Annotated in this window: 41 protein-coding genes and 1 pseudogene; 20 read left to right on the top strand and 22 right to left on the bottom strand. The window is 59.7% G+C overall.

Annotation, left to right across the window (positions count from 1 at the left end):
- Positions 1–19 precede the first annotated feature (19 nt).
- Positions 20–190: pseudogene (locus ACIOU6_RS21855) on the bottom strand (30S ribosomal protein S2); the annotation flags it as partial.
- A gap of 373 nt (positions 191–563) precedes the next feature.
- Here ACIOU6_RS21855 and map point away from each other — a divergent pair.
- The 4 genes from map (at position 564) to ACIOU6_RS21835 (ending at position 6,357) form a co-directional block, all read left to right on the top strand.
- Positions 564–1,346 carry a type I methionyl aminopeptidase gene (gene map / locus ACIOU6_RS21850; protein ID WP_221732442.1) on the top strand — a complete coding sequence of 261 codons (783 nt, stop codon included), beginning with the start codon at positions 564–566 and terminating at the stop codon, positions 1,344–1,346.
- A gap of 43 nt (positions 1,347–1,389) precedes the next feature.
- Positions 1,390–4,092, top strand: a complete 2,703-nt coding sequence (locus ACIOU6_RS21845; RefSeq protein ID WP_401138856.1) for a [protein-PII] uridylyltransferase — start codon at positions 1,390–1,392, stop codon at positions 4,090–4,092.
- A gap of 44 nt (positions 4,093–4,136) precedes the next feature.
- Positions 4,137–5,336 carry a succinyldiaminopimelate transaminase gene (gene dapC / locus ACIOU6_RS21840; protein ID WP_401138855.1) on the top strand — a complete coding sequence of 400 codons (1,200 nt, stop codon included), beginning with the start codon at positions 4,137–4,139 and terminating at the stop codon, positions 5,334–5,336.
- A 274-nt stretch (positions 5,337–5,610) separates the two neighbouring features.
- Positions 5,611–6,357, top strand: coding sequence for a M12 family metallopeptidase (locus ACIOU6_RS21835; RefSeq protein ID WP_401138854.1), 747 nt, complete (start codon positions 5,611–5,613; stop codon positions 6,355–6,357).
- Here the strand turns inward: ACIOU6_RS21835 and ACIOU6_RS21830 are convergent.
- A complete protein-coding gene (locus ACIOU6_RS21830) occupies positions 6,350–7,981 on the bottom strand; it encodes a Na+/H+ antiporter (protein WP_401138853.1) in 1,632 nt (543 codons plus the stop codon). The genes ACIOU6_RS21835 and ACIOU6_RS21830 overlap by 8 nt on opposite strands.
- 183 nt (positions 7,982–8,164) lie before the next feature.
- Between ACIOU6_RS21830 and ACIOU6_RS21825 the strand changes: the two genes are divergently transcribed.
- The 4 genes from ACIOU6_RS21825 (at position 8,165) to ACIOU6_RS21810 (ending at position 11,349) form a co-directional block, all read left to right on the top strand.
- Entirely contained in the window at positions 8,165–8,527 is a 363-nt protein-coding gene (locus tag ACIOU6_RS21825; RefSeq protein WP_401138852.1) for an ArsC family reductase, read from the top strand.
- Positions 8,528–8,558: 31 nt separating this feature from the next.
- The gene (gene dapD, locus ACIOU6_RS21820; protein ID WP_221732437.1) at positions 8,559–9,593 is read left to right on the top strand and encodes a 2,3,4,5-tetrahydropyridine-2,6-dicarboxylate N-succinyltransferase; all 1,035 of its coding nucleotides are present in this window, start codon (positions 8,559–8,561) and stop codon (positions 9,591–9,593) included.
- Positions 9,594–9,742: 149 nt separating this feature from the next.
- On the top strand, positions 9,743–10,948 hold the full coding sequence (locus ACIOU6_RS21815) for an aminotransferase class V-fold PLP-dependent enzyme (RefSeq protein WP_221732436.1): 1,206 nt from the start codon (positions 9,743–9,745) through the stop codon (positions 10,946–10,948).
- Positions 10,945–11,349, top strand: a complete 405-nt coding sequence (locus tag ACIOU6_RS21810; protein ID WP_221732435.1) for a SufE family protein — start codon at positions 10,945–10,947, stop codon at positions 11,347–11,349. Before ACIOU6_RS21815 ends, ACIOU6_RS21810 begins: the two co-directional genes overlap by 4 nt.
- Positions 11,350–11,430: 81 nt before the next feature.
- On the opposite strand, the gene tcdA is transcribed toward ACIOU6_RS21810, so the two are convergent.
- Positions 11,431–12,249, bottom strand: coding sequence for a tRNA cyclic N6-threonylcarbamoyladenosine(37) synthase TcdA (gene tcdA / locus ACIOU6_RS21805; RefSeq protein ID WP_401138851.1), 819 nt, complete (start codon positions 12,247–12,249; stop codon positions 11,431–11,433).
- A gap of 214 nt (positions 12,250–12,463) precedes the next feature.
- Between tcdA and ACIOU6_RS21800 the strand changes: the two genes are divergently transcribed.
- The 4 genes from ACIOU6_RS21800 to ACIOU6_RS21785 all read left to right on the top strand — a co-directional run bounded on the left by ACIOU6_RS21800 (position 12,464) and on the right by ACIOU6_RS21785 (position 17,709).
- The gene (locus ACIOU6_RS21800) at positions 12,464–15,055 is read left to right on the top strand and encodes a glycosyltransferase (RefSeq protein ID WP_221732434.1); all 2,592 of its coding nucleotides are present in this window, start codon (positions 12,464–12,466) and stop codon (positions 15,053–15,055) included.
- Positions 15,056–15,295: 240 nt separating this feature from the next.
- A complete protein-coding gene (dapE, locus tag ACIOU6_RS21795; RefSeq protein WP_221732433.1) occupies positions 15,296–16,447 on the top strand; it encodes a succinyl-diaminopimelate desuccinylase in 1,152 nt (383 codons plus the stop codon).
- Entirely contained in the window at positions 16,447–17,256 is an 810-nt protein-coding gene (locus tag ACIOU6_RS21790; protein ID WP_401138850.1) for a putative RNA methyltransferase, read from the top strand. The genes dapE and ACIOU6_RS21790 overlap by 1 nt, the downstream gene beginning before the upstream one ends.
- Before the next feature lie 75 nt (positions 17,257–17,331).
- Positions 17,332–17,709: a hypothetical protein gene (locus ACIOU6_RS21785; RefSeq protein ID WP_221732431.1), complete on the top strand. Its 378-nt coding sequence runs from the start codon at positions 17,332–17,334 to the stop codon at positions 17,707–17,709.
- Positions 17,710–17,785: 76 nt separating this feature from the next.
- Here ACIOU6_RS21785 and ACIOU6_RS21780 read toward each other — a convergent pair whose 3' ends face one another.
- Complete coding sequence (locus tag ACIOU6_RS21780) at positions 17,786–17,995, bottom strand: cold-shock protein (RefSeq protein WP_007908870.1); 210 nt, start codon at positions 17,993–17,995, stop codon at positions 17,786–17,788.
- A gap of 238 nt (positions 17,996–18,233) precedes the next feature.
- Here ACIOU6_RS21780 and plsB point away from each other — a divergent pair, with 238 nt between their 5' ends.
- The 3 genes from plsB to ACIOU6_RS21765 are packed head-to-tail and all read left to right on the top strand — an operon-like array spanning position 18,234 to position 21,905.
- A complete protein-coding gene (gene plsB, locus ACIOU6_RS21775; RefSeq protein ID WP_401138849.1) occupies positions 18,234–20,738 on the top strand; it encodes a glycerol-3-phosphate 1-O-acyltransferase PlsB in 2,505 nt (834 codons plus the stop codon).
- Positions 20,739–20,789: 51 nt separating this feature from the next.
- Complete coding sequence (locus tag ACIOU6_RS21770; protein WP_221733955.1) at positions 20,790–21,188, top strand: YbaY family lipoprotein; 399 nt, start codon at positions 20,790–20,792, stop codon at positions 21,186–21,188.
- Between the two features lie 27 nt (positions 21,189–21,215).
- Positions 21,216–21,905 carry a DUF4197 domain-containing protein gene (locus ACIOU6_RS21765; RefSeq protein WP_221733956.1) on the top strand — a complete coding sequence of 230 codons (690 nt, stop codon included), beginning with the start codon at positions 21,216–21,218 and terminating at the stop codon, positions 21,903–21,905.
- Positions 21,906–21,965: 60 nt separating this feature from the next.
- Here the strand turns inward: ACIOU6_RS21765 and ACIOU6_RS21760 are convergent, their stop codons facing one another.
- From ACIOU6_RS21760 to ACIOU6_RS21750, 3 genes are all read right to left on the bottom strand, one after another.
- A complete protein-coding gene (locus ACIOU6_RS21760) occupies positions 21,966–22,223 on the bottom strand; it encodes a DUF6124 family protein (RefSeq protein ID WP_221733957.1) in 258 nt (85 codons plus the stop codon).
- Between the two features lie 778 nt (positions 22,224–23,001).
- Entirely contained in the window at positions 23,002–26,070 is a 3,069-nt protein-coding gene (locus tag ACIOU6_RS21755; RefSeq protein ID WP_221733958.1) for an efflux RND transporter permease subunit, read from the bottom strand.
- 6 nt (positions 26,071–26,076) lie between these two features.
- The gene (locus tag ACIOU6_RS21750; protein ID WP_221733959.1) at positions 26,077–27,189 is read right to left on the bottom strand and encodes an efflux RND transporter periplasmic adaptor subunit; all 1,113 of its coding nucleotides are present in this window, start codon (positions 27,187–27,189) and stop codon (positions 26,077–26,079) included.
- Positions 27,190–27,283: 94 nt separating this feature from the next.
- On the opposite strand from ACIOU6_RS21750, the gene ACIOU6_RS21745 reads away from it, so the two are divergent.
- Positions 27,284–27,919 carry a TetR/AcrR family transcriptional regulator gene (locus ACIOU6_RS21745; RefSeq protein ID WP_221733960.1) on the top strand — a complete coding sequence of 212 codons (636 nt, stop codon included), beginning with the start codon at positions 27,284–27,286 and terminating at the stop codon, positions 27,917–27,919.
- 78 nt (positions 27,920–27,997) lie between these two features.
- Here ACIOU6_RS21745 and ACIOU6_RS21740 read toward each other — a convergent pair whose 3' ends face one another.
- Positions 27,998–28,780 carry a class I SAM-dependent methyltransferase gene (locus ACIOU6_RS21740; protein WP_260456168.1) on the bottom strand — a complete coding sequence of 261 codons (783 nt, stop codon included), beginning with the start codon at positions 28,778–28,780 and terminating at the stop codon, positions 27,998–28,000.
- Between the two features lie 93 nt (positions 28,781–28,873).
- Between ACIOU6_RS21740 and ACIOU6_RS21735 the strand changes: the two genes are divergently transcribed.
- Positions 28,874–29,494 (top strand): energy transducer TonB, encoded by a 621-nt coding sequence (locus tag ACIOU6_RS21735; RefSeq protein ID WP_221733961.1) that lies wholly within the window; start codon positions 28,874–28,876, stop codon positions 29,492–29,494.
- A 3-nt stretch (positions 29,495–29,497) separates the two neighbouring features.
- Here ACIOU6_RS21735 and ACIOU6_RS21730 read toward each other — a convergent pair whose 3' ends face one another.
- From ACIOU6_RS21730 to ppc, 7 genes are all read right to left on the bottom strand, one after another.
- The gene (locus tag ACIOU6_RS21730; RefSeq protein WP_401138857.1) at positions 29,498–30,142 is read right to left on the bottom strand and encodes an extensin family protein; all 645 of its coding nucleotides are present in this window, start codon (positions 30,140–30,142) and stop codon (positions 29,498–29,500) included.
- Positions 30,143–30,192: 50 nt separating this feature from the next.
- Positions 30,193–31,014, bottom strand: coding sequence for an isocitrate lyase/phosphoenolpyruvate mutase family protein (locus ACIOU6_RS21725; protein WP_401138848.1), 822 nt, complete (start codon positions 31,012–31,014; stop codon positions 30,193–30,195).
- Between the two features lie 32 nt (positions 31,015–31,046).
- Positions 31,047–31,907, bottom strand: coding sequence for a DUF72 domain-containing protein (locus ACIOU6_RS21720; protein WP_221733963.1), 861 nt, complete (start codon positions 31,905–31,907; stop codon positions 31,047–31,049).
- Complete coding sequence (locus tag ACIOU6_RS21715) at positions 31,907–32,215, bottom strand: hypothetical protein (RefSeq protein WP_221733964.1); 309 nt, start codon at positions 32,213–32,215, stop codon at positions 31,907–31,909. Before ACIOU6_RS21715 ends, ACIOU6_RS21720 begins: the two co-directional genes overlap by 1 nt.
- Positions 32,216–32,410: 195 nt before the next feature.
- Entirely contained in the window at positions 32,411–33,085 is a 675-nt protein-coding gene (gene tsaB, locus ACIOU6_RS21710) for a tRNA (adenosine(37)-N6)-threonylcarbamoyltransferase complex dimerization subunit type 1 TsaB (protein ID WP_221733965.1), read from the bottom strand.
- A gap of 95 nt (positions 33,086–33,180) precedes the next feature.
- Entirely contained in the window at positions 33,181–33,828 is a 648-nt protein-coding gene (gene adk, locus ACIOU6_RS21705) for an adenylate kinase (RefSeq protein WP_401138847.1), read from the bottom strand.
- A gap of 300 nt (positions 33,829–34,128) precedes the next feature.
- Entirely contained in the window at positions 34,129–36,759 is a 2,631-nt protein-coding gene (ppc, locus tag ACIOU6_RS21700; protein ID WP_401138846.1) for a phosphoenolpyruvate carboxylase, read from the bottom strand.
- Between the two features lie 214 nt (positions 36,760–36,973).
- On the opposite strand from ppc, the gene ACIOU6_RS21695 reads away from it, so the two are divergent.
- The 3 genes from ACIOU6_RS21695 to ACIOU6_RS21685 all read left to right on the top strand — a co-directional run bounded on the left by ACIOU6_RS21695 (position 36,974) and on the right by ACIOU6_RS21685 (position 38,946).
- Positions 36,974–37,318, top strand: a complete 345-nt coding sequence (locus tag ACIOU6_RS21695) for a pilin assembly protein (RefSeq protein ID WP_221733968.1) — start codon at positions 36,974–36,976, stop codon at positions 37,316–37,318.
- A gap of 379 nt (positions 37,319–37,697) precedes the next feature.
- Positions 37,698–38,102 carry a DUF4398 domain-containing protein gene (locus tag ACIOU6_RS21690; protein WP_221733969.1) on the top strand — a complete coding sequence of 135 codons (405 nt, stop codon included), beginning with the start codon at positions 37,698–37,700 and terminating at the stop codon, positions 38,100–38,102.
- A gap of 55 nt (positions 38,103–38,157) precedes the next feature.
- Positions 38,158–38,946: an OmpA family protein gene (locus tag ACIOU6_RS21685; RefSeq protein WP_401138845.1), complete on the top strand. Its 789-nt coding sequence runs from the start codon at positions 38,158–38,160 to the stop codon at positions 38,944–38,946.
- An 81-nt stretch (positions 38,947–39,027) separates the two neighbouring features.
- On the opposite strand, the gene ACIOU6_RS21680 is transcribed toward ACIOU6_RS21685, so the two are convergent.
- From ACIOU6_RS21680 to ACIOU6_RS21650, 7 genes are all read right to left on the bottom strand, one after another.
- A complete protein-coding gene (locus ACIOU6_RS21680; RefSeq protein WP_221733971.1) occupies positions 39,028–39,357 on the bottom strand; it encodes a hypothetical protein in 330 nt (109 codons plus the stop codon).
- Entirely contained in the window at positions 39,354–40,259 is a 906-nt protein-coding gene (locus tag ACIOU6_RS21675; protein WP_221733972.1) for an alpha/beta hydrolase, read from the bottom strand. The genes ACIOU6_RS21680 and ACIOU6_RS21675 overlap by 4 nt, the downstream gene beginning before the upstream one ends.
- Positions 40,260–40,348: 89 nt before the next feature.
- The gene (locus ACIOU6_RS21670; RefSeq protein WP_221733986.1) at positions 40,349–41,599 is read right to left on the bottom strand and encodes a flavohemoglobin expression-modulating QEGLA motif protein; all 1,251 of its coding nucleotides are present in this window, start codon (positions 41,597–41,599) and stop codon (positions 40,349–40,351) included.
- Positions 41,600–41,659: 60 nt separating this feature from the next.
- On the bottom strand, positions 41,660–42,214 hold the full coding sequence (locus ACIOU6_RS21665) for a hypothetical protein (RefSeq protein WP_401138844.1): 555 nt from the start codon (positions 42,212–42,214) through the stop codon (positions 41,660–41,662).
- A gap of 76 nt (positions 42,215–42,290) precedes the next feature.
- On the bottom strand, positions 42,291–43,004 hold the full coding sequence (locus tag ACIOU6_RS21660; protein ID WP_221733987.1) for a TetR/AcrR family transcriptional regulator: 714 nt from the start codon (positions 43,002–43,004) through the stop codon (positions 42,291–42,293).
- Between the two features lie 105 nt (positions 43,005–43,109).
- Positions 43,110–44,612: a lysine--tRNA ligase gene (lysS, locus tag ACIOU6_RS21655; RefSeq protein WP_401138843.1), complete on the bottom strand. Its 1,503-nt coding sequence runs from the start codon at positions 44,610–44,612 to the stop codon at positions 43,110–43,112.
- A gap of 71 nt (positions 44,613–44,683) precedes the next feature.
- On the bottom strand, positions 44,684–45,101 hold a 418-nt coding region (locus tag ACIOU6_RS21650; RefSeq protein ID WP_401138842.1), incomplete at its 5' end, for a peptide chain release factor-like protein.

Raw genomic sequence — 45,101 nt, 5'->3', positions numbered from 1 at the left:
TGCCCTGGGCCAGTCGCTATAAGAATGTCAGAGCTTCGTTGAACATTTGAAGGGTTTTTTCTAGGTAGTTAATGTGAATCTTGTTAATCGCGCCTTAATTTTAATTACCCATTTTCGGATTCCAGTAACGGGTTTGGTGACCGAAGTGCACACCGGCCTTCAGCATATCGCGCATGTTGACTTGGGACATGATAGTTCCTTAATAAGTCGGGTTTGGCCTCCACGTATCCCAATGACCAACCAGTGGCATAAAGCCAAAAGCACCCAGGTCATCGTGTCGACACGTGTGTGGATTTAAGCTTTTCGGGGCATCCCCGGAAAGCGGCGCATTTTATACCACAGGGTGTGCAGAAACGGAACCTGAAATCTGTAATCACACCAAGGACATGGGCGCAGCCCCCTTGGAATCGGCCCGGCACCCAGCATTGTATAGAGAGAAGCGATACACGCCGGCGCGGAATTGCTCCTTTCGTCTGTTAGAATCGCGTTTTTCAGGGTCGCAAAACCAACAGTTGCCACCCTATCCGTATCAGCAAGCGCCGCCGAGCGCAGAGAGAGCCTGTATGACCGTCAACCTCAAAACCCCCGAGGACATCGCTGGTATGCGTGTCGCCGGCAAACTGGCCGCCGATGTGCTGGAAATGATTGCCGAACATGTAAAACCGGGCATTACCACTGATCAGTTGAACCAGATCTGCCACGACTACATCGTCAATGTGCAGCAAGCCATCCCTGCCCCGCTCAACTACAAGGGCTATCCGAAGTCGATCTGCACCTCGATCAACCATGTGGTCTGCCACGGCATCCCGAACGACAAACCGCTGAAAAACGGCGACACCCTGAACATCGACGTTACCGTGATCAAGGACGGTTACCACGGCGACACCAGCCGCATGTTCCATGTTGGCGAAGTGCCGGTCTGGGCAGAACGCCTGTCGCAGATCACCCAGGAATGCATGTACAAGGCCATCGAGATCGTCAAACCTGGCTGCCGCTTGGGTGACATCGGTGAAGTCATCCAGAAGCATGCGGAAAAGAACGGTTTCTCGGTGGTTCGTGAATTCTGTGGGCACGGCATCGGCAAGGTATTTCACGAAGAGCCACAGATCCTCCACTACGGCCGCGCGGGTACCGGCATGGAACTGAAGGCCGGCATGACCTTCACCATCGAGCCGATGATCAATCAGGGCAAGGCCGACACTAAAGTATTGGGCGACGGCTGGACGGCGATCACCAAGGACCGCAAGCTCTCGGCACAGTGGGAACACACCCTGCTGGTAACCGACACTGGCTACGAGATCTTCACTCTGCGCGCCGACGACACCATCCCGCGCATTTCGGCCTGATCCCCAGCACGTTCCCAGCCTTTTACAGAAGGAAAGCCAATCGATGCCGCAGGTGGATCCCGAACTCTTCGACCGCGGCCAGTTCCAGGCTGAACTGGCCCTGAAAGCGAGCCCTATAGCGGCGTTCAAGAAGGCCATCCGCCAGGCCCGCGACGTGCTCGACGCACGCTTTCGCGGTGGCCGCGACATCCGCCGGCTGATCGAAGACCGCGCCTGGTTCGTCGACAACATCCTGCAAAAGGCCTGGGAGCAGTTCAACTGGAGTGAAGACGCCGATATCGCGCTGGTAGCGGTCGGCGGCTACGGCCGTGGTGAGTTGCACCCCTACTCCGATATCGATCTGCTGATCCTGCTGGACAGCGCCGATCACGAAGTTTTCCGCGATTCCATCGAGCGTTTTCTGACTTTGCTGTGGGACATCGGCCTCGAAGTCGGTCAGAGCGTTCGCTCGGTCGATGAATGCGCCGAAGAAGCCCGCGCCGACCTGACGGTGGTCACCAACCTGATGGAAAGCCGCACCATCTGCGGCCCCGAGCGTTTGCGCCAGCGCATGCTGGACGTCACCAGTACCGCACACATGTGGCCGGCCAAAGAATTCTTTTTGGCCAAGCGCGCCGAACAGAAGACTCGCCACCACAAGTACAACGACACCGAATACAACCTGGAACCCAACGTCAAAGGCTCGCCCGGCGGACTGCGGGACATTCAGACGATTCTTTGGGTTGCCCGTCGTCAATACGGCACCCTCAACCTGCGCGCACTGGCCGGCGAAGGCTTCCTGGTCGAGAGCGAAAACGCCTTGCTCGCCTCTTCGCAGGAGTTTTTGTGGAAGGTGCGTTACGCCCTGCACATGCTGGCCGGACGCTCTGAAGACCGTCTGCTGTTCGATTATCAACGCACCATTGCCGGGTTACTGGGTTTTGAAGGTGACGACGCCAAGCAGGCCGTCGAAAACTTCATGCAACAGTACTTTCGCGTAGTGATGAGCATCGCCCAGCTCAGCGACTTGATCATCCAGCACTTCGAAGAGGTCATTCTCGCACCGGAGGACGAAGCACCGCCGCAACCGATCAACTCGCGCTTCCAACTGCACGACGGTTATATCGAGGCGCGCAGTGACAACGTGTTCCGCCGCACGCCGTTCGCCATGCTCGAAATTTTCGTGTTGATGGCTCAGCAGCCTGAAATCAAAGGCGTGCGTGCCGACACCATTCGCCTGCTGCGCGAGTACCGTCACCTGATCGACGACAACTTCCGCAACGATATCCGCAATACCAGCCTGTTCATCGAGCTGTTCAAGTGCAAGGTCGGCATCCACCGAAACCTGCGGCGGATGAACCGTTACGGCATTCTCGGGCGCTACCTGCCGGAGTTCGGCTTTATCGTCGGGCAGATGCAGCACGACCTGTTCCACATCTATACAGTCGACGCACACACCCTGAACCTGATCAAACACCTGCGTAAGTTGCAGTACACCCAGGTGTCGGAAAAATTCCCGCTGGCCAGCAAGCTCATGGGCAAGTTGCCCAAACCGGAGCTGATCTACCTCGCCGGCCTGTACCACGACATCGGCAAGGGCCGGCATGGCGATCACTCGGAAATCGGCGCGGTCGATGCCGAGGCGTTCTGCCAGCGTCATCAGTTACCGGTGTGGGACAGCCGCCTGATCGTCTGGCTGGTGCAAAACCATCTGGTGATGTCGACCACGGCCCAACGCAAGGACTTGTCCGACCCACAGGTGATCCACGACTTCGCTCAAGCCGTCGGCGACGAAACCCGCCTCGACTACCTGTATGTGCTGACGGTCGCCGATATCAACGCGACCAACCCGACGCTTTGGAATTCCTGGCGCGCCAGCCTGTTGCGCCAGCTCTATACCGAGACCAAACGCGCCCTGCGCCGTGGCCTCGAGAACCCAGTGGATCGCGAAGAGCAGATCCGCCAGACCCAGAGCGCTGCCCTGGACATCCTGGTGCGCGGCGGTACCGATCCGGACGATGTCGAGCAATTATGGGCGCAGTTGGGCGATGACTACTTCCTGCGTCACACAGCAGGCGATGTGGCCTGGCACAGCGATGCAATTCTCCAGCAGCCCGCCGATGGTGGCCCACTGGTGCTGGTCAAGGAAACCACCCAGCGCGAGTTCGAGGGCGGTACGCAGATTTTCATTTACGCGCCCGATCAGCACGATTTCTTCGCCGTGACCGTGGCCGCGATGGACCAGCTCAACCTGAACATTCATGATGCCCGGGTCATCACCTCGAGCAGCCAGTTCACCCTCGACACCTACATCGTGCTCGACACCGATGGCGACTCGATCGGCGACAACCCGGCACGGGTCAAGCAGATCCGCGAAGGCCTGACCGAAGCCTTGCGCAACCCGGACGACTACCCGACGATCATCCAGCGTCGGGTACCACGCCAGCTCAAGCACTTTGCCTTTGCGCCGCAGGTGACGATCCACAACGACGCCCAGCGACCGGTGACGGTGCTGGAACTCACCGCGCCCGACCGGCCAGGATTGCTGGCGCGCGTTGGCGGGATATTCCTCGAGTTCGACCTGTCACTTCAGAACGCCAAGATCGCCACGCTGGGCGAACGGGTGGAAGACGTGTTCTTCATCACCGACGCGCACAATCAGCCGTTATCCGATCCGCTGCTGTGCAGCCGTTTGCAGGATGCGATCGTCGAACATCTGAGCGTCAATCAGGAACCCGATATCAAACTGTCGCGCATCAGCATCTGACTGCGCGCCCGGATTAATCTGCTTTGCATTGAGACCCTGCACGAATGAACAACGCTCTGAACCAGCTCCAGCCCTACCCTTTCGAAAAGCTGCGCGCCCTGCTCGGCACCGTCACGCCGAATCCGGACAAGCGCCCGATCGCGCTGTCCATCGGTGAGCCGAAGCATCGCTCGCCAAGCTTCGTCGCCGAGGCGTTGGCCAACAATCTGGATCAGATGGCGGTGTACCCGACCACGCTCGGCATTGCGGCGCTGCGCGAAGCCATTGCTGGCTGGTGCGAGCGCCGCTTCGGCGTGCCAACCGGCTGGATCGACCCGGCGCGCAACGTGCTGCCGGTCAACGGAACCCGTGAGGCGCTGTTCGCCTTCACACAAACCGTGGTCAATCGTGGTGACGACGCACTGGTGGTCAGCCCGAACCCGTTCTATCAGATCTACGAAGGCGCCGCCTTCCTCGCCGGTGCCGAGCCGCATTACCTGCCGTGCCTGGACGAGAACGGTTTCAACCCGGACTTCGATGCCGTCTCGCCGGACATCTGGAAGCGCTGCCAGATTCTGTTCCTGTGCTCGCCGGGCAACCCGACCGGCGCGTTGATCCCGGTCGAGACCCTGAAAAAACTCATCGCCCTGGCCGACGAATACGATTTCGTGATTGCCGCCGACGAGTGCTACAGCGAACTGTACTTCGACGAACAGACGCCGCCGCCCGGCCTGCTCACTGCCTGCGTCGAACTGGGCCGCAAGGATTTCAAACGTTGCGTGGTGTTCCACAGCCTGTCCAAGCGCTCCAACCTGCCGGGCCTGCGTTCCGGGTTTGTGGCCGGCGACCCCGACATTCTCAAAGGCTTCCTGCTGTATCGCACCTACCATGGCTGCGCAATGCCGGTTCAAACCCAACTGGCCAGCGTCGCCGCGTGGAACGACGAAGTGCATGTGCGCGCCAACCGTGCGCTGTATCGCGAGAAGTTTGATGCGGTGCTGGAAATCCTCAGCCCGGTGATGGATGTGCAACGTCCCGATGGCAGCTTCTACCTGTGGCCAAGTGTGCAAGGTGACGATGCTGCGTTCTGCCGCGACCTGTTCGCCGAAGAACACGTGACCGTGGTGCCGGGCTCCTATCTCTCCCGGGAAGTGGATGGCGTCAACCCTGGGGCTGGCCGCGTGCGCATGGCGCTGGTAGCACCCTTGGCGGAATGCGTTGAAGCGGCTGAGCGGATTCGCGCCTTTATTACTCGCAAGCACTAACTTCCGAAGTCTTGCGCCAGGCAACCTGGCGCAACGGCCTGATTAAAAGTTACACATTCATCCCATCAACAGTCTCCTGTCCGGCCGCCCTGAGTTATCCCTGTGCGCCAATACTCCAACCCCTAAAAACAAATGCAACAACGGGACATTGCTCCAGCATAAAGTTACAACATCTGCACCCAAAGAATACCCAACCAGATTATCTTCGCATCCGCTTTAACAGGTTTGTCCAATGGATCAGGACAGACATTCACAACCCACACGGATGTTGATCATGCAACTATTCCACTATGTAGAACTGAAGCTGCAGAATAAAAGCAACTGCACTGACTCGATCAATGAAGAACATACCGAAGACCGAGTACAACCGTTATCTCAAGGACGTCACAAGCGCTCAGTCGCTTATGCCGACTATTTCTGGGAAAACGCCAGCACCCTTAAAATATCCTTCACCCACGATGTTCCTTTGGACCTGAGAGACCGAATTGAACGGATCATTCGCCAATGGGAGCCTTACGTCAGTCTGGCCTTCGAAATCGTAGCGGATGACAAAGGTGAAATTCGCATCGCTGTGGGCGGCAAGGATAGCTACTCGACCATGGGGACAGAAGCACTCACCATCGACGCTGACCTTGCGACCCTGTGCATCGGGGTAGAACCGGACAACTTCGATTTTGAGCGCACACTGCTTCATGAGTTTGGTCATGCCTTGGGTTTCCATCATGCGCACCTGCACCCCCAGGCCAATATTCCATGGAACAAACCGGTAGTTTATAACTTCTTCAAAACCAACTTCGGATGGACCAAAGCACAAGTCAACCTTAATCTTTTTGATGTTGATCCGACCCAAACACTGTCTTTTGGAAAGTACGATAAAGACTCCGTCATGCACTACCACGTACCAGCCTTCATGACCTTGTCGAACTGGCAGACGAAAATAAATACAACGATCAGCGAGGGGGACAAGTTGTTTGCAAGTCAGACCTATCCCCCCATCAACTATCGCGAACTGCCTATTTGATCTTTCCCAGATTCGCCTCGCTCAAGTCCAGGTCAGCCAGCACTTCCCTGAGCACGTCATCGCCGATCTGGTGATGGCGACTCAGGCTATAGAGTTCAAGGCGCTGCGCCCGCAGTGCCTTCACACGCAAATGACGTTCCAGCAGATCCATCTGGAACGCCAGCGCCTGCGCTTCGGCGGAATCATTGAACACGTCCAATTGATGGCGATACTCGGACATGATCCGGGCCTTGAGCTCTGCTGCCAACGCCGCTTGCGCAGCGTCCTGCGGGGGGAACTCTTCGGTTTCAAGCGCATGAATGGCCGCTTCAGCGGTTTGGCGCCAGGCATCGCGGACTTCCTGACGGCGTTTGTCGTCTGGACTCTTCTGGATTCCATGCAGCAACAGCGGCAGCACAATGCATGCCGATATCAACGACAGCAGGATCACGCCGGCAGCGATGAAGATCAGCAGATCACGTTCGGGAAATGCGTCCGCCCCTATCAACATCGGTACCGACATCACGCCCGCCAGCGTGACCGCCCCGCGCACACCGCCGACGGTCAACAACCAGCAGGAACGGGCGGTGGGCACTTGTGTCAGCTCACCTTTGCCACGCAAACGCCGCAGCAGCACGGACAACCGCCAGATGCTTTGTACCCAGATAAACCGCAGCAGCACCAACGCCAGGAAAATCGCCAACACATCGAGGCAACGATAAAGCAACGTTGGCCACAGCGTTGGCTCATGGCTGACCACAGCCTTGATAATGTCCGGCAACTGCAAGCCCAATAGCAGAAAGATCAGGCCGTTGAAGGCAAACTCCAGCAGCGACCAGACGCTGCGATTGAGCAGTCGGGTGCTGGTCTGGCGCGGCAGCAGGTCGAGCCAGCTCTGCATCATCCCCGCCGCCACCGCCGAAAGAATGCCCGACACACCCAGGCGCTCAGCCAAAACGTACGCGGCGAACGGCAGCAACAACATAAACACCACATGGGTGGCCGGATCATCCCAACCACGGGCGATCATCCAGGCGCGCCCGCGCCCGACCAACCAGCTCAATGCCACCCCAACGGCCAGCCCGCCGATTGCCACCACAACAAAGTCCAGGCTCGCATTGGTCAGCGAAAACACCCCGGTGACGGCTGCCGCCAAGGCGAACTTGAACGTCACCAGGCCCGACGCATCATTCATCAGCGCCTCGCCTTGCAATATGTGCATCAGCGGCGTCGGCAGGCGATTTTGCGAAATAGCCGAGACGGCCACGGCGTCGGTTGGCGACAACACGGCTGCCAAAGCAAAAGCCACGGGCAACGCAATCGTCGGCAACAGCCAATGAATGAAGTACCCGGCGCCGACCACGGTGAACAGCACAAGCCCCACCGCCAGCGTCAGGATGGGCCCCCGCAGATGCCAGAGCTCGCGTTTGGGCATGCGCCAACCGTCGGAGAACAGCAGCGGCGGCAGGAACAGAAACAGGAACAATTCAGGGTCGAGCGCCACATGCAGACCGAGCGTAGGCCAGGCCAGCAAGGCACCGGCGGCGATTTGCACCAGAGGCAATGGCAACGGGATGACCCGTCCGACCAAACGCGAGACGCTGACCAGCATCAGCAGGATCAGAACGGTGTAGGCAGTTTGCATAAAGCGCAAATCTCAGGAGATCGACAGCGTTGAACTGCCATATTAGCCGCTTAGGATGCGCGTGACCGTTGCACCTACGTCGCAGCCTCGCAAACTCGCGCCCACAGGTTTTGCGCTTTACCCGAAGGGGCATGGCATAATCCCAGACCATTTTTTTCCAGCACCTGTAAAGGGGGCAATTCCTTGACCGTTTCAAGTAAAACGTTGCACCTTTTCGGCATCAAAGCCTGCGACACCATGAAAAAGGCGCGCACCTGGCTCGATGAACACGCTGTCAACTACGACTTCCATGATTACAAAACCGCCGGTATCGACCGTGAACACCTGACCCAATGGTGTGACGAGCACGGCTGGCAAACGGTGTTGAACCGCGCAGGCACGACCTTTCGCAAACTCGACGACGAACGCAAAGCCGATCTCGACCCATCGAAAGCCATCGAACTGATGCTCGCTCAACCCTCGATGATCAAGCGCCCGGTGCTCGATCTCGGTGACAGAACCCTGATTGGCTTCAAGCCAGACATCTACGCGGCCGCGCTCAAGTAAGCAGCCCGTCACTTTTTGCAGAGGTATTCACATGTCCAATTCCCTGTTCAGCATCGCCTTCGGCGTCGGCACACAAAACCGTCAAGGCGCATGGCTGGAAGTGTTCTATGCACAGCCACTGCTCAACCCGTCGGCTGAACTGGTCGCTGCTGTTGCGCCGATCCTCGGTTACACCCAAGGCAACCAGGCCATCACCTTCACCACCGCGCAGGCTGCGCAACTGGCTGAAGCGGTGAAAGGCATCGACGCCGTTCAAGGCAAACTGCTGACCCGTCTGGCCGAGAGCCACAAGCCGCTGGTCGCCACCGTACTGGCCGAAGATACACAACTGACGTCGACGCCAGAGGCTTACCTCAAGCTGCACCTGCTGTCCCACCGCTTGGTCAAGCCGCACGGTGTGAGCCTGGCCGGGATCTTCCCGCTGCTGCCAAACGTTGCCTGGACCAGCCAGGGCGCGATCGACCAGAGCGAACTGGCCGAAATGCAACTCGAAGCCCGTCTGCGTGGCGAACTGCTGGAAGTGTTCTCGGTAGACAAGTTCCCGAAAATGACCGACTACGTGGTGCCGGCCGGCGTGCGTATCGCTGATGCCGCGCGCCTGCGTCTGGGCGCCTATGTGGGCGAAGGCACCACCGTCATGCACGAAGGTTTCATCAACTTCAATGCCGGCACCGAAGGCCCAGGCATGATCGAAGGCCGTGTATCTGCTGGCGTCTTCGTTGGCAAGGGTTCGGACCTGGGCGGCGGTTGCTCGACCATGGGCACCCTGTCGGGCGGCGGCAACATCGTGATCAAGGTTGGCGAAGGCTGCCTGATCGGCGCCAACGCCGGTATCGGTATTCCATTGGGCGACCGCAACACCGTCGAGTCGGGCCTGTACGTGACCGCGGGTACCAAGGTTGCGCTGCTGGATGAAAACAACAACTTGGTCAAAGTCGTGAAAGCGCGTGAACTGGCGGGCCAGACCGACCTGCTGTTCCGCCGCAATTCGCAAACCGGTGCCGTGGAGTGCAAAACCCACAAGTCGGCCATCGAGCTGAACGAAGCGCTGCACGCTCACAACTAAGCAGCCACACGATCCCCTGTGGGAGTGGGCTTGCTCGCGAAAGCATCCTGTCAGTCAACGACTTTGCTGAATGACACAACGCCTTCGCGAGCAAGCCTGCTCCCACAGGGTCTGGCGTAAACCCCGCCCAAGTTCACAGGGCTTAACAGATGATGATTCCCTCTCCCTGGCGCGCCGACTTCCCGGCCATCGCCGCTCTGCAACGGCAAGACCAGACCTATCTGGATAACGCCGCCACCACGCAAAAACCCCAGGCCCTGCTCGACGCATTGGCGCATTACTACGCCAACGGTGCGGCGAATGTGCATCGTGCGCAGCACTTACCCGGCGCCCATGCCACGCAAGCGTTCGAAGACAGTCGCCTCAAGGTTGCCCAGTGGCTCAATGCCGGTGACAGCGGGCAGATCATCTTCACCCACGGCGCCACCAGTGCGCTGAATCTCTTGGCTTATGGCCTGGAACATCTCTTCCATCCGGGCGATGAAATTGTCATCAGCGCCCTGGAGCATCACGCCAACCTGCTGCCGTGGCAGCAACTGGCGCAACGTCGTGACTTGAAACTGGTGATCCTGCCACTGGATGACGACGGCTTGATCGACCTCGCGGCGGCGGTGCGTTTGATCACCCCGCGCACCCGATTGCTGGCGGTCAGTCAGTTGTCCAACGTGCTCGGCGCCTGGCAACCACTGCCCGCGTTGCTGGCCATGGCCAAGGCGCAAAACGCCCTGACCGTGGTCGATGGCGCCCAGGGCGTGGTACATGGTCGGCATGACGTGCAGGCCCTCGGTTGCGACTTCTATGTGTTTTCCAGCCATAAGCTGTACGGCCCTGATGGCCTCGGCGTGTTGTTCGGGCGCAACAAGGCGCTTGAACACCTGAAGCCGTGGCAGTTCGGCGGCGAAATGGTGCTGGAAGCCAATTATCACGACGCGCGCTTCCGCCCTGCTCCGCTGGGCTTCGAGGCTGGCACGCCGCCGATTGCCAGTGTGATCGGCCTCGGGGCGACCCTCGATTATCTGGCAGGGCTGGATCAGGACGCGGTGTCTGCTCACGAAGCGGCGCTGCATGATTATCTGCTGTGCGGCCTCGCCGCTCGCAACGGCATTCGCGTGCTGGGCTCGCCGCAACTGGCGCTGGCCAGTTTTGTCGTCGAAGGCGTGCACAACGCCGATCTGGCGCACTTGCTCACCGAGCAAGGCATTGCCGTGCGCGCCGGGCATCACTGCGCCATGCCACTGCTCAAAAGCTTCGAGCTCGCTGGGGCGATTCGCGTATCGCTGGCGCTGTACAACGACTCCGAGGATCTGGAGCGCTTTTTTGAAGCGCTGGATCAGGCACTGGAGTTGTTGCGATGAGCCTGCCGATCGCCGCCGCGCAAGCGCTGCAAACCTTTCAGAATGCTGCCGGCTGGGAACAACGAGCGCGTTTGCTGATGCAGTTCGGTGATTGTCTGCCGCCGCTGGGCGATGCGGATAAAAACGACGCCAACCGGGTGCATGGTTGTGAAAGCCAAGTGTGGTTGGTGGGCAAATTGCAGGACGGTCACTGGCAATTCAGCGCCAGCAGTGATGCGCGGATGATTCGTGGGTTGGTGGCGTTGCTGCTGGCGAGGGTCAACGGGTTGACCGCTGATGAGTTGCAGCAGGTGGATTTGCCGGACTGGTTCAATCAGTTGGGGCTTTCGCGCCAGCTTTCACCGTCGCGCAGTAACGGCTTGAATGCCGTGCTCAAGCGGATGAATGAGTTGGCTGTTTGATCGCCTTCGCGAGCAAGTTCGCCCCCACAGGGGAACGCACTCCAATGCGGGCTAGCTCGCGAAGGGCCATCAGCCCCAGCATCAAACCTGAGGTTTGACTCGGTCAGCCGGGCGCCGAACACCCGCCACAATCTTGTCCACAGCCTTGGTCGCCGCGACCATGCCAAACGTCGCCGTCACCATCATCACCGCGCCAAATCCACCGGCACAGTCCAATTTGACGCCGTCGCCGACAAAGCTCTTCTGCAAACAAATGCTGCCGTCAGGCTTCGGATAGCGCAGTTGTTCGGTGGAGAACACACACGGCACGCTGTAGTGACGGGTCACGGTGCGCGAAAAACCGTAATCGCGGCGCAACGTAGAGCGCACTTTCGAGGCCAACGGATCATTGAACGTGCGGTTCAGGTCGCAGACCTGAATCAGCGTCGGGTCAATCTGCCCGCCCGCGCCGCCCGTGGTGATGATCTGGATCTTGCGGCGTTTGCACCAGGCGATCAGCGCAGCCTTGGCGTTGACCGCGTCGATGCAGTCAATCACGCAGTCGATGTTTGGCGTGATGTATTCGGCCATCGTGTCACGGGTGACGAAATCCGCCACCGCGTGCACGGTGCAGTCGGGATTGATCCCGCGCAGGCGCTCGGCCATGACCTCGACTTTGGGTTTGCCGACGGTGCAGTCCAGCGCATGCAACTGCCGGTTGGCGTTGCTGACGCAGACGTCGTCCAGGTCGAACAGCGAGATTTCACCCACGCCGCAACGGGCCATGGCTTCCGCCGCCCAGGAACCGACGCCACCGACGCCGACGATCGCCACATGGGCGGCGCGCAGACGCTCCAGGCCTTCGATGCCATACAAACGGGCGATGCCTGCAAACCGTGGATCTTCTGTACTCATGACCATTACCCCAAAAACCGGCGCGCATTATAGGGCTACGCAGCGACAAGTTTTAAGCTTCAAGCTAAAAGTGTAAGAACTTAAGTCAACGTGGATTGCCCAACGTAAGTCATTTCCCTGTCCGATGTACGACTGGCGAACTGCCGGTGTAGGATGCGCGCCCCTCTGGCGTACAGCCGACCGATCCTCCGTTCCACAGCCTTTGGAACCCGAAACAGCTATGTCATCGCGTAAATTTGGACTCAACCTGGTGGTGGTTCTGGCAATCGCCGCCCTGTTCACCGGTTTCTGGGCGCTGATCAATCGCCCGGTTTCCGCACCGAACTGGCCGGAGCAGATCGCCGGTTTCTCCTATTCACCGTTCCAGCAGGGACAATACCCACAGAAGGATCAGTATCCGTCTGATGAGGAGATGCGCCGCGACCTGGAGATCATGAGCAAGCTGACGGACAACATCCGCATCTACTCGGTCGACGGCTCCCTGCAAGACATCCCGAAACTGGCTGAAGAATTCGGTTTACGCGTGACCCTCGGGATCTGGATAAGCCCCGACCAGGAACGTAACGAGCGGGAGATCACTCGCGCTATCGAACTGGCCAATACCTCGCGCAGCGTGGTTCGGGTGGTGGTCGGTAACGAGGCGATTTTCCGTAAGGAAATCACTGCCGAGCAACTGAGCGTCTTGCTTGATCGCGTACGCGCAGCCGTGAAAGTGCCGGTGACCACCTCCGAGCAATGGCACGTTTGGGAAGAACACCCGGAACTGGCCAAGCACGTTGACCTGATCGCCGCGCACGTTCTGCCGTACTGGGAATTCATTCCCGTCGACAAGGCCGGACAGTTCGTTTTCGACCGTGCCCGCGACCTGAAAAAGATGTTCCCGAAAAAGCCGCTGCTGCTGTCCGAAGTCGGCTGGCCGAGCAACGGCCGCATGCGCGGTGGTGCCGATGCGTCGCCAGCGGATCAGGCGATTTACCTGCGCACGCTGGTCAACAAACTCAACCGTCAGGGCTTCAACTACTTCGTGATCGAAGCCTTCGATCAGCCGTGGAAGGCCAGTGACGAAGGTTCGGTGGGCGCGTATTGGGGCGTGTTCAACGCCGCGCGCCAGCAGAAATTCAACTTCGAAGGCCCGGTGGTAGCGATCCCGCAATGGCGCGTGCTGGCCATCGGTTCGGTGGTGCTGGCGCTGCTGTCGCTGACTCTGCTGATGATCGACGGCTCGGCCCTGCGCCAGCGTGGCCGTACCTTCCTGACCTTTATCGCGTTCCTTTGCGGTTCGGTATTGGTGTGGATCGGTTACGACTACAGCCAGCAATACAGCACCTGGTTCAGCCTGACGGTGGGCTTGCTGTTGGCGCTCGGTGCGCTCGGGGTGTTCATCGTATTGCTGACCGAGGCCCATGAACTGGCCGAAGCGGTGTGGATTCACAAGCGTCGACGAGAATTTCTGCCGGTTGAGGGCGATTCCAGCTACCGGCCAAAAGTGTCGATCCACGTGCCTTGCTACAACGAGCCACCGGAGATGGTCAAACAGACCCTCGACGCCCTGGCCGCTCTCGATTACCCGGACTACGAAGTCCTGATCATCGACAACAACACCAAGGACCCAGCCGTTTGGGAACCGGTGCGCGACTATTGCGAAACCCTCGGCCCGCGCTTCAAGTTCTTCCACGTTGCGCCATTGGCAGGCTTCAAGGGCGGCGCGTTGAACTACCTGATTCCGCACACCGCCAAAGACGCCGAAGTGATTGCGGTGATCGACTCCGATTACTGCGTACACCCGAACTGGCTCAAGCACATGGTGCCGCACTTCGCCGATCCGAAAATCGCCGTGGTGCAGTCGCCGCAGGATTATCGCGACCAAAACGAAAGCACCTTCAAGAAGCTCTGCTACGCCGAGTACAAAGGTTTCTTCCACATCGGCATGGTCACCCGTAATGACCGTGACGCGATCATCCAGCACGGCACCATGACCATGACCCGTCGCTCGGTTCTGGAAGAACTGGGCTGGGCTGACTGGTGCATCTGTGAAGACGCCGAACTGGGTCTGCGCGTGTTCGAAAAAGGCCTGTCGGCGGCGTATTACCACGACAGCTATGGCAAAGGTCTGATGCCGGACACCTTCATCGACTTCAAGAAGCAGCGTTTTCGCTGGGCCTACGGCGCCATCCAGATCATCAAGCGCCATACCCGCAGCCTGCTGCGCGGCCAGGACACCGAACTGACTCGCGGCCAGCGCTACCACTTCCTCGCGGGTTGGTTGCCGTGGGTCGCGGACGGGATGAACATTTTCTTCACCATCGGCGCATTGTTGTGGTCGGCGGCGATGATCATCGTCCCGCAACGGGTCGACCCGCCGCTGCTGATTTTCGCAATCCCGCCGCTGGCGCTGTTCGTGTTCAAGGTCGGCAAGATCATCTTCCTGTATCGCCGCGCGGTGGGCGTGAACCTGAAGGATGCGTTCTGCGCGGCATTGGCCGGGTTGGCGTTGTCGCACACCATCGCCAAAGCAGTGCTGTACGGCTTCTTCACCAGCAGCATTCCGTTCTTCCGCACGCCGAAAAACGCCGACAACCACGGCTTCTGGGTGGCGATTTCCGAGGCACGGGAAGAATTGTTCATCATGCTGCTGTTGTGGGGCGCGGCGCTGGGGATCTTCCTGGTGCAAGGCATTCCGAGCAACGACATGCGCTTCTGGGTGGCGATGCTGCTGGTGCAGTCGCTGCCGTATCTGGCGGCGCTGATCATGGCGTTCCTGTCGTCACTGCCAAAACCTGCCGCGACGCCTGAGCCGGCACCGGTCGTCTAAATACTCATCGATGCACTAAACGGCGGCCAATGGTCGCCGTTTTGCTTTAAGATAACCGCCATTTTGCGGGGCTTGGCGTGATACGCGGTCTGACTGACCGGACTGTATCCCTGTGGGAGCGGGCTTGCTCGCGAATGCGGTGTGTCATTAAAAGTTGATGTTGACTGGCACAATGCATTCGCGAGCAAGCCCGCTCCCACATTTAGTCCGCGCCCACATTCATGATCTCCGGAGTTCTCCATGACGGCCCACGCCGACCTTTCGCCGACCCTCCAACTCGCCATCGACCTGATCCGCCGTCCGTCCGTGACGCCGGTCGACGCCGATTGCCAGAAGCAGATGATGCAGCGCCTGGGCGATGCCGGTTTCGCTCTGGAGCCAATGCGTATCGAAGATGTGGATAACTTCTGGGCCACCCACGGCCAGAATGACGGCCCGGTGCTGTGCTTTGCCGGTCACACCGACGTGGTGCCGACCGGCCCGGTCACCGCGTGGCAGATCGATCCGTTCAATGCGGTGATCGATGAACACGGCATGCTCTGCGGCCGTGGCGCGGCAGACATGAAAGGCAGCCTCGCGTCGATGACCGTGGCCGCTGAGCGTTTCGTTGCCGATTACCCGAATCACAAGGGCAAGGTCGCGTTTCTGATCACCAGCGACGAAGAAGGCCCGGCGCACCACGGCACCAAGGCTGTGATTGAGCGTCTGGCGGCGCGCAAAGAGCGTCTGGACTGGTGCATCGTCGGCGAACCGTCGAGCACCAGTTTGGTCGGTGACGTGGTGAAAAACGGTCGCCGTGGCTCGCTAGGCGCCAAGCTCACCGTTCGCGGTATTCAGGGCCACGTGGCCTATCCGCATCTGGCGAAAAACCCGATCCACCTCGCGGCGCCGGCCCTGGCTGAACTGGCCGCCGAGCACTGGGACCACGGTAACGATTTCTTCCCGCCGACCAGTTTCCAGATTTCCAACGTCAACTCCGGCACCGGCGCGACCAACGTGATCCCGGGCGACCTGGTGGCGGTGTTCAACTTCCGCTTCTCCACCGAATCGACCGTTGAAGGCCTGCAGAAACGCGTGGCCGACATCCTCGACAAACACGGGCTGGACTGGCACATCGACTGGGCGCTGTCCGGCCTGCCGTTCCTCACCGAGCCGGGCGCACTGCTCGACGCGGTGTCGTCGAGCATCAAAGACATCACCGGCCGCGAGACCAAGGCGTCGACCAGCGGCGGCACGTCCGATGGCCGTTTCATTGCGACCATGGGCACGCAAGTGGTTGAACTGGGCCCGGTCAACGCGACCATTCACCAGGTCAACGAGCGCGTACTGGCCGCCGATCTCGACGTGCTGACCGAGATCTACTACCAGACCCTGATCAAGTTGCTCGCCTGATGCTGGCGTGCCCGATCTGCAGTGAGCCGCTGAACGCGGTGGATAACGGCGTGGTTTGCCCCGCCGGGCATCGCTTCGACCGTGCGCGCCAGGGTTACTTGAACCTGTTGCCGGTGCAGCACAAAAACAGCCGCGATCCCGGTGACAACCAGGCGATGGTCGAGGCCCGCCGGGACTTCCTCAATGCCGGCCACTACGCACCGGTGGCCAAACGTCTGGCTGAGCTGGCGGCGAGTTACGCGCCGGCGCGCTGGGTCGATATCGGTTGCGGCGAGGGTTACTACACCGCGCAAATCGCTGCCGCCCTGCCGGATGCCGATGGCTATGCGCTGGATATCTCCCGCGAAGCCGTCAAGCGCGCCTGCAAGCGCAATCCGCAACTGACGTGGTTGATCGCCAGCATGGCCCGGGTGCCACTGGCGGCAGGCAGTTGCCAGTTTCTCGCCAGTGTTTTCAGTCCTTTGGATTGGGAAGAAGCCAAACGCCTGCTCAGCGTCGGTGGCGGCCTGATGAAAGTCGGCCCGACCAGCGGCCATCTGATGGAACTGCGCGAACGTCTCTACGACGAGGTTCGCGAATACACCGACGACAAGCATCTGGCTCTGGTGCCGTCAGGCATGGCGCTGGCACACAGTGAGACTTTGGAGTTCAAGCTGACGCTGGAAAAACCCGAGGATCGCGCCAACCTCCTGGCGATGACACCCCACGGCTGGCGCGCCAGTGCCGAACGCCGCACGGCTGTGATCGAACAGGCCGAGCCGTTCGTGACCACCGTGTCGATGCGCTACGATTATTTCGTTCTTCAATAACTTTTGGTCTCGGGCAAATGCCCGGGGCCGGCTAAATCCGCGAATGGATTTTTCAGACCCGCAGTGAGGACATCCATGCGCCAACCGGATATCGAGATTTACCTGAAAGACGCCGACGTCGACCACAAAGCCATTTCCGCCTGGCTCGGTGAAGCGTTGGGCCCGTGCAGCGACTGGGTACAGAAAGGTCAGACCTACAAGTGCAAGGCCGGCAACGTGCCGGTGACCTGGCTGCCGAAAGCCGTGGGCAAGTGGAACAGCCTGTACCTGGAAAGCGATGCGACGCCATGGGACGACGACATCGCCTGCGCCCGCGCCGCGTTTGCTGCGCTGAACGTCGAAGTGCGTTGTGCGCCGGGGACGTGGGTCGAGGAAGAAGGCGAGGAAACGGCGGATCGCTGGATTCGCATCAGCACCGATGGTGAAGAAGAGATCACCTGGAAAACCGCGTAACACCAGCAATACAGCCCCCAATGTGGGAGCGGGCTTGCTCGCTCCCACAATGGTTTTAGCGTTCTGAAGGTTTGCGTTACAGACCCACAACATCCTCAGCCTGCAACCCCTTCTCGCCGGTGATCACCGCATACTCGACCTGCTGGCCTTCGGTCAGCGACCGATGCCCTTCGCCGCGAATCGCGCGGTAGTGCACGAACACGTCCACCCCGTCTTCGCGCTGAATGAAGCCGTAGCCCTTGGCGTCGTTGAACCACTTCACGTTTCCGGTTTCACGTGTTGCCATCTGTTCATACTCCTTTTTTATTATTGAACAGGCTTTTCGCAGGAAAGCCTTTGAGGAACGTCAGCCTGCATCCGACGTCCATAAAAGGGCCCCGGCGACAGACCGCCGAGTATATGACAGGTGCGAAAAGTCTCAACCGGAGATTACTTCGCCGCTTTTTTGCCGATTTTCAGCGAATCCGGCACACTAGCCACCGCCCGAGCAAACGCTCGGTTTTATTCACTCACGCAGAAGCCGTATGACCCGCTCCCCGTTCCGCCGTCTTGTGTTTGGCACCTTGCGCCGACTGTTGTACCTCTGGGTTCGCTCCGAGACGATCAATCAGTCGTCGTTCACCCTCAACCTCGACCGCAGTCGTCCGGTGTTCTACGTCCTGCAAAACCCATCGCTCACCGACTTGGCAGTGGTCGATACCGAGTGCACCAAGGCCGGCCTGCCTCGCCCGGTGCTGCCGGTGTCGATCGGTTCGTTGATCGAACCGGCGGCGTTCTTTTACCTGACGCCAGACCCGGACTGGCTCGGCCGTCAGGACAAACGCGGCGCGCCGCCGACCCTGACCCGCCTGGTCAGCGCCCTCACCCAGAACGCCGCCGAAGATGCGCAAATCATCCCGGTCAGCGTGTTCTGGGGGCAGTCGCCGGACAGCGAGTCGAGCCCGTGGAAGTTGTTGTTCGCCGACAGTTGGGCGGTCACCGGACGTCTGCGCCGGCTGCTGAGCATCATCGTGCTGGGGCGTAAAACCCGTGTGCAATTCTCTGCACCGATCCACTTGCGCGAGCTGATCGAACACAACAAGGGCCACGAGCGCACCGTACGCATGGCCCAGCGCATCCTGCGCGTGCACTTTCGCAACCTCAAAGCGGCGGTGATCGGCCCGGACATTTCCCACCGCCGCAACCTCGTCAAAGGCCTGCTCAATCAGCCGCTGGTCAAGCAAGCGATCCTTGATGAGGCCGAGCGCGAAAACATCTCTCCGGAAAAAGCCAAGGCCCAGGCCTTGCGCTACGGCAACGAGATCGCCTCGGACTACACCTACACCGCGATCCGCTTCCTCGAAGTGGTGCTGAGCTGGTTCTGGAACAAGATCTACGACGGCATCAAGGTCAACCACATCGAAGGCGTGCAGAAGGTCGCCCAGGGTCACGAAGTGATCTACGTGCCGTGCCACCGCAGCCACATCGACTACCTGCTGCTCTCGTACTTGCTGTTCCGCAACGGCCTGACCCCACCGCACATCGCCGCCGGGATCAACCTGAACATGCCGGTGATCGGCAGCCTGCTTCGCCGTGGCGGCGCGTTCTTCATGCGCCGCACGTTCAAGGGCAATCCGCTGTACACCTCGGTGTTCAACGAATACCTGCACACCCTGTTCACCAAAGGTTTCCCGGTCGAGTACTTCGTCGAAGGCGGCCGCTCGCGCACTGGGCGCATGCTGCAACCGAAAACCGGGATGCTCGCGATTACGATGCGCAGCTTCCTGCGCTCCTCGCGCATGCCGATCGTGTTTGTGCCGGTGTACATCGGTTATGAACGCGTGCTGGAGGGTCGCACCTACCTGGGCGAACTGCGGGGTGCGAGCAAGAAGAAAGAGTCGATCTTCGACATCTTCAAAGTCATCGGCGCGCTCAAGCAACGTTTCGGTCAGGTCGCCGTCAACTTCGGCGAACCGATCAAACTGGCGCAATTCCTCGATGCCGAGCAACCGGGCTGGCGCCAACAGGAACTTGGCCCGCAGTACAAACCCGAGTGGCTCAACGCGACCACCCATCGCCTCGGTGAGAAAGTCGCCCAGCACCTGAATGAAGCGGCAGCGATCAACCCGGTCAACCTGGTGGCACTGGCGCTTCTGTCGACCAGCCGCCTGGCTCTGGACGATCGGGCCATGGCGCGCGTGCTGGATCTGTATCTGGCCCTGCTGCGCAAAGTCCCGTACTCGCCACACACCACCCTGCCGGAAGGTGATGGCCGTGCGCTGATCGAGCATGTGAAGGACATGGATCTGCTGTCCGAGCAAAGCGATGCACTGGGCAAGATTCTTTATCTGGACGAGCAGAACGCCGTCCTGATGACCTACTACCGCAACAACGTGCTGCACATTTTTGCCCTGCCGGCGTTACTGGCGAGCTTCTTCCAGAGCACCTCGCGCATGAGCCGCGAACAGATCCTGCGCTACACCCGCGCGCTGTATCCGTACCTGCAGTCGGAACTGTTTATCCGTTGGACGCTGGACGAACTCGATGCAGTGGTCGATCAGTGGCTGGAAGCATTTGTCGAGCAGGGTCTGCTGCGTTTCGAGAAAGACGTCTACCTGCGTCCGGCGCCAAGCTCGCGGCATTTCGTGCTGCTGACCTTGCTGTCCAAAAGCATCGCCCAGACGTTGCAACGTTTCTACATGACCGTCTCGCTGCTGCTCAACGCCGGCCAGAACACCGTCAGCGCCGAAGAGCTGGAAGACCTCTGCACGGTCATGGCTCAGCGCCTGTCGATCCTGCATGGCCTCAACGCCCCGGAGTTCTTCGACAAGAGCCTGTTCCGCCACTTCATCCAGACCCTGCTCGACCTCGACGTGCTGCGCCGCGACGAAGCGGGCAAGTTGAGCTACCACGAACTGCTCGGCGAACTGGCCGAAGGCGCGGCCAAACGCGTGTTGCCGGCGGACATTCGTTTGTCGATCCGTCAGGTGGCGCTGCATCGCAGTGAAGATGCCGCTGAGCAAGTCGCCACGCCGCCCGAGACCTTATGAAAACCCTGTGGGAGCGGGCTTGCTCGCTCCCACAATGAAAGGAGATTTGCCATGAAAAAACTGACCATTCTCGCTGCCGCAGCCCTGCTCAGCGCCTGCCAATCGACCACTCCCGCCGGCAAGGTCAGCCTCGACGGCGAAGTGTTCTACCTGCAACGCATCGCCCTGCCACCGAGCGCAACGCTGAGCGTGAGCCTGCAAGACGTTTCACTGGCCGACGCCCCAGCCGTTGTACTCGATGAACAGAAAGGCCCGGTCAAAGGCCAGGTGCCGCTGCCGTTCCACTTGAGCTACGATCCGGCGCAGGTCAAACCCGGCCACCGTTACTCGGTCAGCGCACGCATTGAAGTGAACGGGGAACTGATGTTCATCACCACCGAAAACCATGCCGTGCAACTGGACGGCAACGATCCGCAGCCGCTGAAAATCCGCGTCGACGCCGCGCGTTAATTCATTTTCTGGAACAAGGAAGCCGCCATGCTCCGTCCTACCTTTCGCTTCGCCGGCCTGTGCGCGGGCCTGATGATCTCCGCCAGCGCCATGGCCCTGTCGCTCAGTGACCTGTCACAAAACGACGCCACCGGCGGCCTCAAGGATGCCTTGACCCAAGGCGCACAACTGGCCGTCAAACAGTTAGGTACCCCGGGCGGCTTCAGCAACAACCCGGACGTGAAAATCGAACTGCCGGGTAAACTCGGCAAAGTCGCCGGCAAGATGAAAGCCTTCGGCATGGGCGCCCAGGTCGAAGAACTGGAAACCGCGATGAACAAAGCCGCGGAAAGCGCCGTGACCCAGGCCCAGCCGATCCTCGTCGACGCCGTGAAAAAAATGAGCGTGGCCGACGCCAAAGGCATCCTCAGCGGCGGCAACGACTCGGCCACACAGTACCTGGACAAATCCAGCCGCGAACAGATCCGCGCCAAGTTCCTGCCAATCGTCAAACAAGCCACCGACAAGGTCGGCGTGGCGCAGAAATACAACACCTTCGCCGGCCAGGCCGCGACCTTCGGCGTCGTCGACGCCAAGAGCGCCAACGTCGAAAACTACGTCACCGAACAAGCACTTAACGGCCTGTTCGAGATGATCGGTAAACAGGAAGAAACCATCCGCAAAAACCCCGCCGCTGCTGCGACGAGTCTAGCGAAGAAGGTGTTTGGAGCGTTGTAATGTTCTGAACAACAAAAAGCCCGCTGAACCTCACAAGTTCAGCGGGCTTTTTGTTGGGCGTCAGGTTTGCGGATCGACTTGATCGAGGACGCGGTTCACCGATAGCTCTGCGAGGGAGATCATCTGCTGAATACCCAGAAGATGATTACACGTCGGGCCACTCAGGGTGAACGCCAGTTCCGTGGCCATGATGTTGGCTGAGGCCCGCGTTTCACAGGCGTGAGCGAGTAATGTTTCGGAATCGACTTCGGGAAGGACGGCGAAGATTGTGCTGGGATGGCTGACGGATTTTGGCGGGTTTGGCGTGGGTTTGAACATGGCGAAATCTCCTGAAGTAATGGAGCCGTCACCGTTCGCTGCGAAACGAATGTTAGGTGGCAGCTGTACGCAGGTTCGCAGACCGGGACTTCAGGCACCCGGCATACCCGAAGGTATCCCGCGCACAACCGCCATGACACAGGCATGAAAAAGCGCCCGCTTTCGGATGGTGGACGCTGTGCGTCTGAAGTTTAACCGGGCTGCGAAACCCGGTCGCTGATTTTTGCAGCGACAGCCTAAGGCTAGAGATCGCACGTCCGACGGACAACCTGAAAAACATGTGGGAAGGTTCTGAATTTTCGTCACACTGTTAAACAACTTAGCTTTTCAGATCGTCATCTCGAGCAGGCTCGCTCCCACAGCAAAGCAAAAGCAAAAGCAAAAACAGCCCACACCTCGCCCCGCGTGGCTTCTCACCACTCAACAGGATGAGCGTTAGCTCGGCTGCAGCTCTTGACGTGCCGGCCCCTTCGGCAGGCTTCGTTTCGGGATTCATCCGGGGTAGGCGCGCAGCGCCGTTCGACGAAGTCGAACACATCGAGAGGAGGTGCAGCGCAGCAAACCGGAGGCGATGCCCCCGGATGAAACCCGTAACGAAGGCACCCCGAGCCCCAGCGAGCGGGCCGTACGCCGGGGCCCAGACCTTTGGTTCCTTTGGGGCGTTTGCCAAAGGGACTCGCCGTAAGGGCGAAACCGCCAGCCGCAGCGCCCGAAGCAACGGATATTCACCAAGAACACCCACAGCATGGTCGGCCCAAAGGCCGCCAAGCCTCAAGCCTCAAGCCTCCCGACGCACTCGGAACCAAGCCGCATACAACGCCGGCAAAAACAACAACGTCAGAGCCGTCGCAACAATCAACCCCCCCATGATCGCCACCGCCATCGGCCCAAAAAACACACTGCGCGACAACGGAATCATTGCCAACACCGCCGCCAAAGCCGTCAACACAATCGGCCGAAAGCGCCGCACCGTCGCCTCGATAATCGCCTGCCAAGGCTTAAGCCCGGAAGCAATATCCTGCTCGATCTGATCCACCAGAATCACCGAGTTGCGCATGATCATCCCCGACAGCGCAATCGTCCCCAACATCGCCACAAACCCGAACGGCTGTCGGAAAACCATCAAGAACAACGTCACCCCGATCAACCCCAGCGGCGCCGTCAGAAACACCATCGCCGTGCGCGAAAAACTGCGCAGTTGCACCATCAGCAACGTCAGCACAACGACAATGAACATCGGCACTCCGGCGTTCACCGACTTCTGCCCCCGCTGCGAATCCTCCACCGTCCCACCGACATCCAGCAGATAACCGTCCGGCAACTCGGCACGAATCGAATCCAGCGTCGGCAGGATCTGTTTCACCAACGTCGCCGGTTGCTCCTTGTCATAAATGTCCGCGCGCACCGTCACGTTCGGCAGGCGGTTACGGTGCCAGATGATGCCTTCCTCAAAGCCGTATTCCAGGGTGGCAACTTGCGACAACGCAACACTGCGGCCGTTGTCAGTCGGCACTGCCAGGCTCGGCAACAGCGACAGTTCAGTGCGTTCATGCACCGTGCCGCGCAACAGAATCTCGATCAACTCGTTGTCTTCGCGATATTGGCTGACACTCGACCCGGTCAACGAACTCTGGAGGAATTTCGCCAGATTGGCCGTGCTCACCCCAAGTGCCCGAGCGCGATCCTGATCGATGTTCAGGTAGATCACCTTGCTCGGTTCTTCCCAGTCCAGATGCACGTTGACCACATGGGGATTCTCGCGCACCTTGGCCGCCACCTTGCGGGCAAGCGCACGAACTTCTTCGATGTGCTCACCCGTGACGCGAAACTGCACCGGATACCCCACGGGCGGGCCGTTTTCCAGACGTGTCACCCGCGAGCGCAGCGCCGGAAACTGTTCGTTGAGCGTATCGATCAACCAGGTTCGCAGCGCTTCACGCTCTTCGATATTTTTGGCCAACACCACAAACTGGGCGAAGCTCGCCGCAGGCAGTTGCTGGTCCAGCGGCAAATAGAAACGCGGCGAACCGGTGCCGACATAGGCCACATAGTTATCGATGCCGGCATGCTCCTTGAGTATCGCTTCAAGCCGCTTGACCTCACCTGTGGTATTGGCCAACGAAGCGCCCTCGGCCAGTTTCAGATCGACCATCAATTCCAGTCGATTTGAGGCCGGGAAGAACTGCTGCGGCACGAAGCGGAACAACATCACCGAAGCGATAAACAGCCCCACCGTCAGCACGATCACGGTTTTACGATGGACCACACACCACTCCACCAGACGTCGAACGCGCTGATAGAACGGTGTGCCATAAGGATCCGAATGACCGTCCCCGGCGCCGTGTTTGGCCGCATGAATTTTCGCCAGATCCGGCAGCAGTTTTTCACCCAGATATGGCACGAACACCACCGCTGCCACCCACGAGGCAAGCAGCGCGATAGTCACCACCTGGAAGATAGAGCGGGTGTACTCACCGGTGCCGGACTGCGCCGTGGCAATCGGCAGAAAGCCTGCGGCGGTAATCAGCGTACCGGTGAGCATGGGGAACGCGGTGCTGGTCCAGGCGTAGCTCGCGGCTTTGATCCGGTCGAAGCCCTGCTCCATTTTGATCGCCATCATTTCCACGGCAATGATCGCGTCGTCCACCAGCAAGCCCAGCGCCAGAACCAGCGCACCGAGGGAGATTTTGTGCAGGCCGATACCCAGGTAATACATACAGGCAAAGGTCATCGCCAAGACCAGCGGAATGGTCAGCGCCACGACCATGCCGGTCCGCACGCCCAAGGAGAAGAAGCTCACCAGCAACACAATCGCCAGCGCCTCGACCAACACCTGGACGAACTCGCCAACCCCGGTTTTCACTGCTGCCGGTTGGTCAGACACCTTGCGCAGTTGCATACCGGCCGGGAGGTTTTTCTGGATACGCGAGAACTCGCCTTCCAGCGCCTTACCCAGTACCAGAATGTCACCGCCGCCCTTCATCGCCACGGCCAGGCCGATCGCATCTTCGCCCATGAAGCGCATGCGCGGCGCCGGCGGATCGTTGAATCCGCGCCGCACGTCGGCGACATCGGAGATGCGGAACGTGCGATCACCGACCCGGATGGGGAAGTTCTTGATCTCATCGACCGTCTGAAAATTCCCCGAAACCCTTAGCTGCAAGCGCTCGGTAGGCGTCTCAAAGAACCCGGCGGTGGATACTGCATTCTGTTCCTCCAGCGCCTGTTGCACCGCCGCCAGCGGTAAACCGAGGGTGGCGAGTTTGACGTTCGACAGCTCGACCCAGATTTTCTCGTCCTGCAAACCGAGCAAATCGACCTTGCCGACATCCTTTACCCGTTGGAGCTGGATCTGGATGCGATCGGCGTAATCCTTGAGCACGGCGTAGTCGAAACCGTCGCCGGTCAGCGCGTAGATATTGCCGAAGGTCGTGCCAAATTCATCGTTGAAAAACGGCCCCTGAATGCCCGGCGGGAGCGTCTGGCGGATGTCGCTGATCTTCTTGCGTACCTGATACCAGAGATCGGGAATCTCCACCGAATGCATCGAGTCGCGCGCAATGAAGGTGACCTGAGACTCACCAGGACGGGAGAACGAAACAATGCGTTCGTACTCACCGGTTTCCATCAGTTTCTTTTCGATGCGTTCGGTGACCTGCCGTGAGACTTCCTGCGCGGTCGCCCCTGGCCAACGGGTTTGAATCACCATGGCTTTGAAGGTGAACGGCGGGTCTTCACTTTGGCCGAGCTTGGTGTAGGACAACGCACCGACGATGGCCAGCAAAAGCATCAGGAACAGTACGATCTGGCGATTACGCAGCGCCCATTCGGAAAGGTTGAAGCGCATCGGGACTTACTCCTTGTCCGCCAGATTGACCACACGGTTGGAACGATCCACAGGGCGCACTTGCTGCCCTTCGAGGAGCACATGCACGCCGGCAGCCACGACCCAGTCGCTGGCGTTGAGGCCTTCGAGCACCGGCACGGTTTTTTCACCGAATGGGCCGACTCGCACGGGGGTCTTCTTCAAGGTGTTATTGGCGCTGACGACCCAGACGTAGGTCGCACCGTTCTCGGCCGTCAGTGCCGAAAGCGGCACCGATAGCGACGCGGTATTGGCTGATTGCACGAACACACGCGCACTCTGGCCGAGTTCGGCCGGGACTTTGCCACTGGTGAAAGAGATACGGGCAGCGAAGGTGCGGGATTTGGGATCGGCGGCTGGCGACAGCTCACGAATCTGCCCGGCGAAGCGCTGGTTCTGCTGCGTCCAGAGCTCTACGGTAACCGGCTGACCGACCTTGAACCTGCCAAAACTCTGTTCCGGCAGGCTGATCAGCACTTCACGCTCACCATCGGTGGCGAGCGTAAACACCGTCTGCCCTGCGGCGACCACCTGCCCCACTTCCACTGAGCGCTTGGCGACCACACCGTCCTGGGGCGCACGCAACACAGCGTAACTGGCCTGATTGGTCGAAACGTTGAATTCGGCTTTGATCTGTTTGAGGCGGGCTTCGCCGGAGCGATAAAGGTTTTCGGCGTTGTCGTAGGCCGAGCGGCTGACCATCTGCCGATCCATCAGCGTCTTGTAGCGGTCACGTTCGGCGCGCACCAGAGTGAGATTGGCCTCAGCGGCAGAGACTTGGGCGCGAGTTGCTTCCAGTTGCAGGCGTACGTCCTGGGGATCAAGTTCGGCGAGCGGCTGATCGGCCTTCACGCGCTGACCTTCGTCGACCAGTCGTCGGCTGACTTTTCCACCAATGCGGAACGCCAGATCAGGTTCGTAACGGGCGCGCACTTCGCCCGGATAGCTTTCCATCGTCTGCGCCGAAGGCTCTGGCTGCACCACCATCGCCGGTCGCACGGTAACGGGCGCTGCCTCTTCCTGGCCACACGCGGACAGTAAAAAAACCAGGCTGACTGGCAACGCAAATGGCCACGTGAGGTGCAGTGCATGGCGGGACATGGTGACGGACCTTTCGCTAATGGTGCTTGGAATAATTATACTGGCCGGTATGTTATTAATAGCAAACTCACCAGTCCAGTAATAAAAGCGAAGAATGTCGAACAATCTTGCAGTTCCAAACGGCCCGGGCCGCCCCAAGGATCTGGCCAAACGTCAGGCGATTCTCGATGCGGCGAAAATTCTGTTTCTGAGTCATGGCTATGCCAACACCAGCATGGACGCGGTGGCCGCCGAGGCCGGCGTGTCGAAGCTGACGGTCTACAGCCATTTCACCGATAAGGAGACACTGTTCTCCGCCGCCGTGGTGGCCAAATGCGAGGAACAATTACCGCCGTTGTTCTTCGAATTGCCGGACGGCATTGCCGTGGAAAATGTGTTGCTGAACATTGCCCGAGGCTTTCATCACCTGATCAACAGCGATGAATCAGTGAATCTGCATCGCCTGATCATGGCGCTGGGCGTGCAGGATCCGAAACTGTCGCAGATTTTCTTTGAGGCCGGCCCCGAGCGCATGGTGCAAGGGATGGAGCGGCTGTTGACGCAGATCCACGAAAGCGGTGCGCTGAACATCGACCTGCCGCGTAACGCGGCTGAGCATTTCTTCTGCCTGATCAAGGGCGCGGGGAATTTTCGCTTGTTGTATGGCTGTGGGGAACCGTTGACTGACGAGGCGGCGCAGAGCCATGTGCAGGAAGTCGTGGCGTTGTTTATGCGCGCGTATCGGCCCTGAGTTTTGCGCTGTATTGGCTGGCCCCATCGCTAGCAGGCTAGCGATGGCAGCGACGGCAGCGACGGCAGCGACGCGGTCTTAAGCCTTGAGCGCCTTCTTCGGGTAAATGTCATACCGGCTGGACTTGCCATCCAACGCATGACTAGGCTTCGGCCCGTCGATGCACGGCGCCTTGCGCGGCCGCTTGACCACCACCCGGTGCGTGGCCAGTGCCAACGCCGCTTCAAGCAACGCCGGTGCATCCGGATCATCGCCAACCAGCGGCCGAAACAGGCGCATTTCCTTCTTCACCAACGCGGTTTTTTCCCGATGCGGGAACATCGGATCAAGGTAGATCACTTGTGGCGGCTCGCCCTCCCAGTGGCGCATGACCTCGATGGAGTTGCCCTTGAGCAACTTCATCCGCGCCACAATCGGCGCCACGTCGAAATCTTCCGCCGCGCGCGCCAGGCCATCCTCCAGCAACGCACCGATTAGCGGCTGGCGCTCGATCAGGCTCATCTCGCAGCCCAGACTCGCCAGCACGAACGCATCCTTGCCCAGCCCTGCTGTGGCATCCAACACCCGCGGGCGCACACCTTGGGCAATGCCGACAGCCTTGGCGATCATCTGCCCGCTGCCACCGCCGTATAAACGACGATGCGCCGCACCGCCCTCGACAAAGTCCACGCGCACCGGCCCCGGCGCATCCGGCCCCAGTTGCTGGAGTTGCAAACCCTGCTCGCCGACCTGCAAGGCAAACTCGCCGTCAGCCACTTGCAACGGCAGGCCCAGACGCTCGGCCCACTGCTCGGCCTGCGCTTCAAACGTCGGGCCAAGGGCCTGGACATGGATGCGGCAGGCCGCGGGTTGCTCAATCATGGAAAACACGCTCAAAAAAGTTAAGGATCGGCAGAAACCGCCGATAACCCAATCAACGCGCATTTTGCCAGAGCTGAGCGTCAACCGAAAAAAATGTCAGGCATTCTTCCCACATCGATTGGCTACATTTCGCCCCATGGCGATTTCAGCCGTCAAAATACTCAAGCACTGAGCGGCGTCAGTCACCTGTGGCAGGATTTCTTTGCCCAGGCCCTGGCCGAACAGACGAGTGAAGTGGTGCCCGCCTGCGGCACGTTTCCACCGGTTGACCTGAACAGCCCTGAAGAGCCAACCCTGGGCAGCGAACTGCACGCGCATATCGTCAGCCAGCGTGAATGCGAAGTCGTTGAAACCGAGGTGCGTCCGCCGGAGCCGCTGTTCCTGCCAATCGCCGAGTTCGAAATGGAACTGGCCGACAAGCCATTCCCACCGTTCCCGCCGGAAGAAATCAAAGCTCAGCAAGAGCAGCAGGATTTCGACAGCAGTTGGGTTCGCCCGATCGTGATCAACAATGGTCAGCCGATTCCGGAGCCAGGCGCTGCGCCGCAAAAGCGTCCACTGTACTTGCCGATTGCCGAGTTCGATCTGGACTTGCTGGACAAGCCATTCCCGCCGTTCTCGCCGCAAGAAATCGCCGAACAGCAAAAGGCGCTGGACTTCGATAACGGCTGGGCACGCCCGATCGTTCTGCAGAACCTGCGCATCGCCGCCTAAACCTCAACGACACACGCTCCAGCGCCCGATATCGACATGAAAATGATTGCGATGTGCCGCGTTGTAATCCGGGCTCAACACCACACTGAATGCCTGGCACGCGCCATCACGCACCTGACGCAGAAACTGTGCGTCCTGATTCTGCTTGGGCCAATCCTTTAACACGCTGACACGGCGACCGCTCGCCAGACGAAAACCGGCGATATCCAGCGCATCGGCACTGGCATGCCGGCTGAGCGCGCCGCTCTCGCGGTTGTAGAGGTGGCGGCAGGCGAAACTGCCGAGGTGATCCAGGCGTGCGACGTTCTCGCCGTAAACGGCCTGCGCGGCGGGTTGCAGGGTGTGTCGCTCGAACATCGCGTAAGCCACCGCCAACGGGCAACTGGCGAGGAAGCTGCTGCTCAGCGCCACCTCTGCACCCTGAACGCGCAAGGCGCCAATCAGTGGGCACTTGGCGTCGGGGCTGTCCGCTTGCGTCGTCACGCGTAACGCCGAGCTGGCCAGTGCTTGCGCGCAGAGCCCTGGGTCACCGCGCAAGCGCATCAGCTTGTAACCGGTCAGCCAATTGGGTGCAGCCTTTACATCCAGCGGCACCCACGGGTTCCACTCGGGCGGCACTGGCAGCCAACCACGCCAGACGCTGACCATGGCGCCAACGATGACCAGCAGCACAGCCCATAAAATCCATCGCACCCTGTTCAGCCTTTGAAAAACTGATTGGCCTTGGCGTAAGGCATCGACTGCGACGTGAAACCGAATGTGCCCGATTGCTGGATTTCTTCAGCCGCACGGAAGAACTCGCCGAACGCCGCCAGCGCCAATGCCGAACCGGTACTGATCCGCCGCACACCGATTTCTTCCAGTTGCCGCACCGTCATTTTCAACCCGCCGGACATCAGGACGTTGACCGGTTTGGGGGCCACCGCACGCACCACCGCAAGCACTTCGTCAGCATTGCGCAAGCCGGGCGCATACAGCACGTCGGCGCCCGCCTCGGCAAAAGCCTGCAAGCGGCGGATGGTGTCATTGATATCGGGATTGCCGTGCAGATAGTTTTCCGCACGGGCCGTCAGGGTGAAGGGAAGCGGCAACGTGCGTACGGCAGCGACGGCGGCTTCGACGCGCGCCACGGCGTGTTCCAAGCAATAGATTGGGGCGTCCTCACGGCCGGTGGCGTCTTCGATTGAGGCGCCTACCGCGCCCGCTTCGGCTGCGCGCAGCAAGCTTTGGGCGCATTCGACCGGGTCATCGGCGAAACCGTTTTCCAGATCCACCGCTACCGGCAAATCGGTGGCTGCAACAATCGCGCGGACATTCGCCAACGTCTCATCGAGACTCAAAGCACCATCGGCTTTGCCCTGGGAAAATGCATAACCGGCGCTGGTGGTCGCCAGTGCCTGATAGCCAAGGCTGGCGAGCATCTTCGCTGAACCTGCGTCCCACGGATTGGGAATAACGAAAATCCCCGGGCGTTCATGCAGGGATTTGAAGGCGTGGGCTTTGCGGGTTTGCGCGTCCATTGGCAGCTCCGGAGCAGATGAATAAACCCGCCTCAGAGCAGGCCAAGTTGCTCCGCAGCGGGCTCTCTGTATAGCTCAGGCAGCGATGGCAAGCCAGGCAAACGTTGCATCAGTTGTGCATGAAAACGTTGCGCCAACTTCGCCGCCAGCAAGTTGTCGGCGGTGTGCAGGAAGATGTATGGCGTGCGGCCTTCTTCGATCCACTCGGCGATTTTCGCCACCCACGGCACCAGGAACGCATCGTTGGCCTCAAGCTCGGGATGACCAATAAAGCGCACTTGCGGGAACTGCGTGAACGCCGCTGGACGCGTCGGCACACGCGGCTTTTTCGATTGGGCGTGAATCACCGAGGACTCGGTCGACAGGCAACTGAACAGCGCTCGCGGGTCGAGACAGATACGCTCAACCCCACGATCCAGCAGCAGCCGATTGAGCAGTCGCTCGCTCTCGCCCTTGGCGAAGAACTGCTCATGCCGCACCTCAACCGCCAGCGGGCAGTCCAGCGCATCGATAAACGCCGCCAACTCCGGCAACCGATGCGGCGTGAAGCTTTTCGACAATTGCAGCCACAGCGGCGAGACACGCTCGCCGAGGGGTTTGAGTAACTGCTGGAAGGTTTCGGCGGCGGTCAGTTGCTCGCGCAGGTCACCGCTGTGGCTAATGTCGCCGGGGAACTTGGCAGTGAAGCGAAAGTGTTCAGGCATGATCTCGGCCCAACGCTGCACAGTGGCCGGCGAAGGACTGGCGTAGAAGGTCGTGTTGCCTTCCACGGCGTTGAACACTTGGCAATAGAGGCTGAGGAAGTCAGAGGTTTTGGCGTCTTCCGGATACAGATACTCGCGCCAGGCGTTTTCGCTCCAGGACGGGCAACCGAGGTAGTAAGGCAGAGCCATCAGATGTAAAGGTCGAGGCCCAGCACGTCCGCATCCCAATCGACAAAACCGGCAGTGCTCAGGTAGCTGGCCAAGGCCATGGCTACGCTTTTCTTCATCGCACGGTGGTAGATCATGTCTTGCTGACGGGCAGGCAGATTGCTCAAGCGTTGCGCAGAGGCTTTGGCAGCACGGGCGGCCAGTTGCTCTTCGGTGGGGAATTCCAACTCGCCGTCGATATCGTCGACGGATTCTTCCAGCGCCACATTACCTTTGCGAGGCTTGCGCTTGATGGGGTAGGACTGAGAGGAAACGCCGTCTATACGCATAAATTCATGCTCGGTATCAATGATGGCAATTTAGCGGCACTTGACCGACTTAGCAAACTGCCGAGTGATAACTAGAACACATAAAGCGCAAAAGGTTTAAAACGTGGGGTTAGAAACTGACGATTGGCAGATTTCAGGCAGAGCACTATTCACTGTGGGAGCAAGCTTGCTCGCTCCCACAGGTTTTTGGGTGAATCAGCGGGCCTTGGGGGTGGCCACTTTATCGCGCAGGTAAACCGGCTGCGCATCATCGGCCGGAATCGTTTCGCCGCGCTCCCAAGCGAAGCGTGCCAAGGTCAACAGGTCTTCGGCGTGGGGCAGCATGCCCGCGTCTGAACCGGTCAGATTCACTGCGATACGCTCGCCATAGCCCCAGCCAGTGCCGGCACCGAACCATTCGCCACTGGCATCGACCGGCAGCGCCGCGACTTCCGGCGGCAGAACCGCTTCGGCGCCGACCAGACGCATCTCCCCCGCCGTCTCGCGATAGCAGCCCCAATACACTTCGTCCATGCGCGCATCGATCGCCGCTGCAACCTGGCTCACACCCTGCTCGCGAAAAGCACGTTGCGCCAACACGGCCAGGTTGGACACCGGCAGCACAGGGCGATCCAGCGCGAACGCCAAGCCCTGCACCACACCGATGGCAATCCGCACACCGGTAAACGCACCTGGCCCACGGCCAAACGCAATGGCATCCACCGCTTGCAACGTCGTACCGGCATCGGCCAGCAATTGCTGGATCATCGGCAGCAGCTTTTGCGCGTGCAGGCGCGGAATCACCTCGTAATGGCTCGTGACCTTGCCGTCATGCAGCAAGGCAACGGAGCAAGCTTCAGTCGCGGTGTCCAGGGCCAGCAAGGTGCTCATCGATGTATCCAAAACAGGGGTGGGGGAAAAAGTGCGTCAGTATAAACAACTACGGCCCGCAAGCGGGCCGTGGATGATGCAGCTAATCAGCTTTTTCAGCTCAGCGCTTCAAGCACCTTGGCGGTGATTGCTTCTACCGAACCAACGCCCGGGATGTGGCTGCACTTCGGCTTGCCGTTGGCAGCCGACAGCTTCTGGTAGAAATCCACCAGCGGCTTGGTCTGCGAATGGTAGACCGACAGGCGATGACGCACGGTTTCTTCGGTGTCGTCCTTGCGCTGTACCAGCTCTTCGCCGGTGATGTCGTCTTTGCCAGCGATTTTCGGCGGGTTGTAGACGATGTGATACACCCGGCCGCTGGCTTCGTGAACACGACGTCCGGCGATACGCTGAACGATTTCTTCGTCTTCAACGGCGATTTCAACCACTGCGTCCAACTCGACGCCAGCAGAAACCAGGGCTTCGGCCTGCGGAATGGTGCGCGGGAAACCGTCGAACAGGAAGCCGTTGGCGCAGTCAGGTTGCGCGATACGATCCTGAACCAGTGCGATGATCAGATCATCCGACACCAGGCCGCCGGCATCCATGATGCTTTTGGCTTGAACGCCCAGTGGAGTGCCGGCCTTGACCGCTGCACGCAGCATGTCACCGGTGGAGATTTGTGGAATGCCGAATTTTTCGGTGATGAACTTAGCCTGAGTACCTTTACCGGCCCCGGGAGCTCCCAGCAGAATGACGCGCATTAGATGTGCTCCTCAATTTTTTTATAAAAAGCTTTTACAAAACAAAGGACTCGCCGCATGGGACGATTCCTGAAAAATACGGGTCGTGGCCGCAGAAACGGCCAAAGGCTGATCAAGATACACAGCAGGCTGCGCCCACACAAGACGCCAAAAGTCGGAGAAACCCGCGCCTGCCGCGACCTCGCGACGCGGTGACCCAAGTCGCAACCCCGTCATTTACTGTCGCTTGGCGGCACTTTCCTCAGCGTGCGAAGCGGCACCCGGCGTTGACTCCGGGCACCGCATGCCATGGCAAAAACCTTAGCCGGTATTACGCAAACCGGCGGCAATGCCCGCCACAGACACCAGTAACGCCTGTTCCACCGGGCTGCCCTGCTCGACATTCTGCTGTCGCGAACGAGCCAGCAATTCGGCTTGTAATAGATGTAGCGGGTCGAGATAGGTGTTGCGCAGACGGATGAATTCAAGGGTGTCCGGACTGTGTGCCAGCAACTGCGACTGACCGGTCAACCCAAGCACCACCGAGCACGCCTGCGACAATAGGTCGCGTAAGTGCGCACCCAACGGCAGCAACTCCGGCTCGACCAGACGCTCGTCGTAGGACAGCGCAATATCGGCGTCAGCCTTGGCCAGGACCATTTCCAACATGTCGATACGCGTACGGAAGAACGGCCACTGTTCGCGCATCTGCCCCAGCAACTCGCCCTCGCCGCGTTCCAGTGCCTTGCTCAGCGCCGATTCCCAGCCGAGCCAGGCCGGCAGCATCAAGCGCGTTTGCGTCCAGCCGAAGATCCACGGGATCGCCCGCAGGCTTTCAATACCGCCAGCACGGCGCTTGGCCGGACGACTGCCGAGCGGCAACCGGCCCAATTCCTGCTCCGGCGTGGACTGACGGAAATACTCGACGAACTGCGGATTCTCGCGCACGACGTTGCGATAAGCGCTGACGCCGTCGGCCGCCAGTTCATCCATCAGATGGCGCCATTGAGGCGTTGGCGGCGGCGGTGGTAGCAACGTGGCTTCGAGCACAGCGGCGAGATACAGATTGAGGTTTTGTTCGGCAATGTCCGGCAGACCGAATTTGAAACGAATCATTTCGCCCTGCTCGGTGGTGCGGAAACGCCCCGCGACCGATCCCGGTGGCTGCGACAGAATCGCCGCGTGCGCCGGGCCACCGCCACGTCCCACGGTGCCGCCACGACCGTGGAACAACAGCAGTTCGACTTGCTGCTCGCGGCAAATGTCCACCAGCCGCTCCTGCGCGCGGTATTGCGCCCAGGCCGCCGCCGTCGTGCCGGCGTCCTTGGCCGAGTCGGAGTAACCGATCATTACTTCCTGCGGGCCTTGCAGCCGCGCGCGATAACCCGGCAGCAGCAACAGACGCTCCATCACCGGCCCGGCGTTATCGAGGTCAGCCAGGGTTTCGAACAACGGCACGACGCGCATCGGCCGCAACACGCCGGACTCTTTGAGCAGCAATTGTACGGCGAGCACATCGGACGCAGCGCCGGCCATCGAGATCACATAGGATCCCAGCGAGGCGCCCGGTGCGGCGGCAATTTCCTTGCAAGTGGCGAGCACTTCCGCGGTGTCGGCGGACGGTTTGAAATGCGCCGGCAGCAACGGCCGACGATTGCTCAGCTCGCGGGTCAGGAAGGTGATGCGCTGCTCTTCGTCCCAGTCTTCATAACGACCGAGCCCAAGATAGTCGGTGATTTCAGTCATGGCCGAACTGTGCCGCGACGAGTCCTGACGCACATCCAGGCGCACCAAAAACAGGCCGAAGGTTACGGCCCGGCGCAGGCAATCGAGCAGCGGCCCGTCGGCGATCACGCCCATGCCGCACTCATGCAACGAGTTGAAGCACAACTCCAGCGGGTCAAGCAGATCGCGGTTGTTGTGCAGCACATCGGCAGGCGCCGGTGTCGCCGCCGTCAGCGACGCATGCGCCCAGTTGCGGGTGGCACGCAGACGTTCGCGCAATTGCTTGAGCACCGCACGATACGGCTCGGCGCTGTCGCCGGCCTTGGCTTTCAGCGCATCGCTGGCCTGCTGCATCGACAACTCGGCCGCCAGGTGATCGACATCGCGCAGGTACAAATCCGCCGCCATCCAGCGCGCCAGCAGCAACACTTCGCGAGTCACCGCAGCCGTAACGTTGGGGTTGCCGTCGCGGTCGCCGCCCATCCAGGACGCGAATCGAATCGGTGCGGCTTCAAGCGGCAAACGCAGGCCGGTAGCCGCGTGCAGCGCCTGATCAGCCTTGCGCATGTGGTTGGGAATCGCCTGCCACAGCGAGTGCTCGATCACTGCAAAGCCCCACTTGGCTTCGTCGACCGGCGTCGGGCGCGTGCGGCGGATTTCTTCGGTGTGCCAGGCTTCAGCGATCAGCCGTTGCAGGGTGTTCTGGATATGCTCGCGCTCGGCCGTGGTCAGGTCACGGTGATCCTGAGCGGCGAGTTGCGCGGCAATCGCGTCGTACTTCTGGATCAGCGTGCGGCGGGCGACTTCGGTCGGGTGCGCGGTCAGCACCAATTCGATTTCCAGCCTCGCCAGTTGCCGGGCCAGCGATTCGGCGCTGTGGCCTTCGTTGCGCAGGCGCGCAAGCAATTCGGGCAAGACACGGGATTCGAACGGCGCAGGCTGCGACTCTTCACGGCGATGAATCAACTGATACTGCTCGGCAATGTTCGCCAGGTTCAGGAACTGGTTGAACGCCCGCGCCACGGGGAGCAATTCGTCTTCGCTCAATTGATTGAGGCTGGCGCTGAGTTCAGCGTCCGTGGAGCCTCCCCGGTCGGCCTTGGCACCCTTGCGGATCTGCTCGATCTTGTCGAGAAAATCCTCGCCATACTGGTCTCGAATGGTATTGCCCAACAGCTCTCCGAGCAGGTGAACATCCTCGCGCAAGCGTGCATCAATATCAGTCATCAGCAGTTCTCCAGCAGTAATCCGGACGGCTTAGAAACGAGTGCATGACCTAGAGAGTGCCGCTCTGCGCCGCTTCTTACAAGCAGGCGACGAAGGGACTTTAAACCTTGTGGCCGAAAGCTAGTCTCAACACTGAGCCGCACAACGGCTTGCCGCCGGCCCCGCCGGACACTCCCCCCTGGCCTGCTTTGATCAGGTGCGACATGAGGTCTTTATGAAAATCCGTGAACTCGCCCAGCATTGGGAAGAAAACGCCAAAGGTCGTATGACCGACACGGGCTACACGATTCATCTGGACGTCGAGGCCGCCGCCCGCCTGGCGGCAATTGCCGAGATGTACCCCAAACGCCACCCCGAAGAACTGCTTGGCGAACTGCTTGGCGCCGCGCTTGAGGAGTTCGAAACGAGCCTGCCCTATGTGAAAGGCTCAACCGTGGTCGCGACTGACGAGGAAGGCGATCCGCTGTACGAAGACGTCGGGCCGACCCCGCGCTTTCTCGCCCTCTCACGCAGGCATTTGCAGGACTTGTCGTCCGCTGAAAACAAGCAAAAACATTGATCGGACGTAGATCAAACGGTGGGCGCGGGCTTGCTCACGAACGTGCTCTTACAGCCGGCATTCCTGTCGACTGAATCGAGGCTTTCGCGAGCAAGCACGCGCCCACATTGACCGAATCGCTCCCTTGGGCAGGGTATGTTTTCGGGCTGCAAAAACTCCCGCGCGTACCACTCAAAATCGCCAAAGTTCCCGTTTTAGAGCCCTGTCCATTCGGTCAGCATTTTTTTTGGCGATAGGCCATCTTTTCTGAACTTTTGAAAAACGTCTCCGGTCGGAACCTGTAACCACGCCTGGAACGAGCGTTTCAAAAACGCGCTGTCACATGACGCTTGCGGCTCCTCGACCAGGATGGATTTTCGGTTTTATCAGGAGTTAAACAATGGAGTTGAAGACCATGAAGACCCAAACCTCGTTCTCTCACTTGCGCGGTCTGAAACTGGCTGCTCTGGCCATCGGCACCAGCTTCGTGCTGGCCGGTTGCGCAGGCAATCCACCGAGCGAGCAATACGCCGTGACCCAATCCGCCGTGAACAGTGCGGTGAGCGCCGGTGGTACTGAATTCGCTGCTGTGGAGATGAAGCAAGCGCAGGACAAACTCAAACAAGCCGAAATCGCCATGCACGATAAGAAGTATGACGAAGCCCGCGTCCTCGCCGAGCAGGCCGAGTGGGACGCTCGTGTCGCCGAACGCAAGGCTCAGGCCATGAAAGCCGAGCGGGCGGTGAAGGATTCCCAGAAAGGTATTCAGGAACTGCGTCAGGAAAGTCAGCGCACCGTGCAATAAGCGCGCATCCCGACTGCAAAGCTGAAACTCTTATCGATAGAAAGGACGAAAAACTATGCGTAAGCAACTGATGATCCCCGCTCTCCTGGCCGCAAGCGTTGCCCTGGCTGCCTGCTCTACCCCGCCGAACCCGAATCTGGAACACGCGCGCACCAACTACGCCGGCCTGCAAGCCAACCCGCAAGCGAGCAAAGTCGCAGCCCTGGAAACCAAAGATGCCAGCGATTACCTGGACAAGGCTGACAAGGCTTACATGGACAAGCAAGATGCGTCCAAGGTCGATCAACTGGCTTACCTGACCAACCAGCGCGTGGAAGTGGCCAAGCAGACCATCGCCCTGCGTACCGCTGAGAACAATCTGAAGAACGCGGCAGCCCAACGTGCCCAAGCGCGTCTGGATGCTCGTGACCAGCAGATCAAACAGCTGCAGCAAAGCCTGAACGCCAAGCAGACCGATCGCGGTACGCTGGTGACCTTCGGTGACGTGCTGTTTGCCACCAACAAGGCTGACCTGAAATCCAGCGGTCTGGTGAACATCAACAAACTGGCGCAGTTCCTCCAGCAAAACAATGATCGCAAAGTGATCGTCGAGGGTTACACCGACAGCACTGGCGCCGCGTCGTACAACCAGTCGCTGTCCGAGCGTCGTGCGACGTCGGTACAGGTCGCACTGATCAAGATGGGCGTAGATCCTGCGCGCATCGTGGTTCAGGGTTACGGCCAGGAATATCCGGTAGCCGATAACGGCAGCGTATCGGGACGTGCGATGAACCGTCGTGTGGAAGTGACTATCTCCAACGACAACCAGCCGGTCATGCCACGTTCGGCTGTCAGCTCCAACTAAGCTGTAAGCAGTAACGCAAAAGCCCCGCCTGAGTGATCAGGCGGGGCTTTTTGTTGGTTTTGGGTGGCAGGCTTGCTCGGGTTATTGCTCGAGTTTTTGCGGTGTTTCCTGCCCCATGCAACGCACCGCTTTCTTCTGGCCGTTGATCAGCACACCGGTCAAACCTTTCTGCTCGGTATCGAACAGCACCAGTACCCCATCAATGCACTGCGCCACTTGCGCCGCCGGGTCCAGCGAGACTTTGTAGTCCTCGCCCGGCACGGTCTTGAGCATGGTGAATTCGTTGAGCAGCAACGCATCCTCGGGTTTGGCGAAGTGCAGGTAGCCGTAGTACCACAGGGCACCCACGGTGCCGAGGATGCTGCAGATACCGGTGATGATCAGCGGGATAGCGTTGCGTTCTTCACTCATTGCGGACTCTCGTTTTCAGAATTCGGGGGTGGCGGGTAATTGGGGATTTCGCCGAGACGGCGCAGGCCGTTGAAATGCTCGGGATCGTCTAGATAGCGCAGCATCACCTGACGCCACACCGGATCGCCGAACGTCTGCACATGGCCGCCACGGGTCAACTGCAGAACGCGCGGCGGCGGCGCCGCTTGATACAGACGGATGCCATTGGAAAGCGGCACCAGCGGATCGTCGATGCTGTGGAACATCAGTTTCGGCACGCCGTTGAGTTGCGGCATCGAGTGGATCGCACTGTCGCCGTCCGGCACCAGCCACGACAGCGGCACCTGGAACGGCCAGGTCAGCCACGAGGTACTGAGCGCATATTGGCCGACGCTTCGATAGCTGGCAGGCACACCGTCGAGCACCAGGGCCTTGAGCTGTTTCTGCCGCTCAGGATGCTGTACCAGCCAATGCACGGCCATCGAACCGCCAAGGCTTTGACCGAGCAGGACCAGCGGCTTGCCTTGGACCTCAGGCGCTTTGTCCAGCCAGGCGAACGCGGCGTCGATATCCTGATAGATCGCCGGCAGGCTCGGCTCGCCCTCAGACAGGCCGTAGCCGCGATAGTCGACCAGCAATACCTGATAGCCGTTTTTCGGCAACCACCAACTCCCGCCCAGGTGCATCGGCAGATTGCCGCCGTTGCCGTGCAGATGCAGCACCGTGCCTTTGACGTCTACGCCGGGCTTGGCCGGCAGCCACCAGGCATTGAGCTTGAGGCCATCAGCCGTCACCAGCGTGACGGTGCGGTATTGGAGTTTGGCTTTTTCCGGGGTGAAGACCTGACCGGGTTCCGGGTAGAACAACAGCGAACTGCAACCGCCGAGGGTCAGGAGCAGGCAAAAGATGCCGAGGATTCTCATCCGGTGAAACCTCGCGAAAATTCGGGTTGGTACACGATTGAAAACTGTAGGAGTGAGCCTGCTCACTCCTACAAAGGTTTTGTGTTGGTTCAAAGGATGTTGGAGTAATCCGCTTCGATCCGGTCCAGGCTCAAATGGTTGAGGAAGTTGGAGAAGCACATCCACGCCGACAACGCGTTCAAGTCGCGGAACTGGTCCGGCAAATACTTCGGCGCCACCACCAATCCCTCATCCACCAATTGGCGCATCGTGCGCATGTCCTCCAGCGTGGTCTTGCCGCAGAACAGCAACGGAATCTGCTCAAGCTTGCCCTTACGCACGGCCAACTGAATGTAGTTGTAAACCATGATAAAGCCCTTGAGGTAGGACAAGTCTTTGGTGAATGGCAGACCAGTCGGTGTCGAACCTCGGAAAACCCGACTGGCGTTGCCGTAGCTTTCCGCCATTTCAAAGCCCTGCTCGCGGAAGAACTCGAACACCTGCAAGAAGTCCGCGCCCTCCTCGACCATGTGGATGGCGCGGGTGCGGTTGGTCAGTTTGCGCAAACGACTCGGGTAGGAGGCAAAGGTGATGATTTCCATCAGGATCGCCAGGCCTTCCTGGGTCACCGTGGACGAGGGCGGCCCCTTGGACAGGAAGGTGCAGATCGGCTGGTTCAAACCGTTGAGCGTGGTGCCGACGTGCACCAGGCCTTCGTGAACCTCCAGCGCACGTACGTCGCGGTCGTTAAACATCGCATCGGTACGGATCTTGATGTAGTCGGCCCCCGCCGCCGCGTCGGCGACGATGCCGTCGGACTCGAACACGCGGATGGTTTCCTCGGCCTCGCCGAACACCTTGTTCAAGCGCGTTTGCAGCAGGTGCACGGCGTCCTTGGCGGTGAGGATTTTAGGTTCGTCCTTCAGGTCGCCACGGCCATCGATGTTGTTCAAATAGTCGGACATCATCAGGCCGAGGTCGGCCAGGGTCGGGTCGCCGGCGTGGAAGGCATCCGAGGCGGCGCCGTAAAGTTCCTGCGAGATCAGACCGAAATCCTCGGTGCCGCGCGCTTCGAGCATGCGCACCACCATGCGGTATTCCTTGCACATGCGGCGCATGATCTGCCCGACCGGGTTGAACTGGCCGAGCTGGCGGGTGATGTCGCGCTCGATGTTCTGGAATTCCAGTTTGACCTTGCTCGAATCGAAGGTCAGTGGCCGATTGAGGTAGTAGTCGCGATCCACCGCAGGCATTTCCTTGCCCTTGGCCTTGAGGAAGCCCTTGCGCACGTTCTCGTCCCACTTGACCGCATCGAGCACGCGAATCGGCGTCTGCGCCAGCACAATGCGATCGGACAACATGCGTATCGTCTGCTGGTAATCGTCCACCCGAAACTCCTGTAGAAAACGTGACGTACTGAATTATTTGCCCGCGCGCTGGCGCTGATAACGCGCAGCCTCGACGAACACATCGGAATTGGCCGGATCGTCGAGGTAAGCAAAGACCTTGTCGAGTGGGCTATCGACTTGCGCGCCGTCGCCATCGTCGGTCTGGAAGGCCTGTCCGTCGAGGGCTTTTTCTTTGATCGCTTGGTTGATCTGCTCGAGATCGAGGCTGTAGACCACCAGTTCGTGTTTGTCGGTGAGTTCGAACCCGGCGATGGTGTAGTGGCTGCCGAACCGCGCCGGTACTTTCGCTGACAGATACCAGCGATTGCCATGACGGGACACCGTGAAAGGATAGGCTTCGCGCTCACGGGGCTTGGCCTTCAACCAAGTGACAGCCTGATAACGGTTGCTGCCGACACGCGTCAGCTCAAGGCTCATCGGCTCGCCCCAGGCATTGGTGCTCGACCATTTGCCGAGCAAGCCCTTGGGCGCCGGGTCACTGCTGGCCAGAGGCGCCTTGAAAGTCACCAGACAGCCACTGAGCAACAGGAACGACAAGGCGATCAGCACACCACGCCAGGCTTTCATTCAATACTCCCTATGAACAATCACGGCCCTGAAGATCGCCACAGTCCCCCGTGGGAATTATGATTGCCTCAGAGGGTTACACCGACGCCAGCACCAAATGCATATACCGCGTCAGAATGTCGAGCATCTCCTGCTCGGCCAAAGGCTCGGCTTCGTTGAGCAGGCCCTGATATTCCATCCGTCCGATAATCGCCGTCAACACCTTGGCATCCTGCTGCGGTTCCCGCGAGCCCAGTACCTGAAACAACTGGCAGGTACCCTGCAGCAAAATCTGCTGATGGGATCGCACCAGAATGGCCAGGCGCGGGTTAAGCAACGCTTCCTGACGGAACGCCTGCTCGGCCATCAAATGCTCGCGACGGTTGACCAGTTGCCGATGGACATAATCGGTCATCAGCCGCGCAATATTGTCGGCCAGTTGCGAACGCGACTCCGGGCTGCCATCGCCACTGACGACCATCTCACGCAGCAGACCTTCGTTGTTGACCCACAATTTGGCCATATAGGCCGCGCTGCGTTCGACGTATTGGGCGAAGGTATCGGTGAGCAGGTCATCGATGTCCTTGAAGTAATACGTGGTGGCCGACAGCGGCACACCGGCCTCGGCCGCTACCGCACGGTGGCGCACGGCACGCACGCCATCACGCACAACAATGCGCATCGCCGCGTCGAGAATGACCTGTCGACGCTGTTCACTGCCCTGTCGGCTGGCCTTGCGGCCCTGGTACTGAACACTTTCAGCGACCGCAGTGGCGATACCCGCTGCACCTTCTTGAGCGATTGCAACCATCACGACAGCACTTCCTCTGCTATGTCAAAAGTAACCAATTGATACATTTGTACCAGACGGGCAATAAAAAGCCGCCTGTTTTAGGCGGCTTTTTAACTGAAACGTTTACGCTTGCGGTCGCATGTGCGGGAACAGGATCACATCGCGAATCGACGGCGAGTTGGTCAGCAACATCACCAGACGATCAATGCCGATCCCTTCACCGGCCGTTGGCGGCATGCCGTACTCGAGCGCACGAACGAAGTCGGCGTCGTAATGCATGGCTTCGTCGTCGCCGGCGTCCTTGTCGGCCACCTGCGCCATGAAGCGCTCGGCCTGGTCTTCGGCGTCGTTCAACTCGGAGTAGGCGTTGGCGATTTCACGGCCACCGATGAACAGCTCGAAACGGTCGGTGACGTTCGGGTTGTCGTCGTTGCGACGGGCCAGCGGCGACACTTCGAACGGATACTGAGTGATGAAGTGCGGCTGCTCGAGTTTGTGCTCGACCAGTTCTTCGAAAATCATCACCTGCAGCTTGCCCAGACCTTCGAAGCCCAGCACCTTGGCGCCGGCCTTCTTGGCAATGGCGCGCGCCTTGTCGATGTCGTTCAGGTCATCGGCGCTCAGCTCAGGGTTGTACTTGAGGATCGAGTCGAATACCGACAGACGCACGAACGGTTCGCCGAAGTGGAACACCTTTTCACCGTACGGCACGTCAGTGCTGCCCAGCACCAGTTGCGCCAGTTCGCGGAACAGCTCTTCGGTCAGGTCCATGTTGTCTTCGTAGTCGGCGTACGCCTGGTAGAACTCCAACATGGTGAATTCCGGGTTGTGACGCGTCGAAACGCCTTCGTTACGGAAGTTGCGGTTGATCTCGAACACCTTTTCAAAACCGCCAACCACCAGACGCTTGAGGTACAGCTCCGGGGCGATACGCAGGAACATTTCCATGTCCAGCGCGTTGTGGTGGGTTTCGAACGGCTTGGCCGCTGCGCCGCCAGGAATGGTCTGCAGCATCGGCGTTTCGACTTCGAGGAAGTCGCGCTTCATCAGGAAGCTGCGGATGTGCGCGATCACTTGCGAACGTACGCGGAAGGTCTGGCGCACTTCTTCGTTGACGATCAGGTCAACGTAACGCTGACGATAGCGCTGCTCGGTGTCGGTCAGGCCGTGGTGCTTGTCCGGCAACGGGCGCAGCGACTTGGTCAGCAGGCGCACGTCGGTCATTTCAACGTACAGGTCACCCTTGCCGGAACGGGCCAGGGTGCCAACAGCGGCAATGATGTCGCCCATGTCCCAGGTTTTCACCGCGGCCAGGGTTTCTTCGGACAGCGTCTTGCGGTTGACGTAGACCTGAATGCGACCGGTCATGTCCTGGATCACCATGAACGAGCCACGGTTGAGCATGATACGACCGGCAACCTTGACCGGGATTGCAGCCTCTGCCAGCTCTTCCTTGGTCTTGTCCGCGTATTGCTTCTGCAGTTCTTCGCAGTAGTTTTCGCGGCGGAAGTCGTTCGGGAAGGCATTGCCCTTGGCGCGCTCGGCAGCAAGCTTTTCCTTGCGCAGGGCGATCAGGGAGTTTTCTTCCTGTTGCAGGGCTTGCGGATCGAGTTGTTGGTCGCTCATGTCTTTAAATTTTCCATCACAGGTTCGTTGCCCCCGCCATTGACGGGGGACTTAAGGTCGGGCTGACGGCTTTACAGCCCCGATTTCAGGCTGGCTTCCAGGTATTCGTCGATGTCGCCATCGAGCACCTTGTCGCAGTCGCTGCGTTCGATGTTGGTCCGCAGGTCCTTGATGCGCGAGGCGTCAAGCACGTAGGAGCGGATCTGGTGACCCCAGCCGATATCGGACTTGGTGTCTTCCAGCGCCTGGGACGCCGCGTTGCGTTTCTGCATTTCCTGCTCGTACAACTTGGCCCGCAGCATTTTCATGGCGGTGTCTTTGTTGGCGTGCTGGGAACGTTCGTTCTGGCAACTGACCACGGTGTTGGTCGGTACGTGAGTAATACGTACGGCCGAGTCGGTGTTGTTTACTTTCTGACCAGTGGCACAGTTGGTAAGATATGTGTTGTTAAGTAGTTTTTCATTGTTGTTTTTGTTTTGCAGTTTGTTT

The sequence above is a fragment of the Pseudomonas sp. NPDC087615 genome, assembly GCF_044743445.1.
GTDB classification, from domain to species: Bacteria; Pseudomonadota; Gammaproteobacteria; order Pseudomonadales; family Pseudomonadaceae; genus Aquipseudomonas; species Aquipseudomonas baetica_A.
This window is presented reverse-complemented; position numbering and strand designations above follow the sequence as displayed.

Coding starts and splice junctions, on each gene's coding strand:
- map (WP_221732442.1), top strand. CDS start 564: ATGACCGTCAACCTCAAAACCCCCGAGGACATCGCTGGTATGCGTGTC.
- ACIOU6_RS21845 (WP_401138856.1), top strand. CDS start 1,390: ATGCCGCAGGTGGATCCCGAACTCTTCGACCGCGGCCAGTTCCAGGCT.
- dapC (WP_401138855.1), top strand. CDS start 4,137: ATGAACAACGCTCTGAACCAGCTCCAGCCCTACCCTTTCGAAAAGCTG.
- ACIOU6_RS21835 (WP_401138854.1), top strand. CDS start 5,611: ATGCAACTATTCCACTATGTAGAACTGAAGCTGCAGAATAAAAGCAAC.
- ACIOU6_RS21830 (WP_401138853.1), bottom strand. CDS start 7,981: ATGCAAACTGCCTACACCGTTCTGATCCTGCTGATGCTGGTCAGCGTC.
- dapD (WP_221732437.1), top strand. CDS start 8,559: ATGTCCAATTCCCTGTTCAGCATCGCCTTCGGCGTCGGCACACAAAAC.
- ACIOU6_RS21815 (WP_221732436.1), top strand. CDS start 9,743: ATGATGATTCCCTCTCCCTGGCGCGCCGACTTCCCGGCCATCGCCGCT.
- ACIOU6_RS21810 (WP_221732435.1), top strand. CDS start 10,945: ATGAGCCTGCCGATCGCCGCCGCGCAAGCGCTGCAAACCTTTCAGAAT.
- tcdA (WP_401138851.1), bottom strand. CDS start 12,249: ATGGTCATGAGTACAGAAGATCCACGGTTTGCAGGCATCGCCCGTTTG.
- ACIOU6_RS21800 (WP_221732434.1), top strand. CDS start 12,464: ATGTCATCGCGTAAATTTGGACTCAACCTGGTGGTGGTTCTGGCAATC.
- dapE (WP_221732433.1), top strand. CDS start 15,296: ATGACGGCCCACGCCGACCTTTCGCCGACCCTCCAACTCGCCATCGAC.
- ACIOU6_RS21790 (WP_401138850.1), top strand. CDS start 16,447: ATGCTGGCGTGCCCGATCTGCAGTGAGCCGCTGAACGCGGTGGATAAC.
- ACIOU6_RS21785 (WP_221732431.1), top strand. CDS start 17,332: ATGCGCCAACCGGATATCGAGATTTACCTGAAAGACGCCGACGTCGAC.
- ACIOU6_RS21780 (WP_007908870.1), bottom strand. CDS start 17,995: ATGGCAACACGTGAAACCGGAAACGTGAAGTGGTTCAACGACGCCAAG.
- plsB (WP_401138849.1), top strand. CDS start 18,234: ATGACCCGCTCCCCGTTCCGCCGTCTTGTGTTTGGCACCTTGCGCCGA.
- ACIOU6_RS21770 (WP_221733955.1), top strand. CDS start 20,790: ATGAAAAAACTGACCATTCTCGCTGCCGCAGCCCTGCTCAGCGCCTGC.
- ACIOU6_RS21765 (WP_221733956.1), top strand. CDS start 21,216: ATGCTCCGTCCTACCTTTCGCTTCGCCGGCCTGTGCGCGGGCCTGATG.
- ACIOU6_RS21760 (WP_221733957.1), bottom strand. CDS start 22,223: ATGTTCAAACCCACGCCAAACCCGCCAAAATCCGTCAGCCATCCCAGC.
- ACIOU6_RS21755 (WP_221733958.1), bottom strand. CDS start 26,070: ATGCGCTTCAACCTTTCCGAATGGGCGCTGCGTAATCGCCAGATCGTA.
- ACIOU6_RS21750 (WP_221733959.1), bottom strand. CDS start 27,189: ATGTCCCGCCATGCACTGCACCTCACGTGGCCATTTGCGTTGCCAGTC.
- ACIOU6_RS21745 (WP_221733960.1), top strand. CDS start 27,284: ATGTCGAACAATCTTGCAGTTCCAAACGGCCCGGGCCGCCCCAAGGAT.
- ACIOU6_RS21740 (WP_260456168.1), bottom strand. CDS start 28,780: ATGATTGAGCAACCCGCGGCCTGCCGCATCCATGTCCAGGCCCTTGGC.
- ACIOU6_RS21735 (WP_221733961.1), top strand. CDS start 28,874: ATGTCAGGCATTCTTCCCACATCGATTGGCTACATTTCGCCCCATGGC.
- ACIOU6_RS21730 (WP_401138857.1), bottom strand. CDS start 30,142: ATGGTCAGCGTCTGGCGTGGTTGGCTGCCAGTGCCGCCCGAGTGGAAC.
- ACIOU6_RS21725 (WP_401138848.1), bottom strand. CDS start 31,014: ATGGACGCGCAAACCCGCAAAGCCCACGCCTTCAAATCCCTGCATGAA.
- ACIOU6_RS21720 (WP_221733963.1), bottom strand. CDS start 31,907: ATGGCTCTGCCTTACTACCTCGGTTGCCCGTCCTGGAGCGAAAACGCC.
- ACIOU6_RS21715 (WP_221733964.1), bottom strand. CDS start 32,215: ATGCGTATAGACGGCGTTTCCTCTCAGTCCTACCCCATCAAGCGCAAG.
- tsaB (WP_221733965.1), bottom strand. CDS start 33,085: ATGAGCACCTTGCTGGCCCTGGACACCGCGACTGAAGCTTGCTCCGTT.
- adk (WP_401138847.1), bottom strand. CDS start 33,828: ATGCGCGTCATTCTGCTGGGAGCTCCCGGGGCCGGTAAAGGTACTCAG.
- ppc (WP_401138846.1), bottom strand. CDS start 36,759: ATGACTGATATTGATGCACGCTTGCGCGAGGATGTTCACCTGCTCGGA.
- ACIOU6_RS21695 (WP_221733968.1), top strand. CDS start 36,974: ATGAAAATCCGTGAACTCGCCCAGCATTGGGAAGAAAACGCCAAAGGT.
- ACIOU6_RS21690 (WP_221733969.1), top strand. CDS start 37,698: ATGGAGTTGAAGACCATGAAGACCCAAACCTCGTTCTCTCACTTGCGC.
- ACIOU6_RS21685 (WP_401138845.1), top strand. CDS start 38,158: ATGCGTAAGCAACTGATGATCCCCGCTCTCCTGGCCGCAAGCGTTGCC.
- ACIOU6_RS21680 (WP_221733971.1), bottom strand. CDS start 39,357: ATGAGTGAAGAACGCAACGCTATCCCGCTGATCATCACCGGTATCTGC.
- ACIOU6_RS21675 (WP_221733972.1), bottom strand. CDS start 40,259: ATGAGAATCCTCGGCATCTTTTGCCTGCTCCTGACCCTCGGCGGTTGC.
- ACIOU6_RS21670 (WP_221733986.1), bottom strand. CDS start 41,599: ATGTTGTCCGATCGCATTGTGCTGGCGCAGACGCCGATTCGCGTGCTC.
- ACIOU6_RS21665 (WP_401138844.1), bottom strand. CDS start 42,214: ATGAAAGCCTGGCGTGGTGTGCTGATCGCCTTGTCGTTCCTGTTGCTC.
- ACIOU6_RS21660 (WP_221733987.1), bottom strand. CDS start 43,004: ATGGTTGCAATCGCTCAAGAAGGTGCAGCGGGTATCGCCACTGCGGTC.
- lysS (WP_401138843.1), bottom strand. CDS start 44,612: ATGAGCGACCAACAACTCGATCCGCAAGCCCTGCAACAGGAAGAAAAC.